56 protein-coding genes and 1 pseudogene (2 of these 57 cut by a window edge) are annotated in these 55,777 nt (G+C 58.7%); 39 read left to right on the top strand and 18 right to left on the bottom strand.

The annotated features are described in order from the left end of the window. The 10 genes from AD669_RS20305 to AD669_RS20260 all read left to right on the top strand — a co-directional run. Positions 1-731 carry the 3' portion of a glucokinase gene (locus AD669_RS20305; protein WP_053123024.1) on the top strand. It extends 229 nt beyond the left edge of the window, so only the last 731 of its 960 coding nucleotides appear in the window; its start codon lies off the left edge, out of view; its stop codon occupies positions 729-731. A 216-nt stretch (positions 732-947) separates the two neighbouring features. Further along, complete coding sequence (locus AD669_RS20300; protein ID WP_008082801.1) at positions 948-1,679, top strand: response regulator; 732 nt, start codon at positions 948-950, stop codon at positions 1,677-1,679. Continuing rightward, positions 1,669-3,138 carry an ATP-binding protein gene (locus tag AD669_RS20295; protein ID WP_053123022.1) on the top strand — a complete coding sequence of 490 codons (1,470 nt, stop codon included), beginning with the start codon at positions 1,669-1,671 and terminating at the stop codon, positions 3,136-3,138. Before AD669_RS20300 ends, AD669_RS20295 begins: the two co-directional genes overlap by 11 nt. 189 nt (positions 3,139-3,327) lie before the next feature. Beyond that, positions 3,328-4,587, top strand: coding sequence for an AGE family epimerase/isomerase (locus tag AD669_RS20290; RefSeq protein ID WP_053123020.1), 1,260 nt, complete (start codon positions 3,328-3,330; stop codon positions 4,585-4,587). Positions 4,588-4,705: 118 nt separating this feature from the next. Continuing rightward, on the top strand, positions 4,706-6,007 hold the full coding sequence (locus AD669_RS20285; protein WP_053123019.1) for an ABC transporter substrate-binding protein: 1,302 nt from the start codon (positions 4,706-4,708) through the stop codon (positions 6,005-6,007). A 231-nt stretch (positions 6,008-6,238) separates the two neighbouring features. Further along, positions 6,239-7,147, top strand: coding sequence for a carbohydrate ABC transporter permease (locus AD669_RS20280; RefSeq protein WP_008082808.1), 909 nt, complete (start codon positions 6,239-6,241; stop codon positions 7,145-7,147). Further along, positions 7,140-7,985: a carbohydrate ABC transporter permease gene (locus tag AD669_RS20275; protein WP_007917872.1), complete on the top strand. Its 846-nt coding sequence runs from the start codon at positions 7,140-7,142 to the stop codon at positions 7,983-7,985. Before AD669_RS20280 ends, AD669_RS20275 begins: the two co-directional genes overlap by 8 nt. A 2-nt stretch (positions 7,986-7,987) precedes the next feature. Next, on the top strand, positions 7,988-9,148 hold the full coding sequence (locus AD669_RS20270) for an ABC transporter ATP-binding protein (RefSeq protein ID WP_053123017.1): 1,161 nt from the start codon (positions 7,988-7,990) through the stop codon (positions 9,146-9,148). A gap of 242 nt (positions 9,149-9,390) precedes the next feature. Further along, the gene (locus tag AD669_RS20265) at positions 9,391-10,740 is read left to right on the top strand and encodes a carbohydrate porin (protein WP_053123015.1); all 1,350 of its coding nucleotides are present in this window, start codon (positions 9,391-9,393) and stop codon (positions 10,738-10,740) included. A 297-nt stretch (positions 10,741-11,037) separates the two neighbouring features. Further along, positions 11,038-11,892, top strand: coding sequence for a D-hexose-6-phosphate mutarotase (locus AD669_RS20260; RefSeq protein WP_053123013.1), 855 nt, complete (start codon positions 11,038-11,040; stop codon positions 11,890-11,892). Positions 11,893-12,043: 151 nt separating this feature from the next. Here the strand turns inward: AD669_RS20260 and AD669_RS20255 are convergent, their stop codons facing one another. Beyond that, entirely contained in the window at positions 12,044-12,904 is an 861-nt protein-coding gene (locus tag AD669_RS20255) for a MurR/RpiR family transcriptional regulator (RefSeq protein WP_171057240.1), read from the bottom strand. Between the two features lie 226 nt (positions 12,905-13,130). Between AD669_RS20255 and zwf the strand changes: the two genes are divergently transcribed. The 4 genes from zwf to AD669_RS20235 all read left to right on the top strand — a co-directional run bounded on the left by zwf (position 13,131) and on the right by AD669_RS20235 (position 17,011). Next, positions 13,131-14,597: a glucose-6-phosphate dehydrogenase gene (gene zwf / locus AD669_RS20250; protein ID WP_053123011.1), complete on the top strand. Its 1,467-nt coding sequence runs from the start codon at positions 13,131-13,133 to the stop codon at positions 14,595-14,597. Further along, positions 14,584-15,297 carry a 6-phosphogluconolactonase gene (pgl, locus tag AD669_RS20245; protein WP_053123009.1) on the top strand — a complete coding sequence of 238 codons (714 nt, stop codon included), beginning with the start codon at positions 14,584-14,586 and terminating at the stop codon, positions 15,295-15,297. The genes zwf and pgl overlap by 14 nt, the downstream gene beginning before the upstream one ends. 17 nt (positions 15,298-15,314) lie before the next feature. After that, entirely contained in the window at positions 15,315-15,980 is a 666-nt protein-coding gene (locus AD669_RS20240) for a bifunctional 4-hydroxy-2-oxoglutarate aldolase/2-dehydro-3-deoxy-phosphogluconate aldolase (RefSeq protein ID WP_008082815.1), read from the top strand. Positions 15,981-16,285: 305 nt separating this feature from the next. Then, complete coding sequence (locus tag AD669_RS20235) at positions 16,286-17,011, top strand: intradiol ring-cleavage dioxygenase (protein ID WP_053123007.1); 726 nt, start codon at positions 16,286-16,288, stop codon at positions 17,009-17,011. Positions 17,012-17,016: 5 nt separating this feature from the next. Here AD669_RS20235 and AD669_RS20230 read toward each other — a convergent pair whose 3' ends face one another. Continuing rightward, complete coding sequence (locus tag AD669_RS20230) at positions 17,017-18,198, bottom strand: aminotransferase class V-fold PLP-dependent enzyme (RefSeq protein WP_053123005.1); 1,182 nt, start codon at positions 18,196-18,198, stop codon at positions 17,017-17,019. Between the two features lie 28 nt (positions 18,199-18,226). Further along, the gene (locus AD669_RS20225; protein WP_003213031.1) at positions 18,227-18,463 is read right to left on the bottom strand and encodes a DUF3820 family protein; all 237 of its coding nucleotides are present in this window, start codon (positions 18,461-18,463) and stop codon (positions 18,227-18,229) included. Between the two features lie 205 nt (positions 18,464-18,668). Between AD669_RS20225 and AD669_RS20220 the strand changes: the two genes are divergently transcribed. Beyond that, the gene (locus AD669_RS20220) at positions 18,669-19,136 is read left to right on the top strand and encodes a PA2169 family four-helix-bundle protein (RefSeq protein ID WP_038369175.1); all 468 of its coding nucleotides are present in this window, start codon (positions 18,669-18,671) and stop codon (positions 19,134-19,136) included. Between the two features lie 139 nt (positions 19,137-19,275). Here the strand turns inward: AD669_RS20220 and AD669_RS20215 are convergent, their stop codons facing one another. Beyond that, complete coding sequence (locus AD669_RS20215; protein ID WP_053123003.1) at positions 19,276-19,746, bottom strand: MaoC family dehydratase; 471 nt, start codon at positions 19,744-19,746, stop codon at positions 19,276-19,278. Between the two features lie 42 nt (positions 19,747-19,788). After that, positions 19,789-20,733, bottom strand: a complete 945-nt coding sequence (locus tag AD669_RS20210) for an alpha/beta hydrolase (RefSeq protein ID WP_053123001.1) — start codon at positions 20,731-20,733, stop codon at positions 19,789-19,791. A gap of 199 nt (positions 20,734-20,932) precedes the next feature. Between AD669_RS20210 and fadD2 the strand changes: the two genes are divergently transcribed. Beyond that, positions 20,933-22,621, top strand: coding sequence for a long-chain-fatty-acid--CoA ligase FadD2 (fadD2, locus tag AD669_RS20205; protein ID WP_053122998.1), 1,689 nt, complete (start codon positions 20,933-20,935; stop codon positions 22,619-22,621). A gap of 347 nt (positions 22,622-22,968) precedes the next feature. Beyond that, on the top strand, positions 22,969-24,666 hold the full coding sequence (gene fadD1 / locus AD669_RS20200; protein WP_053122996.1) for a long-chain-fatty-acid--CoA ligase FadD1: 1,698 nt from the start codon (positions 22,969-22,971) through the stop codon (positions 24,664-24,666). A 196-nt stretch (positions 24,667-24,862) separates the two neighbouring features. Here fadD1 and AD669_RS20195 read toward each other — a convergent pair whose 3' ends face one another. Beyond that, positions 24,863-25,240: a hypothetical protein gene (locus AD669_RS20195; RefSeq protein ID WP_008082340.1), complete on the bottom strand. Its 378-nt coding sequence runs from the start codon at positions 25,238-25,240 to the stop codon at positions 24,863-24,865. A gap of 198 nt (positions 25,241-25,438) precedes the next feature. Between AD669_RS20195 and AD669_RS20190 the strand changes: the two genes are divergently transcribed. The 3 genes from AD669_RS20190 to def all read left to right on the top strand — a co-directional run bounded on the left by AD669_RS20190 (position 25,439) and on the right by def (position 27,288). Further along, the gene (locus AD669_RS20190) at positions 25,439-25,630 is read left to right on the top strand and encodes a CsbD family protein (protein WP_053122994.1); all 192 of its coding nucleotides are present in this window, start codon (positions 25,439-25,441) and stop codon (positions 25,628-25,630) included. Between the two features lie 165 nt (positions 25,631-25,795). Then, positions 25,796-26,752: a YihY/virulence factor BrkB family protein gene (locus tag AD669_RS20185; RefSeq protein ID WP_053122992.1), complete on the top strand. Its 957-nt coding sequence runs from the start codon at positions 25,796-25,798 to the stop codon at positions 26,750-26,752. Then, positions 26,749-27,288: a peptide deformylase gene (gene def / locus AD669_RS20180; RefSeq protein WP_053122989.1), complete on the top strand. Its 540-nt coding sequence runs from the start codon at positions 26,749-26,751 to the stop codon at positions 27,286-27,288. Before AD669_RS20185 ends, def begins: the two co-directional genes overlap by 4 nt. An 81-nt stretch (positions 27,289-27,369) precedes the next feature. Here the strand turns inward: def and AD669_RS20175 are convergent, their stop codons facing one another. Next, on the bottom strand, positions 27,370-27,777 hold the full coding sequence (locus tag AD669_RS20175; RefSeq protein ID WP_053122987.1) for a GNAT family N-acetyltransferase: 408 nt from the start codon (positions 27,775-27,777) through the stop codon (positions 27,370-27,372). 324 nt (positions 27,778-28,101) lie between these two features. On the opposite strand from AD669_RS20175, the gene AD669_RS20170 reads away from it, so the two are divergent. The 6 genes and pseudogenes from AD669_RS20170 to AD669_RS29055 all read left to right on the top strand — a co-directional run bounded on the left by AD669_RS20170 (position 28,102) and on the right by AD669_RS29055 (position 33,459). Beyond that, positions 28,102-29,043: a fatty acid desaturase gene (locus AD669_RS20170; RefSeq protein WP_053122985.1), complete on the top strand. Its 942-nt coding sequence runs from the start codon at positions 28,102-28,104 to the stop codon at positions 29,041-29,043. A gap of 142 nt (positions 29,044-29,185) precedes the next feature. Further along, positions 29,186-29,977 (top strand): phosphate/phosphite/phosphonate ABC transporter substrate-binding protein, encoded by a 792-nt coding sequence (locus AD669_RS20165; protein ID WP_053122983.1) that lies wholly within the window; start codon positions 29,186-29,188, stop codon positions 29,975-29,977. Positions 29,978-30,156: 179 nt separating this feature from the next. Then, on the top strand, positions 30,157-30,684 hold the full coding sequence (locus tag AD669_RS20160; protein WP_053122981.1) for a sigma-70 family RNA polymerase sigma factor: 528 nt from the start codon (positions 30,157-30,159) through the stop codon (positions 30,682-30,684). After that, positions 30,681-31,694 (top strand): ABC transporter substrate-binding protein, encoded by a 1,014-nt coding sequence (locus AD669_RS20155; protein ID WP_053122979.1) that lies wholly within the window; start codon positions 30,681-30,683, stop codon positions 31,692-31,694. The genes AD669_RS20160 and AD669_RS20155 overlap by 4 nt, the downstream gene beginning before the upstream one ends. Positions 31,695-32,139: 445 nt before the next feature. Continuing rightward, positions 32,140-32,916 (top strand): annotated as a pseudogene (locus AD669_RS29060) (PAS domain-containing protein); the annotation flags it as partial. A gap of 3 nt (positions 32,917-32,919) precedes the next feature. Continuing rightward, a complete protein-coding gene (locus tag AD669_RS29055) occupies positions 32,920-33,459 on the top strand; it encodes a methyl-accepting chemotaxis protein (RefSeq protein WP_246541585.1) in 540 nt (179 codons plus the stop codon). A gap of 117 nt (positions 33,460-33,576) precedes the next feature. Here AD669_RS29055 and AD669_RS20145 read toward each other — a convergent pair whose 3' ends face one another. Together AD669_RS20145 and AD669_RS20140 are read right to left on the bottom strand one after the other, a co-directional pair. Next, the gene (locus AD669_RS20145) at positions 33,577-34,995 is read right to left on the bottom strand and encodes an MFS transporter (protein WP_053122975.1); all 1,419 of its coding nucleotides are present in this window, start codon (positions 34,993-34,995) and stop codon (positions 33,577-33,579) included. 125 nt (positions 34,996-35,120) lie between these two features. After that, positions 35,121-35,561: a PACE efflux transporter gene (locus tag AD669_RS20140; RefSeq protein ID WP_053122973.1), complete on the bottom strand. Its 441-nt coding sequence runs from the start codon at positions 35,559-35,561 to the stop codon at positions 35,121-35,123. 121 nt (positions 35,562-35,682) lie between these two features. On the opposite strand from AD669_RS20140, the gene AD669_RS20135 reads away from it, so the two are divergent. Continuing rightward, positions 35,683-36,555, top strand: coding sequence for a LysR family transcriptional regulator (locus AD669_RS20135; protein ID WP_053122971.1), 873 nt, complete (start codon positions 35,683-35,685; stop codon positions 36,553-36,555). A gap of 279 nt (positions 36,556-36,834) precedes the next feature. Here the strand turns inward: AD669_RS20135 and AD669_RS20130 are convergent, their stop codons facing one another. Continuing rightward, complete coding sequence (locus AD669_RS20130; protein ID WP_053122969.1) at positions 36,835-37,866, bottom strand: LacI family DNA-binding transcriptional regulator; 1,032 nt, start codon at positions 37,864-37,866, stop codon at positions 36,835-36,837. 215 nt (positions 37,867-38,081) lie between these two features. Here AD669_RS20130 and AD669_RS20125 point away from each other — a divergent pair, with 215 nt between their 5' ends. Together AD669_RS20125 and AD669_RS20120 are read left to right on the top strand one after the other, a co-directional pair. Then, a complete protein-coding gene (locus tag AD669_RS20125; protein ID WP_053122967.1) occupies positions 38,082-38,615 on the top strand; it encodes a gluconokinase in 534 nt (177 codons plus the stop codon). Positions 38,616-38,697: 82 nt separating this feature from the next. After that, positions 38,698-40,053, top strand: coding sequence for a GntP family permease (locus AD669_RS20120; RefSeq protein WP_053122964.1), 1,356 nt, complete (start codon positions 38,698-38,700; stop codon positions 40,051-40,053). Between the two features lie 177 nt (positions 40,054-40,230). Here AD669_RS20120 and alaC read toward each other — a convergent pair whose 3' ends face one another. Beyond that, positions 40,231-41,439, bottom strand: a complete 1,209-nt coding sequence (alaC, locus tag AD669_RS20115) for an alanine transaminase (protein ID WP_053122962.1) — start codon at positions 41,437-41,439, stop codon at positions 40,231-40,233. A gap of 138 nt (positions 41,440-41,577) precedes the next feature. Here alaC and AD669_RS20110 point away from each other — a divergent pair, with 138 nt between their 5' ends. From AD669_RS20110 to AD669_RS20100, 3 genes are all read left to right on the top strand, one after another. Beyond that, positions 41,578-42,240, top strand: coding sequence for a LysE family translocator (locus AD669_RS20110; RefSeq protein ID WP_053122961.1), 663 nt, complete (start codon positions 41,578-41,580; stop codon positions 42,238-42,240). Between the two features lie 67 nt (positions 42,241-42,307). After that, complete coding sequence (locus AD669_RS20105; RefSeq protein ID WP_053122959.1) at positions 42,308-42,802, top strand: GyrI-like domain-containing protein; 495 nt, start codon at positions 42,308-42,310, stop codon at positions 42,800-42,802. A 120-nt stretch (positions 42,803-42,922) separates the two neighbouring features. After that, complete coding sequence (locus AD669_RS20100; protein ID WP_053122958.1) at positions 42,923-43,411, top strand: GNAT family N-acetyltransferase; 489 nt, start codon at positions 42,923-42,925, stop codon at positions 43,409-43,411. A 233-nt stretch (positions 43,412-43,644) separates the two neighbouring features. Here AD669_RS20100 and AD669_RS20095 read toward each other — a convergent pair whose 3' ends face one another. Then, complete coding sequence (locus tag AD669_RS20095) at positions 43,645-44,130, bottom strand: N-acetyltransferase (protein WP_053122956.1); 486 nt, start codon at positions 44,128-44,130, stop codon at positions 43,645-43,647. 141 nt (positions 44,131-44,271) lie between these two features. Here AD669_RS20095 and AD669_RS20090 point away from each other — a divergent pair, with 141 nt between their 5' ends. From AD669_RS20090 to AD669_RS20080, 3 genes are read left to right on the top strand one after another with little or no spacing between them, the layout of a single operon-like run. Next, on the top strand, positions 44,272-44,697 hold the full coding sequence (locus AD669_RS20090) for a nuclear transport factor 2 family protein (RefSeq protein ID WP_053122954.1): 426 nt from the start codon (positions 44,272-44,274) through the stop codon (positions 44,695-44,697). A gap of 40 nt (positions 44,698-44,737) precedes the next feature. Beyond that, complete coding sequence (locus AD669_RS20085) at positions 44,738-45,082, top strand: YciI family protein (RefSeq protein ID WP_053122952.1); 345 nt, start codon at positions 44,738-44,740, stop codon at positions 45,080-45,082. After that, positions 45,075-46,313, top strand: coding sequence for an RNA polymerase sigma factor (locus tag AD669_RS20080; RefSeq protein ID WP_053122950.1), 1,239 nt, complete (start codon positions 45,075-45,077; stop codon positions 46,311-46,313). Before AD669_RS20085 ends, AD669_RS20080 begins: the two co-directional genes overlap by 8 nt. A gap of 99 nt (positions 46,314-46,412) precedes the next feature. Here AD669_RS20080 and AD669_RS20075 read toward each other — a convergent pair whose 3' ends face one another. Beyond that, positions 46,413-47,138 (bottom strand): SDR family oxidoreductase, encoded by a 726-nt coding sequence (locus AD669_RS20075; protein WP_053122948.1) that lies wholly within the window; start codon positions 47,136-47,138, stop codon positions 46,413-46,415. Positions 47,139-47,249: 111 nt separating this feature from the next. On the opposite strand from AD669_RS20075, the gene AD669_RS20070 reads away from it, so the two are divergent. Then, positions 47,250-48,086, top strand: coding sequence for a LysR family transcriptional regulator (locus AD669_RS20070; protein ID WP_053122946.1), 837 nt, complete (start codon positions 47,250-47,252; stop codon positions 48,084-48,086). 120 nt (positions 48,087-48,206) lie between these two features. Here AD669_RS20070 and AD669_RS20065 read toward each other — a convergent pair whose 3' ends face one another. After that, positions 48,207-49,061, bottom strand: a complete 855-nt coding sequence (locus tag AD669_RS20065; protein ID WP_053122944.1) for a LysR family transcriptional regulator — start codon at positions 49,059-49,061, stop codon at positions 48,207-48,209. A gap of 89 nt (positions 49,062-49,150) precedes the next feature. Between AD669_RS20065 and AD669_RS20060 the strand changes: the two genes are divergently transcribed. Further along, positions 49,151-49,588, top strand: coding sequence for a multidrug/biocide efflux PACE transporter (locus AD669_RS20060; RefSeq protein WP_053122941.1), 438 nt, complete (start codon positions 49,151-49,153; stop codon positions 49,586-49,588). A 131-nt stretch (positions 49,589-49,719) separates the two neighbouring features. Here AD669_RS20060 and AD669_RS20055 read toward each other — a convergent pair whose 3' ends face one another. Further along, positions 49,720-50,478 (bottom strand): SDR family NAD(P)-dependent oxidoreductase, encoded by a 759-nt coding sequence (locus AD669_RS20055; RefSeq protein ID WP_053122940.1) that lies wholly within the window; start codon positions 50,476-50,478, stop codon positions 49,720-49,722. Positions 50,479-50,599: 121 nt separating this feature from the next. Here AD669_RS20055 and AD669_RS20050 point away from each other — a divergent pair, with 121 nt between their 5' ends. After that, positions 50,600-51,496 (top strand): LysR family transcriptional regulator, encoded by an 897-nt coding sequence (locus tag AD669_RS20050; RefSeq protein WP_053122938.1) that lies wholly within the window; start codon positions 50,600-50,602, stop codon positions 51,494-51,496. A 145-nt stretch (positions 51,497-51,641) separates the two neighbouring features. On the opposite strand, the gene AD669_RS20045 is transcribed toward AD669_RS20050, so the two are convergent. Next, on the bottom strand, positions 51,642-53,255 hold the full coding sequence (locus AD669_RS20045) for an inorganic phosphate transporter (RefSeq protein ID WP_053122936.1): 1,614 nt from the start codon (positions 53,253-53,255) through the stop codon (positions 51,642-51,644). A gap of 342 nt (positions 53,256-53,597) precedes the next feature. After that, positions 53,598-54,620 carry a transporter gene (locus AD669_RS20040; protein WP_053122934.1) on the bottom strand — a complete coding sequence of 341 codons (1,023 nt, stop codon included), beginning with the start codon at positions 54,618-54,620 and terminating at the stop codon, positions 53,598-53,600. A gap of 207 nt (positions 54,621-54,827) precedes the next feature. Here AD669_RS20040 and AD669_RS20035 point away from each other — a divergent pair, with 207 nt between their 5' ends. Continuing rightward, positions 54,828-55,274 carry a hypothetical protein gene (locus tag AD669_RS20035; RefSeq protein WP_053122933.1) on the top strand — a complete coding sequence of 149 codons (447 nt, stop codon included), beginning with the start codon at positions 54,828-54,830 and terminating at the stop codon, positions 55,272-55,274. A 257-nt stretch (positions 55,275-55,531) separates the two neighbouring features. Here AD669_RS20035 and AD669_RS20030 read toward each other — a convergent pair whose 3' ends face one another. Continuing rightward, positions 55,532-55,777, bottom strand: partial view of a PepSY domain-containing protein gene (locus AD669_RS20030; protein WP_053122931.1) — the 3' portion only. It continues 60 nt past the right edge of the window; 246 of the gene's 306 nt are visible here — the last part of the coding sequence; the start codon falls outside the window, past its right edge; the stop codon is at positions 55,532-55,534.

The following is a 55,777-nucleotide window of genomic DNA, read 5'->3' as shown; positions in this document are numbered from 1 at the left end:
ACCACTGGCGGCTGAGCCGCACGGCGTTCTGCAAAACCTTGCAGGTCGAGCAATTGTTGCTGGTCAACGACTTCTCGGCAATGGCGCTGGGCATGACCCGTTTGCAGCCCGGCGAATTCCGCGTGGTCTGCGAAGGCACGCCGGAGCCGTTGCGCCCGGCGGTGGTGATCGGCCCGGGCACTGGCCTTGGCGTGGGTACTTTGCTCGATTTGGGTGAAGGCCGTTTTGCCGCATTGCCGGGTGAGGGCGGTCACGTTGATCTGCCGCTGAGCAGCCCGCGTGAAACGCAATTGTGGCAGCACATCCATAACGAAATCGGCCATGTCAGCGCCGAGACGGCGTTGAGCGGCGGCGGTTTACCTCGGGTTTACCGGGCGATCTGCGCGGTGGACGGACATGAACCGACACTTGATACGCCGGAAGCGATTACCGCGGCCGGTCTGGCGGGTGATCCGATTGCGCTGGAAGTGCTCGAGCAGTTCTGCTGCTGGCTCGGCCGTGTCGCCGGCAATAACGTGCTGACCACGGGTGGGCGTGGCGGGGTGTTTATCGTTGGCGGCGTGATTCCACGGTTTGCCGATTTCTTCCTCGAAAGCGGTTTTGCCCGCAGCTTTGCGGATAAGGGCTGCATGAGTGATTATTTCAAAGGCATACCGGTGTGGCTGGTGACAGCGCCGTATTCCGGGCTGATGGGCGCGGGTGTGGCCCTCGAGCAATCCAGCCCAACCTGAAGTGCAATCCAGCTTCAAGAGTGAACCTTTGTGGCGAGGGGATTTATCCCCGATGGGTCGCGCAGCGGCCCCAAAAAAAGCGGGGGCTGCTGCGCAACCCATCGGGGATAAATCCCCTCGCCACAGGTTTATCTTTCACAGTGGTTCTGTAGTGTTTGTAAGTTCGATGCTTAAGGCATAATCCGCCCCAATTCCAACAACAAGGATGCCTTCGAAGTGAGCTCAGTCAACAAGTCGATATTGTTGGTCGATGACGACCAGGAAATACGCGAGTTGCTGGAAACCTACCTGACCCGCGCCGGGTTTCAGGTACGTGCCACGGCCGATGGCGCCAGTTTCCGCCAGGCACTCAACGAGGCGCCGAGTGATCTGGTGATCCTCGATGTCATGCTCCCCGACGAAGACGGCTTCAGCCTGTGCCGCTGGGTGCGTCAGCATCCGCGTCAGGCGCAGGTGCCGATCATCATGCTCACCGCCAGTTCCGACGAAGCCGATCGCGTGATCGGACTCGAACTCGGCGCTGACGACTACCTCGGCAAACCCTTCAGCCCGCGCGAACTGCAAGCGCGGATCAAAGCCCTGCTGCGCCGCGCGCAATTCGGTCAGGAACGTAACGGCAGCGAAGTGCTGGCATTTGATGAATGGCGGCTGGACATGGTGAGTCATCGTCTCTTTCACACCGACGGCGAAGAAGTGATTCTCTCCGGCGCCGACTTCGCCCTGCTGAAACTGTTCCTCGATCATCCGCAGGAAATCCTCGACCGCGACACCATCGGCAACGCCACCCGTGGCCGCGACCTGATGCCGCTCGATCGCATCGTCGACATGGCCGTCAGCCGCTTGCGCCAACGCCTGCGCGATACGGAAAAACCGCCGCGACTGATCCGCACCGTGCGCGGCAGCGGTTACCAATTGGCAGCCAATGTGGTTGCCGGCAATGGTCACTGAGTCGCTGCGTAAACTCGCCGCCAAGGTGCCGGTACCGCGCTCGCTGCTCGGGCGGATGTTGCTGCTGACCTTGCTCGCCGTGCTTTTTGCGCAGACGTTGTCCAGCGTGATCTGGGTCTCGCAACTGCGCGCCACCCAGCTTGAAGGCCTGGTCACCAGCGCCCGCAGTCTCGCCCATTCGATGACCGCCAGCGTCAGTTATTTCCGCTCGTTGCCGGTGGCTTACCGGCCGTTGGTGCTCGACCAATTGCGCAGCATGGGCGGCACGCGGTTTGTCGTGACGCTCAATGACAAACCGCTGGGCATGGACGTTTTGCCGGTCACCCCGCGTAAAGCGGCGGTGATGAAAGCCGTCGACGAAGTGCTGCGCCAGACCCTCGGTCATGACACCGATATTTCGGTGACCTTTGTCAGTCCCGAGGATCTGCGGATCTTCAACGCCGGGCTGAAACTCGATGAATTGCCACGCTCGTGGGCGCATTACGCGTTGACCCTTGAGCCGGTCAATCCGCCGGTTCTGGTCACGCAAATCCAGATGGCGCCGGGCGAATGGCTGTACATCGCCTCGTTGCTGCCCGAGCCGTACACCAGTCTTGAAGAACAAGGCCTGCCGTCGCAGCAGGTGTGGTTCATAGTCCTCACCAGTGGCTTTCTGTTGTTGTTCATCGGCGTGCTGGTGCACTGGCAGAGCCGCCCGCTCAAGCGTCTGGCACGTGCGGCGCGGGACATGTCGCTGGGTGCCGACGTTGAGCCGGTGGCGGAGGGCGGCGGCAGTGAAGTGGTGGAAGTGGGGCGCGCGTTCAACAGCATGCGCGAACGCATCAGCCGTTACCTGACCGAACGCAGCCAGTTGTTCAGTGCTATTTCCCATGACCTGCGCACACCGATCACGCGATTGCGTTTGCGCGTGGAATTGCTTGAAGACGAGCAACTGCAAGCCAAGTTCGGCCGCGATCTCGACGAGTTGGAGCTGCTGGTCAAAGGCGCGCTGCAATGCGTGAAAGACACCGATATCCACGAGAACATCGAACCGGTCGACCTTAACCATGTGCTCGATTGTCTGGTCGAGCCGTATCTGGCGCCAAACGGCAATGGCCGCGTGACCCAACAGGGCCGGGCACTGGCGGCGTATTCGGGCAAGCCGTTGGCGCTGAAACGCTGCATTGGCAACTTGATCGACAACGCGTTGAAGTACGGGCAGAACGCGCATTTGCACATCGATGACGATGACAGCGCGTTTGTCTTGCACGTTGATGATGAAGGCCCTGGCGTGCCGGAGCAGCGGCTGGAGCAGGTGTTCGAGCCGCACTTCAGATTGGCGGGGCAGCAGCAGGGGTATGGCCTGGGATTGGGCATTGCGCGCAACATCGCCCACAGTCATGGCGGCGAAGTGACGTTGCAGAATTTGCGTGAGGGTGGGTTGCGGGTGACCCTGCAATTGCCGCGATCGGCGGACTGAAGATCAAAAGATCGCAGCCTTCGGCAGCTCCTACACTGATCCCTGTAGGAGCTGCCGAAGGCTGCGATCTTTTTGACTTTGCTCTTTCCAATGTCACGGTCTGGTGACAAAACCCGCCCCCTTCGTTACAAGCCCGCCCCGGCCCGTTGTTTAGACTCCCCGCAGTCATAACAACAAAAAAGGCCACCCATGGATCGCTTCCAACCCGGCTTCAGCAGTTGGCTGAACGCCCCTGCCCACCAGCAATGGCTTGCCGCTGAAGGCCTGCGTCTGCTGGATTTCGCCAAGGCTGCAAAACTCCCGCAAGGTTTCGGCAACCTCGACGAACGCGGCCGCCTGCCAGCGAACGCGCAAGCCGAAACCATGAACACCGCGCGCATGACCCACAGCTTCGCCATGGCCCATATTCAGGGCTTGCCGGGTTTCGCTGAACTGGTCGATCACGGCATCGCCGCACTGCGCGGGCCGTTGCGTGATGCGTTGCACGGTGGCTGGTTCGCCGTCGCCGAACACCGCGACGACAACACCGGCAAAAACGCCTATCTGCATGCTTTCGTCGCACTGGCCGCCAGTTCCGCTGTCGCCGCCAAGCGGCCTGGTGCGCAAGCGTTGCTGGATGATGCGATCGACATCATCGACACGTATTTCTGGAGCGAAGAAGAGGGCGCCATGCGCGAATTCTTCAATCGCGACTGGAGCGAAGAAGAAGCCTATCGCGGCGCCAACAGCAACATGCACGCCACCGAGGCGTTCCTCGCGCTGGCCGATGTCACCGAAGACCCGCGCTGGCTGGTGCGTGCGCAACGCATCGTCGAGCGGGTGATCCACGCTCACGCTGCCGGCAACGGTTACATGGTCATCGAACACTTCGATCGCGACTGGCAACCGCTGCGTGAATACAACCACGACAATCCGGCTGACGGTTTTCGCCCTTACGGCACCACGCCGGGCCACGGTTTCGAGTGGGCGCGGCTGTTGCTGCACCTCGAAGCAGCGCGGGTGCAGGCCGGTATGCTCACGCCCGGTTGGCTGGCGACCGATGCGCAGAAGCTCTTCGAAAACAATTGCCGCAACGGCTGGAACGTCGATGGTTTGCCGGGCATCGTTTACACCCTCGACTGGAACAACAAAGCCGTCGTCCGTCATCGCTTGCACTGGACGCACGCCGAAGCCAGCGCCGCCGCCAGTGCCTTGCTCAAACGCACCGGCGATGAGCAATACGAAACCTGGTATCGGCTGTTCTGGGAATTCTGCGAAACGCATTTCATCGATCGTTGCGACGGCAGTTGGCATCACGAACTCAATCCGCAAAACCTCCCGAGTGCCGATATCTGGGCGGGCAAACCCGATCTGTATCACGCCTGGCAAGCCGTGCTGATCCCTCGTCTACCCTTGTCACCGAGCATGGCGACTGCTTTGGCGCAGTTGTCTCAAGAGATTCCTGTGTAACCATGCGGTGACATTCGCGCGTCCCTTCGTTACCTGCGAAGGGAAACGTCCTGTTTAAACTCCTGTGCAGCGCAAGCACCAGACTTGCATGCATAACAACAAGAAAGGTACATCTCAGATGAATGCGATTTCTCGCCTCGCTACTGTCATTTCTGTCGCCTCCCTGTTCCCGCTCGCAATTCTGCCTCTCAGTGTTTCTGCTGCCGAATCCAAAGGTTCGGTCGAAGTCGTGCACTGGTGGACGTCCGGTGGCGAAAAAGCCGCTGTTGATGTGCTCAAGGCTCAAGTCGAAAAAGACGGTTTCACCTGGAAAGACGGCGCTGTCGCCGGTGGTGGCGGTGCCACTGCCATGACCGTGCTGAAAAGCCGTGCAGTCGCCGGCAACCCGCCTGGCGTTGCTCAGATCAAAGGCCCGGACATCCAGGAATGGGCATCGACCGGCCTGCTCGACACCGACGTGTTGAAAGACGTCGCCAAGTCGGAAAAGTGGGACAGCCTGCTCGACAAGAAAGTCTCCGATACCGTGAAGTACGACGGTGATTACGTGGCCGTGCCGGTGAACATTCACCGCGTGAACTGGCTGTGGATCAACCCGGAAGTCTTCAAGAAAGCCGGCATCACCAAGAACCCGACCACCCTCGAAGAATTCTACGCTGCGGGCGATAAGCTGAAGGCAGCGGGCTTTATTCCGCTGGCTCACGGCGGTCAGCCTTGGCAGGACAGCACCGTGTTCGAAGCCGTGGTGCTGTCGGTCATGGGTGTCGATGGTTACAAGAAAGCCCTGGTTGATCTGGACAACGGCGCGCTGACCGGTCCGGAGATGGTCAAGGCACTGACCGAGCTGAAGAAAGTCGCGACCTACATGGACGTCGACGGCAAAGGTCAGGACTGGAACCTGGAAGCGGCCAAAGTCATCAACGGCAAGGCCGGCATGCAGATCATGGGTGACTGGGCCAAGTCCGAATGGACTGCCGCCAAGAAAATCGCCGGCAAGGATTACGAGTGCGTAGCCTTCCCGGGCACAGACAAAGCGTTCACCTACAACATCGACTCGCTGGCTGTGTTCAAGCAGAAAGACGCAGGCACTGCGGCCGGTCAGAAAGACATTGCCAAAGTCGTGTTGGGTGAAAACTTCCAGAAAGTCTTCAGCATCAACAAAGGCTCGATCCCGGTTCGCAACGACATGTTGAACAACATGGAAGCGCTGGGCTTCGATTCCTGCGCACAGACCGCTGCGAAGGACTTCCTGGCTGACGCCAAATCCGGCGGACTGCAACCAAGCATGGCGCACAACATGGCGACCACGCTGGCCGTGCAAGGCGCGTTCTTTGATGTCGTGACCAACTACATCAACGACCCGAAAGCCGACCCGGCCGACACCGCCAAGAAACTCGGCGCAGCGATCAAGTCCGCTAAATAAGCATCGGTAGCACAGGCTTCTCCTGTGGGGGCGGGCTTTTGTGGTGAGGGGATTTATCCCCGATGGGTTGCGAAGCGACCCCAGAAAGTTGCAGCGGCGCAGTTTCAGAAATACCGCGTGCAATGGTTTTGCGACTGCTTCGCAGCCGATCGGGGATAAATCCCCTCGCCACAGGGCTCGCTCCCACAAGGGATCTCACTGTAGTTTTTATTCCCTGTACTGGATTTCCCCATGAGTTCTGTTGCTGTGTTCAGCAAGGCCTCGCCGTTCGATGCATTGCAGCGCTGGCTACCAAAACTGGTGCTGGCGCCGAGCATGTTCATCGTTCTGGTGGGCTTCTATGGCTACATCCTGTGGACGTTCGTGCTGTCGTTCACCACCTCGACCTTCCTGCCCAACTACAAGTGGGCCGGTCTGGCGCAATACGCGCGGTTGTTCGATAACGATCGCTGGTGGGTCGCGAGCAAAAACCTCGCGGTGTTCGGCGGCATGTTTATCGGTATCACTCTGGTGATCGGCGTGTTGCTGGCGGTGTTCCTCGACCAGCGCATCCGGCGCGAAGGCTTTATCCGCACCATTTACCTGTACCCGATGGCGCTCTCGATGATCGTCACCGGTACCGCGTGGAAATGGCTGCTCAACCCGGGCATGGGCCTGGACAAATTGTTGCGTGACTGGGGCTGGGAAGGCTTCCGTCTCGACTGGCTGATCGACCCTGATCGCGTGGTGTATTGCCTGGTGATCGCCGCTGTCTGGCAAGCCTCGGGCTTCATCATGGCAATGTTTCTCGCCGGCCTGCGTGGCGTTGATCAATCGATCATCCGTGCCGCCCAGATCGATGGCGCGAGCATGCCGATGATCTACTGGAAAGTCGTGCTGCCAAGCCTGCGTCCGGTGTTCTTCAGTGCCGTGATGATTCTGGCGCACATCGCGATCAAGAGCTTCGACCTGGTCGCGGCGATGACCGCCGGTGGTCCGGGTTACTCCTCCGACCTGCCCGCGATGTTCATGTATTCCTTCACCTTCAGTCGCGGCCAGATGGGCATGGGCTCGGCCAGTGCGATTCTGATGCTCGGTGCGATCCTCGCGATCATCGTGCCTTACCTGTATTCCGAGCTGAGGACCAAGCGCAATGACTAGTCTCGCTGCCAAACCTGCTATCAGCCTGAGTCGCATCGCGATCTACGCGGTGCTGATCCTTGCCGTACTGCTTTATCTGGTGCCGCTGGTGGTCATGTTGCTGACCAGCTTCAAGACCCCGGAAGACATCAGCACCGGCAACCTGCTGAGCTGGCCGACCGTGGTCAGCGGCATCGGCTGGGTCAAGGCCTGGGCCACGGTTGACGGTTACTTCTGGAACTCGATCAAGATCACCGTTCCGGCCGTGATCATCTCCACCGCCATCGGTGCGTTGAACGGTTACGTGCTGTCGTTCTGGCGCTTCCGTGGTTCGCAGTTGTTCTTCGGTCTGCTGTTGTTCGGTTGCTTCCTGCCGTTCCAGACCGTGCTGCTGCCGGCCTCGTTCACCCTCGGCAAAATGGGCCTGGCGAGCACCACCACCGGCCTGGTGTTTATCCATGTGGTTTACGGTCTGGCGTTTACTACGCTGTTCTTCCGTAACTACTACGTGAGCATTCCGGATGCGCTGGTGAAAGCCGCACGCCTGGATGGTGCGGGTTTCTTCACGATTTTCCGCCGCATCATTCTGCCGATGTCGACGCCGATCATCATGGTCTGCCTGATCTGGCAATTCACCCAGATCTGGAACGACTTCCTGTTCGGTGTGGTGTTCTCCAGCGGTGATTCGCAACCGATCACGGTAGCGCTGAACAACCTGGTCAACACCAGCACCGGCGCCAAGGAATACAACGTTGATATGGCAGCGGCGATGATCGCCGGCCTGCCGACCCTGCTGGTCTATGTGGTCGCAGGCAAGTATTTCGTGCGCGGGCTGACGGCCGGCGCAGTCAAGGGGTAATCATGGCAACGCTCGAACTTCGCAACGTAAACAAGACCTACGGTGCCGGCCTGCCGGACACCCTGAAGAACATCGAACTGTCGATCAAGGAAGGCGAATTCCTGATCCTCGTCGGCCCGTCGGGCTGCGGCAAATCGACGTTGATGAACTGCATCGCCGGTCTGGAAACCATCACCGGCGGCGCGATCATGATCGGTGATCAGGACGTCAGTGGCATGAGCCCGAAGGATCGCGACATCGCCATGGTGTTTCAGTCCTACGCGCTGTACCCGACCATGAGCGTGCGCGAGAACATCGAATTCGGCCTGAAGATTCGCAAGATGCCTCAGGCGGCGATTGATGAAGAAGTCGCGCGTGTGGCCAAGCTGCTGCAGATCGAACATTTGCTGAACCGCAAACCGGGTCAGCTCTCCGGTGGTCAGCAACAGCGTGTGGCGATGGGCCGCGCACTGGCGCGTCGTCCGAAGATTTATCTGTTCGACGAACCGTTGTCCAACCTCGACGCCAAGCTGCGCGTCGAGATGCGCACCGAAATGAAACTGATGCACCAGCGCCTGAAAACCACCACGGTCTACGTGACCCACGACCAGATCGAAGCGATGACCTTGGGCGACAAAGTGGCGGTGATGAAGGACGGCATCATTCAGCAGTTCGGTACGCCGAAAGAGATCTACAACGACCCGGCCAACCTGTTCGTCGCGAGCTTCATCGGTTCGCCGCCGATGAACTTCATTCCGCTGCGCCTGCAACGCAAGGACGGTCGTCTGCTGGCGCTGCTCGACAGCGGCCAGGCCCGTTGCGAGTTGCCGATGAGCATGCAGGATGCCGGTCTTGAAGATCGCGAAGTGATCCTCGGCCTGCGCCCGGAGCAGATCGTTCTGTCGAACGGCGAAGGCAATGGTCTGCCCAGCATTCGTGCCGAAGTGCAGGTCACCGAGCCGACCGGTCCGGACACGCTGGTATTCGTCAATTTGAATGAAACCAAAGTCTGCTGCCGTCTGGCGCCGGACGTGGCACCGCAAGTGGGCGAAAGCCTGACGCTGCAATTCGATCCGTCGAAAGTGTTGTTGTTCGATGCCAACACCGGCGAGCGCCTCGGCACTGCCGGCCAACCACAGACCGATGCGCGGTCTGCAAACGTGGCCCAATTCAAAGGCCGCTGAAGATCAAATGTGGGAACGGGCTTTTGTGGCGAGGGGATTTATCCCCGATGGTCTGCGCAGCAGACCCGGCTTTTGGGGCCGCTTCGCAGCCCATCGGGGCGGTGCGACGTTTCGCTGAATCCCCTCGCCACAGGGTTCACTCCTACAAAGGAGCACGCGGCGGATTGCCTGTAATCCATCGCAATTTATGTAAACCGCGTTAGATAAAAACAGTTAATAACAATAAAGACGAGGATGTAGGGATGAAAAAGAAACACGTCAATGCCCGGTTGATCTGCCAAGTATCAGCTGCGGCGGCATTGGTGCTGGCCGGTAACGCCATGGCGGCGGATGCCTTCAGCTCCGATTCGAAATGGATGACGGGCGACTGGGGTGGCGAGCGTACCAAGCTGATCGAGCAGGGTATCGACATCAAGGCCGACTACGTTGGGGAAGTCGGTGGCAACCTGAACGGTGGCTACAACGACGACAAGACTGCGCGTTACGCTGACCAGTTCGGTCTGGGCGTGGCACTCGATCTGCAAAAGCTGTGGGGCTGGGACAACACTCAGGCCAAGATCCAGCTGACCAACCGTAACGGTTACAACATCTCCAACGACCGTGTTGGCGATCCGCGTGCCGGCACCCTGAGCTCCTCGCAGGAAGTTTACGGTCGTGGCCACATGGTGCGTCTGACCCAATTGTGGATTCAGCACCAGTTCTTCGACAACAAACTCGACGTCAAGGCCGGTTACTTCGGTGAAGGCGAAGACTTCAACACCTTCCCGTGCGACTTCCAGAACCTGGCGTTCTGCGGTTCCCAAGTGGGTAACTGGGCCACCAACATCTGGTACAACTGGCCCGTCAGCCAGGCCGCGATCCGCGTGAAGTACAACATCAACGACGAGCTCTACGCGCAAATCGGTGCTTACAACCAGAACCCGTCGCAGCTGGAACACGGCAACGGCTTCAAACTCAGCGGCAGTGGTACCAAAGGGACTGTGTTGCCGGTTGAATTGGTCTGGTCGCCGAAGGTCAACAGCCTGCCGGGCGAATACCGCGTCGGTTACTACAAGAGCACGGCCGATGCCGACGATGTTCGTGAAGACGTCAACGGTTTCGACGCGGCTACCACGGGCGACGCGTACAAAACCCACAGCAGCAAAAGCGGCTACTGGTTTGTGGCGCAACAGCAACTCACCAGCCACAACGGTGATGCTTCTCGCGGTCTGAACATCGCGGCCAACGCCACGTTCCACGACAAAGACACCAACTTCATCGACAACTACCAGTCGGTGATGTTTGTCTACAAAGGCCCGTTCGACGCACGTCCGAAGGATGACGTCGGTATCGGCGCGGCACGTATCCACGTCAACGATGACGTGAAGAAAAACGCCGAGCTGCTCAACGTTTCCAACGGTGTGTCGGATTACGACAATCCGGTGTTTTCGCCGATTCGTGAAACCGAATACAACTACGAAATCAACTACGGCTTCCACGTAACAAACTGGCTGACCGTACGTCCTAACCTGCAGTACATCACTCACCCGGGCGGTGTGGATGATGTGGACAACGCATTGGTCGCTGGCCTGAAAATTCAGTCTACGTTCTAACGCGTCTGCGATAAGCTCCTCTCTATGTGCGCATATTTGCGGACAGCCAAGGCTGTCCGCTTTTTTTTGTGACACAGGTAAACAACGTTTGTGTCGTACAAATTTGTGGTGAGGGGATTTATCCCCGATGGGCTGCGAAGCGGCCCCAAATCCGATAAGCACAATCTGGCTGATACACCTCGGTGAATGGTTTTAGGGCCGCTTCGCGACCCATCGGGGATAAATCCCCTCGCCACAAAGTGCTATGCAAGGCTTTTGGATTGATAAGTACCCCCATGATTTTCAGGACCGTGGCCCATGCATGAGCATCCGCTACAACGCTTCTTCAAATCCCTGCGCGAACAGCCGATATTCGCTTGGGAGCGCTATCAGATGCGCGACGTGTTGGTGATCGATCACCCGCTGTGTCAGGCGGTGTTCAGTCGTCAGGGCGCGCAGTTGCTGCACTTTCAGCCGCGCGGGCAAAAACCGTGGTTGTGGTGTGCGGCAAAGTGGCCGCATGTCGGGGCGATCCGTGGCGGTGTGCCGGTCTGCTGGCCGTGGTATGGCCGTCATCCGAGCGAGAACGCCTGGCCGTCGCATGGCTGGGCGCGTTTGCTCGACTGGAAATTACTCAACAGCAGCACCGCCGACGACGGCGTGCGTCTGCACTGGCAATTGCAACTGTGCGACTGGCAGGTTGACCTGCACGCGCACCTTGGCGAACGCATGGATCTGCGCCTGAGCACCGAGCATCAGGATGATATGCCGTGCCAGTTGAGCCAGGCTTTGCACGCTTACTGGCGTATTGGCGATGTTGGTGAGATAGCGCTGTCTGGACTCGAAGGTGCGCAGGGTTACGACCAGTTGAGCCGCCAATCTTGTCAGCAAGAAGGCGAATTACGGGTGGATGGCGGGTGTCAGCGCGTGTTCCAGCATGACGGCGAATTGCAGCTGAAAGATCACGCCTGGCAGCGCGAGTTGTGCATTGATACCGGCGACAGTGCGGATACGGTGGTCTGGCATCCCGGGGCGCGGCCATTATTGGGCGTGACGTGGGATGAGATTTCAGAGTTTGTCTGTGTTGAAGCGGCGGCGGGCGGGACGGACAGCCTGCACCTGGCGCCGGGGGAGAAGGCGCATTTGAGTTTGCAGGCGTGGGCGGCGGCTTGATGATCGTTCCCACGCTCTGCGTGGTAATGCCTCAAGGGACGCTCCGCGTCCAGTGACGCGGAGCGTCACGGGCTGCATTCCCACGCAGAGCGTGGGAACGATCAACCCCTGTAGGAGCTGCCGAAGGCTGCGATCTTTTACGCGAAGCGTCCTAATTAAATTCATCCCCAACCGGATACCGGCTGGCATTCAAGCTCTCTTTGATCTTGCGCAAATGCGGCTGGAAATCCACCCCGCGCCGCAAGGTCATCCCGGTCGCCAACACATCCAGCACGGTCAACTGAATGATCCGCGAAGTCATCGGCATATAGATGTCGGTGTCTTCCGGCAGCGGAATGTTCAGGCTCAACGTACTCGCCTTGGCCAGTGGCGAATTCTCCGCCGTCAAACCCAGCACCGAAGCACCGTTCTCGCGAGCAATGCGCGCCACTTCCACCAGTTCACGGGTGCGCCCGGTGTAGGAAATGATCACGAACAGCTCACCGGTGTGCGCCACCGAAGCAATCATCCGCTGCATCAACACATCGGCGTGCGCGGTAACCGCCAGGTTGAAACGGAAAAACTTGTGCTGCGCATCCAGCGCCACCGGTGCCGAAGCGCCGAGACCAAAGAAGTGGATTTGCCGTGCCTGAATCAACAGGTCAACGGCGCGGCTGATCAGGTTCGGATCCAGCGCCTGACAAGCGCTGTCCAGCGAGGCGATCGCGCTGCCGAAAATCTTTTGCGTGTAGGCCTCGGGATTGTCATCGGCCTCGACCGCGCGGCTGACGTACGCCGCGCCACTGGCCAGGCTCTGCGCCAATTGCAGCTTAAGTTCCGGGTAGCCGCTGACGCCGAACGAACGGCAGAAACGGTTGACCGTCGGTTCGCTCACCGACGCGGCCTGGGCGAGGGCGGCGATGCTGAAGCGGGTGGCCTGCTGTGGGTTGAGCAGGATCACCTCGGCGACTTTGCGTTCGGCCTTGTTCAGGTCTTCAAGGCGACTCTGGATCTGTTCCAGTAAATTTCGCACGCGGTCCATATGGAATTCCTAATTCACCAGCGCAAAGGTGCGCTGATCTATGCAAATTGGGCCTTTGATGTGGCCCGTCACGGTGGCCTATCCTACTGATGGCTCCGACCGACCACCACTCGGAATCTGTATTTTGCGAAAATGTTGTGGTTATTACTACATTTTCCCTTGAGTGATGCCTTGAAAAAAGGTATTTGTAGCTTAACTTGATAAAAGAACAAACATCATGCCTTCGATTACGGTTGAACCGTGCACCTTTGCCTTGTTCGGCGCTCTCGGCGATCTGGCCCTGCGCAAGCTGTTTCCTGCCCTGTATCACCTCGATGGCGCCGATCTGTTGCACGAGGACACGCGCATCATCGCGTTGGCCCGTGAAGACGGCACCGAGCAGCAGCACCTGGCGTTCATCGCCGCTGAACTGCGTCGCTATGTCGGCAAAGAGCTGGACGAAGCCGTGGCCGAGCGCTTTCTTGCGCGCCTGAGCTACCTGCACGTCGACTTCCTCAAGGCTGAAGACTATGTCGCGCTGGCCGAACAGGCCGGCAGCACGCAGCGCATGATTGCTTACTTCGCCACACCGGCAGCGGTGTACGGCGCGATCTGCGAGAACCTGGCGAGCGTCGGTCTGGCAGAAAACACCCGCGTGGTGCTGGAAAAACCGATCGGCTCCGACCTCGAATCGTCGCGCAAGGTTAACGATGCCGTGGCGCAGTTCTTCCCGGAGAACCGCACCTACCGCATCGACCACTATCTGGGTAAAGAAACCGTTCAGAACCTGATCGCCCTGCGTTTCGCCAACAGCCTGTTCGAAACCCAGTGGAACCAGAATTACATCTCCCACGTGGAAATCACCGTGGCCGAGAAGGTTGGCATCGAAGGCCGTTGGGGCTACTTCGACAAGGCCGGCCAGCTGCGCGACATGATCCAGAATCACCTGTTGCAGTTGCTCTGCCTGATCGCCATGGATCCACCGGCTGACCTGTCTGCCGACAGCATCCGTGACGAAAAAGTAAAAGTGCTCAAGGCGCTGGCGCCGATCAGTCCGGAAGGCCTGACCACGCAAGTGGTGCGCGGCCAGTACATCGCCGGCCACAGCGAAGGCAAATCCGTCCCGGGTTACCTCGAAGAACCGAATTCCAACACCCAGAGCGACACCGAAACCTTCGTCGCTTTGCGTGCCGACATCCGCAACTGGCGCTGGGCCGGCGTGCCGTTCTACCTGCGTACCGGCAAGCGTATGCCGCAGAAGTTGTCGCAGATCGTCATCCACTTCAAGGAACCGTCGCACTACATTTTCGCCCCCGAGCAGCGCTTGCAGATCAGCAACAAACTGATCATCCGCCTGCAACCGGACGAAGGCATTTCCTTGCGCGTGATGACCAAAGAGCAGGGCCTGGACAAAGGCATGCAACTGCGCAGCGGCCCGCTGCAACTGAATTTCTCCGACACCTGGCGTAGCGCGCGGATCCCCGATGCCTACGAGCGGTTGTTGCTGGAAGTGATGAACGGCAATCAGAACCTGTTTGTCCGTAAAGATGAAATCGAAGCCGCGTGGAAATGGTGTGACCAGCTGATCGCCGGGTGGAAAAAATCCGGTGACGCGCCCAAGCCGTACGCGGCCGGGTCGTGGGGGCCGATGAGCTCCATTGCATTGATCACGCGGGACGGGAGGTCGTGGTATGGCGATATCTAATGTGCAACTGCCTGCGGGCGTAAACGCTCACGCATTCAAGAGCCCGGTGCTGTTGGCTGAAGGTCTGGCGCTGAATGTCGCCAAGCAATTGAGCGAGGCCATTGCGGCACGCGGCAACGCGGTGTTGGTGGTGTCCGGCGGTCGCAGCCCGGTGGCGTTTTTCCAGCACCTGGCCAAACAGGAACTGGACTGGTCGAAGGTCATCGTGACCCTCGCCGACGAGCGCTGGGTACCGGTTGAACATGCCGACAGCAATGCCGGTCTGCTCAAGCAATACCTGCTCAAAGGCCCGGCGGCGAAAGCGCAGTTCCTCAGCCTTTATAGCGCTGCGGCGAATGTCGAGCAGGCTGCTGAACAGGCTGATCGCTTGCTCGCTGAGCTGCCGCCGATTGACGTGCTGGTGTTGGGCATGGGCGATGACGGTCACACCGCGTCGCTGTTCCCGAACAGTCCGAACCTGGCCGAAGCGCTGCAAGCCGATGGCACTCGCCGTTGCTGGCCGATGCTGGCGCCGAGCGTGCCGCGTCAGCGCCTGACCATGAGCCGTGCGCTGCTGGCTTCGGCCAAGCACAAGATTCTGTCGATTTCCGGTCAGTCGAAACTGACCACCCTGAATGCCGCGCTGGCATCCGATGACGTCGCCGCCATGCCGGTGCGCGCGTTTCTGCAACCTACGTTAGAGATTTACTGGTGCCCATGAGCCAAGGAACAGCCGCTATGACAACCCCATCCCCGACCGTTTCCATGGCGGACAAAGTTGCCCTGATCGACAGCCTCTGCGCCAAGGCGCGGATCCTGCCGGTGATCACCATCGCCCGCGAACAGGACGTGCTGCCGCTGGCCGACGCCTTGGCCGCCGGTGGTCTGACCGCGCTGGAAGTGACCCTGCGTTCGCAGTTCGGCCTCAAGGCCATTCAGATCCTGCGCGACCAGCGTCCGGAACTGATGACCGGTGCCGGCACCGTGCTCGATCGCAACATGCTCGCGGCGGCCGAAGCTGCCGGCTCGCAATTCATCGTCACCCCAGGCATTACCCGTGACCTGCTGGAAGCCAGCGTCGACAGCCCGATTCCGCTGTTGCCGGGCATCAGCAACGCCTCCGGCATCATGGAAGGCTACGGTCTGGGTTATCGCCGCTTCAAGCTGTTCCCGGCGGAAGTCAGCGGTGGCGTCGCAGCAATCAAAGCCCTCGGCGGTCCGTTCGGTGAAGTGAAATTCTGCCCGACTGGCGGCGTCGGCCCGGCCAATATCAAAAGCTACATGGCGCTGAAAAACGTCATGTGCGTGGGCGGTAGCTGGATGCTTGATCCGGAGTGGATCAAGAACGGCGACTGGGCCCGCATTCAGGAATGCACCGCTGAGGCTTTGGCGCTGCTGGACTGATTGTTACCAAACACTTCGTTGTGTGTTCTACGGCTTTACGGTGCGCTCGGTCGGCGCACCGTTTTTTTTTGCCCCCAGAAAAGCCAACATCAAAAGATCGCGGCCTTCGGCAGCTCCTACAGGGCGTTGATACGGGATGCGATGTAGGAGCTGTCGAGTGCAACGAGGCTGCGATCTTTTGATCTTGCTTTCAAATGGCTAGGCCAAAAGATCGCAGCCTGGAGTTACGACGCGATACATAGTTACCGCACACAGGCGATTGCGTGGCGCTAATCTGCGTTCTCTTATGGAAGAGAGAACGCATCATGGATCGAGACGCTGCAACACCCTCACCGAACCCGGTGTATCAACTGGCCCCCGAGCAAATCGCCGGGCCGTATTTTCGCAACCCGCAATTGCTGCGCCGCAACATCAGCGAAGGTGCGGAAGGCTTGCCGCTGCTGCTACGCCTGACCATCGTCGATGCCATGACCGGTGAACCGGTGAGCGGCGCGCTGGTGGACATCTGGCATTGCAACGCTCGCGGTGCGTATTCGGGCTGGAGCCGGATCAACCCGGATCTCGAAGTCGACGCCGAAGCCATCGGTTCGATCCCGCGCACCGACGATGACACCTACCTGCGCGGCAGTCAGTTCTGTGATCACAAGGGCAGGGCGCGCTTTACCACGATTTATCCGGGGTTCTACGCCGGTCGTGCGTTGCACATCCATGTGGCGGTGCGCATGGTCGCGGGTACCGAGTACCTCGAAGAGCGCAACGTGGCGTGGGTCGGTCAGTTGTATTTCCCCGAAGTAGTGTCGCGCTCGGTGCTCAACGCCAAAGCCTATCGCGGTCGCGCCTCAACAGCTTTGAACAATACTCAGGACAGTTTCTTTGCCGACATGGGCGGCGAGGCTTCGACCCTGACCGTTTGGCCGATCGGCCGCGACTCCCACGAGGACGGTTTCTTCGGCCACCTGACCATCGGCATCGACACCTTTGCGGTGTCGTCGCAGATCAAACCCGAGGACTTCGACAAATACACCGTTTAGGCGATTCAGCGCAGCTCGTTCAACGCGCGGGTGAGCAATTGCATCTCGGCGGCGGTGGTGGTCAGCCCCGGCGTGATGCGAATGCACGGCCCGCACGCGGCGCCAGTGCGCACCACGGTGAACAGGTTGTATTCGTTGAGCAGACGCTCGGCCATCGCCTGTTGATTGTCATGGCGAGTGAAACGCAGCGCAGTGATCCCGCAATACAAGCGTGGATCGTCTGGCGTCAACACTTCGATGCCCGGCAACTGGCGCACGGCGCTGACCCACAGGTTGCGCAGGTAATTGATTCGCGCCCCTTTGGCCGCTGCGCCGCCGAGCGAGCGATGCTCTTCGAACACCAGCGGCAAGGTCATCAGCGCCGGAATGTTCGGTGTGCTGTACGAGGTGCGCGAGCGGATATCGTTGACCGGGTAGTGCATCTCGCCCATGTCCGGGTCGATATCGGCCAGCCGCTGCGGAGCGATATAGAGGAAACCGAGGGTCAGCGGTGCGCCGATCCATTTGTGCAGGTTGTACGCGGCGAAGGCGATGCCGAGGGCTTCGAAGTCGAACTCGATCTGGCCGAGGGCGTGGGCGCCATCAAGGATGATGTCGACGCCATGCTCTTTGGCCAGCGCGGCGATGGCCTGCACCGGCATCACCAGACCGGTGCGATGGGTGACGTGCGTCAGCGCCATCAGTTTCAGTTTCGGGTGACGAATAAAGGTTTCGCGGTAGGTGGCCAGCAGGCTCTCGAAAGTCGCCGGGTGCGCGTGGTCAATCTCGATGACTTCGACGCCGCGATGCTTGGCTAGCCAGCGCATGGCGCCTTTGACCGTGTCGTATTCGAGGTCGCAGATCAGCACCTGATCGCCGGGTTGCAGGCGGTTGTAGTTGCGAATCAGCGATTGCAGGCCTTCAGTGGCATTGCGGGTAAACGCCACGCTTTGCGCGCGCACGCCGATCAGCTCGGCCAATTGTGCGCGGATGTCGAGGTTGTCGTATTGCTCGTAGCGCTGGCGCACGTACACCGAATTGCTGGTGTTGATCAGCTCGATGTTGCGCTGGTACTCCTCGATCACCGTGCGCGACATGCGTCCGAAGTAACCGTTCTCCAGATTGATCGGGCCGGGTTGGACGTCATAACGGCCGACAAACATTTGCCAGAAAGCTTCATCACGGGCGCGCAGGGTGTTATCGGGCATGGCGGCTGGCTCTATAGAGGAGGGCGCTTCAATGGCGCGGGGCGGGTTTGCCATGTTTGGCACGCAGCGGTTCGAGCAGCTCGGACAAACCGTTATGGTCGATCTCCTGCATCAGTGCAAGCAATCCGCCGAGTTCGCCGTGCGGGAAACCTTCACGGGCGAACCAGTTCAAGTAAGGGCCTGGCAGGTCGGCGATGATCCGGCCCTTGTACTTGCCGAAGGGCATTTCTCGGGTGATCAGCAGTTCGAGTTTTTCGGGATTCATCAAAAGGATCGTCTGGCTTCAAATCAGATTGGAAAATACAGGCATTCTGCATGCAGGCCAAATGACAGATCATGCAAATAACCGCAATACAGATAGTTCATTTATCTTTAAGTTATTGATTTATATATGTTTTCTATCAGAGTAAAAACTGGCACGCACACTGCAATATCCCTTGCATCTTCCACCGATCGCAAGGAATTGAAAAATGACCGACATGAATAAAGAAGCCATCTCTGTACTCAATGACCTGATTGAAACCAGCAAGGACGGTCAGGAAGGGTTCAAGACTTGCGCCGAAGACATCAAGCACCCAGAACTGAAAACCCTGTTCGTGACCCGCTCTGCCGATTGCGCTACCGCTGCAGCTGAGCTGCAAGCTGAAGTTCGCAAACTGGGCGGCGATCCGGAAACTTCCACCAGCGTCAGCGGTGATCTGCACCGTCGCTGGGTCGACGTTAAAGCGATGTTCACCGGCAAAGACGAAGAGGCTGTGCTGAACGAAGCCGAACGTGGTGAAGACCATGCGCTGAAGGCTTACAAAGAAGCACTGGAAAAAATCAACAAGCACAACCTGGTGGGCATTCGTGACCTGGTTGAACGTCAGTACCACGGCGTACAACGCAACCACGACCAGGTGAAAGCCCTGCGTAACCAGGCTCGCGCACGCTCGTAAGCGTACGCCAGTAACAAAAAACGCCAGCTAGTCTGGCGTTTTTTTATGTTTGTTTTAAAAGCAAAAGATCGCAGCCTGCGGCAGCTCCTACAGGGACGCATTCCAATGTAGGAGCTGCCGAAGGCTGCGATCTTTTCAATCAACCAATACTAATCGCCGGCAAAGTAGGCAACGTCACCGTCTGCTGCTTACGCGGTGCCAGAATCTCTGCCTCACCATCCACCACCAACTCATCACGCTGGTTAAACACGCGAGTAGCAATGCGCACACGAAACTTTGGCAGCTTCTCGAGGATTTCCAGACGCACTGTCAGCGTGTCGCCAATCTTCACCGGCTTCTGAAAGCTCATCTGCTGACCGATATAAATAGTGCCCGGCCCAGGCATTTCGCACGCCACGGCAGCGCTGATCAACGCGCCACTGAACATGCCGTGAGCGATGCGCTCCTTGAACATGCTGGCGGCGGCGAACTCGGCGTCCAGGTGCACCGGGTTGTGGTCACCGGACATCGCGGCGAACAGCTGAATGTCGCGCTCTTCGACGGTCTTGCTGTAGCTGGCGGTCTGGCCGACTTCGAGGGCTTCGTAAGGGATGTTGGTAACCTGGGTCATCGGTCTCGATTCCTGTGATGGATTAAATAAATCCACAAAAAATTATTCGCTGCGTTGCGGGCGCGGATGGCTGAGCACCTGATCAATCCAGGCCAGCACATCGGCAATCACCTCATCGCGATTGGTTTCGTTGAACAATTCGTGCCGCGCCTGCGGGTAGATCTGCAGTTGCAGGTTCTGGCTGCCGGCCGAGCGCAAAGCGTTGGCCAGATCAGTCAGACGCTTGCCTTCACTCACCGGATCACATTCGCCGCCGATCACCAGCAACGGCAGGCCCGGGTTGATCTGGGCGAGATTGGACGCTTTGCTGATTTGCTGCAAGCCACCGAGCAGGTCGATCCACAGCTGATTGGTGCAGCGAAAGCCACACAACGGGTCGTTGGCGTACAGGTCGACTTCAGCCGGATCGCGGCTGAGCCAGTCGAACGGCGTGCGCACCGGTTTGAATTTTTTGTTGAACGAGCCGAACGACAACCACTCGATCAGCGCACTGCGCCCCTTGCCGCCCTGACGCAGTTTTTCCAGTCGGGCGATCTGCCGTGCCGCGCCATAAAGCGCCACCGGTTGGAAGTTCGAACCGCTGAGAATCGCCCCCTGCAAACTGGCGCTGTGGTGCAGCAGATAGGCCTGCGCGAGGTAGCTGCCCATGCTGTGGCCGAGCAGGATGATCGGCACGCCGGGGTGCTGCTGGCCGATGTGTTGATTGAGGCTCGCCAAATCACCCAGCACCTTGCACCAGCCATCGTCGTCGGCGAAATGTCCGAGCGTACCGTGTTCGGCAGTTTTGCCATGTCCGCGCAAATCCGGCGCGTAAACGCCATAACCTTTGTCGCAAAACGTGTCGGCCAAACGGGCATAGCGGCCGCTGTGTTCGGCCATGCCGTGGGCCAGCAGGATCACCGCTTTCAACGGCGCGGCGGGCAGCCATTGGTTGACGAACAGGCGGCTGCGGTCACTCGCGTCCAGCCATAGGGGGTGGTGGATCATGGCGATTCCTTTGCTCAGAGTCGGCACATTGTATAGCGCGTCTGATCAGCCCACGCCACGGCAGGAAGATTCACACGATCAATGACGGCTTTGCCCGTATTTGCCTCAATGGCCATAACTGCTAGTGTCCGTGAAGCTCCGCTTTTTCAGAAATGACAGAAAGCGGCCCGGATCGGCTCAGGTAAAGAGGACAAGAACAATGCAACCTGATTTCTGGAACGACAAACGCCCGGCCGGCGTACCGCTGGACATCGACATGGGTGAGTTCAAGTCGGTGATCGAGGTGTTTGAGCGCTCCTGCAAGAAGTTCGCGGATCGCCCGGCATTCAGCAACATGGGCGTGACCCTGACCTACGCCGAGCTCGAACGTCAGAGCGCCGCTTTCGCCGGTTACCTGCAAGCGCACACCGATCTGGCGCCGGGCGATCGCATCGCCGTGCAGATGCCCAACGTCCTGCATTATCCGATTGCCGTGTTCGGTGCCTTGCGCGCCGGGCTGATCGTGGTCAACACCAACCCGCTGTACACCGCGCGGGAAATGCGTCACCAGTTCAAGGATTCCGGCGCACGTGCGTTGGTGTACCTGAACATGTTCGGCCAGAAAGTCCAGGAAGTGCTGCCCGACACTGACATTCAATACCTGATCGAAGCGAAAATGGGCGACCTGATGCCCACCGCCAAAGGCTGGCTGATCAACACCGTGATCAGCAAAGTGAAAAAAATGGTGCCGGCGTATTCGCTGCCGCAGGCGATCTCCTTCAAGAGTGCGCTGCGCATGGGCCGGGGCTTGGGCATCAAGCCGTTGAAGGTCAGCCTCGACGACATCGCCGTGCTGCAATACACCGGCGGCACCACCGGACTGGCCAAGGGCGCGATGCTCACCCACGGCAATCTGGTGGCGAACATGCAGCAAGTGCGCGCGTGTCTGGCGCAGCTCGGCCCGGATGGTCAGCCACTGCTGCGCGAAGGTCAGGAGGTGATGATCGCGCCGCTGCCGCTGTACCACATCTATGCGTTCACCGCGAATTGCATGTGCATGATGGTCTCGGGCAACCACAACGTATTGATCAGCAATCCGCGCGACATTGCCGGGTTCATCAAAGAGCTGAAGAACTGGCGTTTCTCGGCGTTGCTGGGGCTGAACACACTGTTCGTTGCGCTGATGGATCACCCGGATTTCAAGACCCTGGATTTCTCCAGCCTGAAACTCACCAACTCTGGCGGCACCGCGCTGGTCAAAGCCACCGCCGAGCGTTGGGAGCAGATGACCGGTTGCCGCATCACCGAAGGCTACGGCCTGACCGAAACCTCGCCGGTGGCCTGCACCAACCCGTACGGCGATCAGTCGCGCCTGGGCACGGTCGGTTTGCCGGTGCCGGGCACGTTGTTGAAAGTGATCAACGATGATGGCGTCGAGCAGCCAATGGGCGAGCGTGGCGAGCTGTGCATCAAGGGCCCGCAGATCATGAAAGGTTACTGGAACAAACCTGAGGCCACCGCCGAAGTACTGGATGCCGAAGGCTGGTTCAAATCCGGCGACATCGCGGTAATCGATCCGGACGGTTTCGTGCGCATCGTTGATCGCAAGAAGGACATGATCATTGTCTCCGGTTTCAACGTGTACCCGAACGAGATCGAAGACGTGGTGATGGCTCACCCGAAAGTCGCCAACTGCGCGGTGATCGGTGTGCCGGACGAGCGTTCGGGCGAGGCCGTGAAGCTGTTTGTGGTGGCGCGGGAGACCGGCGTCAGCCTGGAAGAGCTGAAGGCGTACTGCAAAGAGAATTTCACCGCGTACAAAGTGCCGAAGCACATCGTGCTGCGCGAGTCGTTGCCGATGACGCCGGTCGGGAAGATTCTGCGGCGTGAGTTGCGCGATATCGCTTAACGCCTGAAAACAAAAAGATCGCAGCCTTCGGCAGCTCCTACAGGAAACGTATTCCAATGTAGGAGCTGCCGAAGGCTGCGATCTTTTGCTTTGAAGCCCCGTTTTGCGGGACTTTCAAGGTGTTCTAGGATTTTTGCTCTAAAATGACTGTTATCAAGTCTTGAGTCATAAATATGACTGTATGGGCCGCTTTTGGCTCTAGTCGACCCTCGGCAAAGCTGCTACTCTCGGCGCGCTTTGTGACTTCTCGGCCTATCAAAAAGCCAGATTCACCAATACAAAACACACACCAATAATAATCGCATCAAATGCGGTGAAGAATTCGCGTTGCTGAGGAGTGGGCTTCCATGAACGAAGACTTTTGGAAGGATAAGTACCCCGCTGGAATTGCTGCCGACATCAATCCAGATGAGTACCCGAATATTCAGGCAGTGTTGAAGCAGTCCTGCCAACGCTTCGCCAACAAACCGGCTTTCAGCAACCTGGGCAAGACAATCACCTACGGTGAACTGTACGAATTGTCCGGTGCGTTTGCCGCGTATCTGCAACAGCATACCGACTTGCAGCCCGGTGATCGAATCGCCGTGCAACTGCCCAACGTTCTGCAGTACCCGGTGGCCGTCTTCGGTGCCATCCGTGCCGGGCTGATCGTGGTCAACACCAACCCGCTGTACACCGCGCGGGAAATGGAACACCAATTCAACGACTCCGGTGCCAAAGCCCTTGTTTGCCTGGCGAACATGGCGCACCTGGCCGAAACCGTGGTGCCGAAAACCGGCGTCAAACACGTTTTCGTCACCGAAGTTGCCGACCTGTTGCCACCGGTCAAACGCCTGCTGATCAACAGCGTCATCAAGTACGTGAAGAAAATGGTGCCGGCTTATCACCTGCCGAAAGCCATCAAGTTCAACGACGCGTTGAGTAAAGGCCAAGGCCAGCCTGTGGCCGAAGCCAACCCGCACAGCGGCGATGTCGCGGTGCTGCAATACACCGGCGGCACCACCGGCGTGGCCAAGGGCGCGATGCTCACCCACCGCAACCTCGTCGCCAACATGCTGCAATGCAAGGCGCTGATGGGCTCGAACCTCAATGAAGGTTGCGAGATCCTGATCACGCCGCTGCCGCTGTACCACATCTATGCGTTCACCTTTCATTGCATGGCGATGATGCTGATCGGCAACCACAACATCCTGATCAGCAACCCGCGCGACCTGCCGGCAATGGTCAAGGAACTGTCGAAGTGGAAGTTCAGCGGTTTCGTTGGCCTCAACACGCTGTTCGTGGCGCTGTGCAACAACGAAGGTTTCCGCAAACTGGACTTTTCGGCGCTAAAAGTCACCTTGTCGGGCGGCATGGCCCTGCAACTGGCCGCTGCCGAGCGCTGGAAAGCGGTGACCGGTTGCTCGATTTGCGAAGGTTACGGCATGACCGAAACCAGCCCGGTCGCCACGGTGAACCCGATCCAGCACATCCAGATCGGCACCATCGGCATCCCAGTGCCATCGACCCTGTGCAAAGTCATCGACGATGCCGGTGTCGAACAGCCAATGGGCGAAATCGGCGAACTGTGCGTCAAGGGCCCGCAAGTGATGAAGGGCTACTGGCAGCGTCAGGAAGCCACCGACGAAATGCTCGACAGCGACGGCTGGCTGAAAACCGGCGACATCGCGCTGATCCAGCCGGACGGTTACATGCGCATTGTCGATCGCAAGAAAGACATGATTCTGGTCTCTGGTTTCAACGTTTATCCGAACGAACTGGAAGACGTGCTGGCGACCCTGCCGGGCGTATTGCAGTGCGCGGCCATTGGCATCCCGGACGAGAAGTCGGGCGAAGCGATCAAGATTTTCATCGTCGCCAAACCGGGCGTGACGCTGACCAAGGAAACGGTGATGGAGCACATGCGCGCCAACGTCACCGGTTACAAGGTGCCGCGTTCGGTCGAGTTCCGCGATGCGCTGCCGACCACCAACGTCGGCAAGATCCTGCGCCGCGAGCTGCGCGATGAAGAGCTGAAGAAGATCAAGGCCAAGTCCGCCGCCTAAAACACAAAGCCCCGCAGATGCGGGGCTTTTTGTTGGTGCAGAGCATGGCTTTGATCGTTCCCACGCTCCGCGTGGGAATGCTGCCCCGGACGCTTTGCGTCCAGAACTGCTGGGACGCAGAGCGTCCCTAGATGCATTCCCACGCAGAGCGTGGGAATGATCATGTAGGAGCTGCCGCAGGCTGCGATCTTTTGATTTACTGACGGAACGGCGCGAAATTCACATTAGTCCCCGCCGGACGCATGTCCTGCAGATACGAATCCTTGTCTGCACTCAATTCCAGGCTCAGCGCCGCTTTGCGCTTGCCTTCGTTGCGAATCACCAGCCCCTCGAGCTTCTCACGCAGAAACACCGTCGGCACTTTCAGGTGCAGCAGTTCGTCGGTGGCCGGCGTGTGCATCAGCAGGTGAATCCACTCGTACTGACCAATCGCCAGACGCGACACTGGCAGGTCGAACCACCAGATGTTGCGATTGCGGTTCAGTTCGGCGAAGTGGCAATTGTTGGTGCCGAGCACGGCGCCGCCCAGTTCCTTGTTTCTACGGGCGATGGCGAGCGTTTTATCGAGTTTCATAACATTCCTGCAGGATCGGTTCCTGGCGCGTGGCGCCCTTATGCTGCGCATTCTCGGGGCATTGCACGCAAACATAAAGCCCAACCTGTTCGTCGCGACGAAATGATCCGGCGAAAAATAAATGAAACTTGGCGCAAACCCGGCCAGTCAATCATTACGTACTGACTTTTCCCCCTAATTGCACCAAGGAGAAACACCATGAGTAGCACAGGCGATAAAGTAAAAGGCATGGCCAACGAAGCGGTCGGCAACGTCAAGCAAGGCGTCGGTAAAGCCACCGACAACACCAAGCTGCAGGCCGAAGGCAAAGTCCAAGAGAAAAAAGGCGAAGCCCAGCAAGCGGTCGGCAAAGCCAAGGACGCTGTCAAAAAAGGCGTCGACAAGGCGTAATCCAGCCTTGAACGAAAGACACGAGCGGCCATCCAAGGATGGCCGTTTTTGTGTCGAAATCCTGCTGACACCCAGCAAGGTTCGCCAAACAAGCTACCTTGATGTAAAAAACGGCCCCTGAGTCGCCACGACTTCAAACCTGTATTGCGGCGAAAGGAGACGCGAATGATATTTCCAGACATGAAAGGTCTGCCCCTGCACCGAGTGATGGTGCGCACGGTCACTGAATTCGTCGATGACGAAATGTCGACCTACGCCTCGGCACTGGCCTACCAGATGCTGTTCTCGCTGTTCCCGTTCATCCTGTTTCTGATCGCCCTGATCGGTTTCCTGCACCTGCCGGACTTCTTCTCCTGGCTGCGCCTGCAATCGGAACTGGTGCTGCCACCGCAGGCACTGGAATCAGTGAACCCGGTGATCGACCAGTTGCAGCAGTCCAAGGGCGGCTTGCTCTCGGTTGGTATCGTCATCGCGCTGTACACCGCGTCTGCCGGCGTGCGCCTGATGATGAGCGCGATGAATGCGGCGTATGACGTGGTCGAAGGCCGACCAATCTGGAAGCGCTTTCCGCTGTCGGTGGTCTACACCGTCGGCATCGCCGGCATGCTGCTGATGGCTGCCGCATTGATGGTGCTCGGGCCGCAAGTGATGGGCTGGATCGCCGCACAAGTAGGGCTGGAAGAGGTCATCGTGACCATCTGGACGATCGCGCGCTGGCCGGTGATCGTGATTTTGATGATGGTTGCCGTGGCCCTCATCTATTACGTAATGCCGGACGTCAAACAGGAATTCCGCTTCATCACTCCGGGCTCGGTATTGGCCGTGGTGGTGTGGATCATCGCCTCGTTGGGTTTCGCGTTCTACGTGAAAACCTTCGCCAACTACAACGCGATGTATGGCAGCATCGGCGCGATCATCGTGCTCTTGCTGTACTTCTACATTTCCGCTGCGGTGCTGCTGCTCGGCGCGGAGATGAATGCGGTGATCGAGCACATGTCCAGCGAGGGCAAAGACGAGGGCGAGAAAGTCCCCGGCGAACTCGATGAACAACCCAAACAACACGTCTCGGGCCTGGGCCGCGATCACTCGCTCAAGCCGGACACTGACGAAGCCACATCATGATCCGTGAAATCCTCAAAATGGGCGACGAGCGCTTGCTGCGCATCGCCCCGCCGGTGCCGCCGGAAATGTTCAACAGTCCTGAGTTGTGGCAACTGATCGACGACATGTTCCAGACCATGGAAAGCGTCGGCGGCGTCGGCCTGGCCGCGCCGCAGATCGGCGTCGATCTGCAATTGGTGATCTTTGGTTTCGAGCACAGCGAACGTTATCCGGACGCTGAAGCCGTGCCGCAGACGATCCTGATCAACCCGCTGATCACGCCGTTGAATCCGTTGATGGAGGAGGGGTTTGAAGGGTGTTTGTCGGTGCCGGGTTTGCGCGGCGCGGTGGATCGTTATCAGCAGATTCGCTACGAGGGTTTTGATCCGAAGGGCGAGCCGATCATGCGTGTGGCTTCAGGTTTCCATGCGCGGGTGGTGCAGCATGAGTGCGATCACTTGATCGGCCGGTTGTACCCTTCGCGGATTACTGATTTCAGCAAGTTCGGTTTTACCGAAGTGATGTTCCCGGATCTCGATCCCACAGCTGACGATTAACCAGAATCAAAAGATCGCAGCCTTCGGCAGCTCCTACAGGGATAGGTGTAGGAGCTGCCGAAGGCTGCGATCTTTTGATCTTCACCCCAGGCCCATCGCAATCATCGGCTTGCTCCGCGCATACCGGCTCAATCGCTCCGCCATCGCCTGCGGCAACTCAGGATCAAACCGGAACCCGCGCCGCTCGTAAAACCCGCGTAAATCCGGATGACAGAACAGCCACACCGGCTCCGTCACATCCTGAACCGCCGCTGCCATCAACTGCCCCGCAATCCCCTGATCCCGACACCCCGGATCAACAAACAACCCGGTCAACCAATGCCCACCCGCCACCGGTCGCAAGCACAACGCCGCAACAATTTCCCCACGTCTCGCCACCCACAATTGCGCGTCACGCACGGCTTTCATCGAGGATTGGTGGCTGCGGTAAAACTTGTTCATCAACGGCCAGAGAGACGCGTCGAGCAGGCTGTATTGGGTATCGGGCATGGGTTCTGACTGTCGGTAGATTTCGCGGCGATTATAAAAGAACGCGCGCGTCTGGATAGGTGTATACCTGAGCTCACATCCCCTGTGAGTGGAGTACGCATCATGTCCAAAGGTATGGATTCAAAGAAAGCCGCGAAGAAGAAACCGGCCAAGACCGCGATTGAAAAACGCGCGGAGAAGAAGGCCAAGAAAACCGATATTTTCGGTCATTGATCACGCCTTTCGGAAGCCCGGTTCTCGGGCTTCCCTGTTGATCCAAAATAATCTGCAAGATTCTCGGTGGTCGTTGCACAGAAAGGGAAGGAACCCGCTGCGAGCAACGCCATGTCTCATTATTTCGACGCCGCCCACCGTCAACACATCGAAACCCTGCGCCAACGTTTTACCGCTCGCAGCGACTGGCCGACCTGGCTGTTGTTGATCGGCGTATATGGCGGCTGGTTTGCAATCATGTTCAACAGCCACTGGCTGGGACGGGGTTTCAGTACCGTGCTGCTGATTCCGCTGCTGGTGCTGTGGCTGTCGGTGCAACACGAATTGCTCCACGGCCATCCGACGCGCTGGACTCGCTTCAATAAAATTCTCGGCTATGCGCCGTTTGCCGTGTGGTATCCGTACACGCTGTATCGCGACAGCCATCTACTGCATCACCGCGATGAAGATCTGACGGTGCCCGGTGTCGACCCGGAAAGCCGTTACCTGACGCGGGGGTGCTGGCAGGGCAGTTCGCTGTTTGAACGCAGCCTGCACTGGCTGAATAAAACCGTGCTCGGGCGTTTCGCCATCGGTGCGCCGTTGGGCTTGCTGGCGTTGGCGAGTGAAGAATTGCAGCGGCTGAAAAACCGTGAGCGCCAGGCCTGGCTGATGTGGCTGACCCATGGCGCGTTCACGCTGCTGATGCTGTGGTTTATCGCGCGCTACAGCGTGTTGCCAGTGGGGCATTACCTGTTGTTGATCAGTGTGCCGGCGCTGTCGATTGCGATGATCCGCTCCTACTACGAACATCGACCGCACGCGCAACCGGAGCAGCGCACGGTGCTAAATGAAGCTGGGTGGCCGTGGCGCTGGCTGTTTCTTAATCTGAATTTTCATCTGGTGCATCATGATTTGCCGGGGCTGGCGTGGTACGACTTGCCCAAGGTGTATCGCGCGAATCGCGAGCAATGGGTGGCGAGGAGTGGCGGGTTTCTGGTGCAAGGGTATGGGCAGTTGTGGCGGGAGCATGGCGTCAGACCGATCGACAGCCCCGAGCATCCTTATCACTAATTTCAAGCACTCCATATATCCCCTGTAGGAGCGAGCCTGCTCGCGAAGGCGGTGTGTCATTCAAAGTGGTTTTTACTGTTACACCGCATTCGCGAGCAGGCTCACTCCTACAGTTGGAAATTTGTTGTCAGGAAATATGTGTATGACTCAACACCACGCCGAACTCCTCATGTACACCGCCCCCGAGCCCATCCGTGTGGCCAACGAGCGCTGGCTCGCGCGCATCCTTGAACACCTCGGTCACACCCGTCTGAGCGCTGAAGACCTGTCACTGCGCGAACTCTGGTTATCCCCCAATCTCCTGCTTACACAAACCTGCGGCTACCCATTGATGACGGCATTAAAAGACCAGGTTCGAGTGATCGGCCGCCCACGCTACGAACTCCCGGACGCCAGTGCCGGCAACCATTGCAGTCTGATCCTCAGCCGCGCCGATGACTCACGCAAAACCTTGCCAGCCTTTCGCGACAGTCGCGGCGTGATCAACAGCGACGACTCCAACAGCGGCATGAACCTGTTGCGTCAGCGCCTCGCCCCGTTGCATCGCGATGGGCAATTCTTCTCCACGGTCGGCATCAGCGGCGGCCACCGTGAAAGCCTGCAATGGTTGCGTGAAAAGCGCGCAGATCTGGCCGCCATCGACAGCGTCACCTACGCCTACCTCGCGCAGCATGCGCCTGAGGAAGTCAGGGGGTTACGTGTTGTTGCGCGCAGTGCGTTCAGTCCGACGTTGCCTTTTATCACCGTCGCCAGTGCTACGGATGAACAGATCGAGCGGCTGCGACAAGTGATGAATCAGTCGTTGCACGAACTTCCGGATGTTGTGCAAACGTTGGGATTGCCTGAGGTGTTGGCGGCGGGAGAGGGTGATTATCAGGTGGTGCTCGACTATCAGCGTGAGGCTGAGGAGTTGGGGTATGGCTGCTTGCGTTGAAAGATCGCAGCCTTCGGCAGCTCCTACAGGGATCGCGTTCCGGGCTGCGATCTTTTGATCTTGTATTCCATAATCGAATATAAAAATGAAATTTAAATATTATTAATGCATAAGGCGCCTTGCTACGATCGCGCCACCGGAACACCGGACATTCAGCGACCCCTAACCCAGGAGCCCCTATGTCCGGCGCCGACCTTTCCCATCGCCAACACTTGGCCGGCCTGTTCCGCGCCCATTACCACTGGCTTTGCACCTATCTGCGTCGGCATCTGCACGACGCGGCGAGCGTTGAAGACATCGCCGCCGAAACCTTCGCGCAACTGCTTGAATCATCATCCCTGACCGCGATCCGCGAACCCCGCGCGTTGCTCACCACCGTCGCCCAACGCCTGCTTTATCAACACTGGCGCCGTGCGGATCTACAGCGTCGACATCTGCAAACATTTGATGAGGATGGTGCGGCGTCGCCCGAACATCTCGCGCAACTGTCGCAAACCCTGAAGCGCCTCGATCACACCCTGCAACGCCTGCCCGGCAAAGTCCGTTCGACCTTTCTGCTCGCCCGCGTCGATGGCCTGACCTACCCGCAAATTGCTGCCGAACTGGGCATCTCCCAGCGCTCGGTCAGCGTGTACATGACCCGTTCCCAAGCCCTGTGCGATCGCCACAGCGCCAACCAATTCCTACAAGACAAGAGGTCTGCATGAGATCGATCAAAACCCTGCTCGGCGGTTCGCTGCTGGCGCTGAGCCTGAGCGTCGGCGTTGTTTCAGCGGCGGAGAAAACCGCGCCGATCCACTTCGGCGACATCACTTGGGAGAGCGGCAGTTTTATCACTGAAGTGCTGCGTCTGATCGTCGAAAAAGGCTACGGCTACTCGACCGATACGCTGCCGGGCAGCACCGTCAGCCTCGAAGCAGCGTTGGCAAAAAACGATATTCAAGTGATCGGCGAAGAGTGGGCCGGGCGCAGTCCGGCGTGGGTCAAGGCTGCTGCCGAAGGCAAAGTATTCGGGCTCGGCGATACAGTGAAAGGCGCCACCGAAGGCTGGTGGGTGCCGGAGTACGTGATCAAGGGCGACCCTGAACGCGGCATCAAACCCTTGGCGCCGGAATTGAAATCGGTGGCGGATCTGCCGCGCTACAAAGACGTGTTCCGTGATCCTGAAGACCCGAGCCGTGGGCGTTTCCTCAACAGCCCGACGGGTTGGACGTCGGAGATCGTCAACACTCAGAAGCTCAAGGCCTATGCGCTCAACGACAGCTTCGTCAACTTCCGCACCGGCTCCGGCGCGGCGCTGGATGCCGAGGTGGCGTCGTCGATCAAACGTGGCAAACCGGTGCTGTTCTACTACTGGTCACCGACGCCGCTGCTCGGGCGTTTCAAACTGGTGAAACTCGAGGAACCGCCGTTTGATGCCGAAGCCTGGAAGACCTTGGCCGATGCCAATAATCCGAATCCCAAAGGCACGCGGTCGATGCCGGCGAGTCTGGCGATTGGCGTGTCGGCGCCGTTCAAGGCGCAGTATCCGGAGCTGGTGACGTTTTTTGAGAAGGTCGACTTGCCGATAGATCTGTTGAACCAGACGCTGGCGGGGATGAGTGAAAAACGCTTGCAGCCGAGGGTGGTGGCGGAGGCGTTTTTACGCGATCAGCCGCAGGTGTGGAAATCGTGGGTGCCCGCAGAAGTGGCTACCAAAGTCAGCAACAGCCTCTAATTCGCAGCTCCTACAGGGGGCTGTTTATTTTCCGCTGAACCGATTCTTGTGCAAAAAGTCCTCACTACTGGCCGACTAGTGGCCTTGCGCAAGGTTTTGCGCTAGCTATGCTGCTCTGTAACTAACTATGTCGACCGTGCACGGTTAGTCTGCAAATTCATGCTGCCAGAGTGCGCAACCCAAGGCACCGACACTGAACCAACAAGGAGCATTTTTTAAATGGAAGTTCTTCAACGCGTTAGGGCTGGCCCGCGAGCGGGCTATCAAGAGAAGGATGTCTTGATTAGAGCGTCGCTGCATGGACTCTCCGATTGACCATCATTTATCACCTGACAACTTCCTCCCGTGGAGGAATGCGTGTGCCTGTTCTTTGGAACGTAGTGGTGGATCGTGAAAGACCTGAACTTTCATCAAATCAAAAGTCCGCGCGGAAGGTGATACAACCATGTTTAACCTACATCACAAGGCTGACCTGCTGGAAATCGAACGATTCAGCTGTGCCTTGACCGAGGCCAATGCCAAGTTGGCCGCGATCAGCCGTTCGATGGCGATGATCGAATTCACCCCCGACGGCATCGTTCTGGATGCCAACGAAAACTTCTGTAAAACCATGGGCTATGGCGCCGAGGAAGTGCGCGGCAAACATCACCGGATCTTCTGTGAAGAAGCGTTTTATCGCAGCGAGGAATACGCCAAGTTGTGGCGCGACCTGGCCCGTGGTGAACCGATCAGTGGGACGTTCTTGCGCTTGAACAAGAGCGGCAAGGAAGTCTGGCTCGAAGCCAGTTACATGCCGGTGTATGGCCCGGACAAGCAAGTTAAAAGCGTGATCAAAGTCGCGTCCGACATTACCGCGCGGATTAACAAGGAGCATGAAGAAGAAGCCATGCTCGCGGCGATCGGTCGCTCGATGGCCGTGATCGAGTTCACCCCGGAAGGCAATGTCATCACCGCCAACGACAACTTTCTCAAGACCATGCAGTACTCGCACAACGAAGTCGTTGGCCATCACCACAGCATGTTCTGCCACCGCAGCGAATCCGAGTCGTCGCAATACAAAGCTTTCTGGGCTTCGCTCAATCGCGGCGAATATCACTCGCACCGTTTCGAGCGCAAGAACAAATCCGGGCACATGGTTTACCTCGAAGCCTCGTACAACCCGCTGTTTGATGCCAAGGGCCGCTTGTACAAAGTGGTCAAGTTCGCCAGCGACATCACCCAACAAATGACCACGCTGCAGAACGCCGCGGAATCGGCCCACAGCACCTCGGTACAAAACGACGCCTGCGCGCAAAAAGGCTCACAAGTCGTGCAGCAAACGGTGCAGATCATTCAGGACATTTCCCGCGACCTCAACGAAGCGGCAGTCAGCATCGATGCGGTGAGCAAACAGTCAGACATCATCGGCACCATCGTCCAGACCATTCGCGGGATTGCCGATCAGACTAATTTGCTGGCGCTCAACGCCGCGATCGAAGCAGCGCGCGCTGGCGAGCACGGGCGCGGGTTTGCCGTGGTGGCGGATGAGGTGCGAAGTCTGGCGGCAAGAACGAGTCAGGCGACGCTGGAGATCGTCGACGTTGTGCGCCGCAACCACGATTTGTCGCTGAGCGCGGTGTCGAGCATGCAATCGAGTTTGAGCCGTACCGGGCTTGGCGTGGAGCTGGCGAACGAGGCGGGGGCAGTGATTCAGGAGATTCAGCAAGGCTCACGTCACGTCGTCGATGCTATCAGCCAGTTCAACGAAACCCTGCAACTGAACTGACATCACACCGCCCCCTGTAGGAGCTGCGGCACGCTGCGATCTTTTGATCTTGATCCTATAAATTCAGATCAAAAGATGAGGATCAAAAGATCGCAGCGTGCCGCAGCTCCTACAGGATCAGGCAATGTTTTCCAGCGCCAGATTACGCGTGCGCGGGCCGAAGTAGCCGATGGTCAGCATCACGATCAACATGCTGCTGGCAATGAACGCCAACACGCCGGGCGTGCCAAAACTGTCGAGAAAAAAGCCGATCAGCAGGCTGCTGAACACCGTCGACAAACGACTGAACGAATAGCAGAACCCCACCGCACGGGCGCGAATATTGGTCGGGAACAATTCGCTCTGGTACGAGTGATAACTGAAGCTCAGCCAGGCGTTGCAGAAGGTGATCATCACCCCGCAAAAGATCAGCCCGAAGGCACTGGTCTGCAGCGCGAATAACGTACCGAAGGTCATCGCACCGAGGGCCGAGCCGACGATCTGCCATTTGTTCTCGAAACGGTTGGCGAACTTGACGAACAGCAGCGGCCCGAGCGGGTAGGCGAGGGTGATGATGAACGCGTACATCAAACTGTGGGTGACGCTCACGCCCTGGCCGGACAGCAGCGCCGGCAACCAATTGCCAAAACCGAAAAAACCGATCGCTTGAAAGACGTGGAAGACGATCAGCATCAAGGCGCGGCGGCGATACGGTGGTTGCCAGATGTCGGCGAAACGACCCTTGCCTTCAACATCGACCGACACGGTTTCCGGCGTATCCAAGGGCTGGCCGTGATCCTTCTCGCAGCGTGCCTCGATGTTATCGAGAATCCGGTTGGCTTCGTCGAATCGACCGTGCTGCGCCAACCAGCGTGGCGACTCCGGCAGACGCTTGCGCAGCCACCAGATAAACAGCGCAAACACCGCGCTGGCTAACACCACCCAACGCCAGCCGGACACACCGAACGGCGCTTGCGGCACCAGCCACCACGACATCAGCGCCACTGCCGGCACCGACAGAAATTGCACGAAAAACGCGAAAGCGAACGCGGAACTGCGCATGCGTTTGGGCACCAGTTCCGTGAGGTAAGCGTCGATGGTCACCAACTCGATGCCCAAACCGATGCCGACCAGAAAGCGCATGCAGATGATGCCCAGCGGCGAACTCTGAATACCCATCAACACCGTCGCCACGGTGTACCAAACCAGTGCGAAGGTGAAGATCGCGCGGCGACCGAAACGATCCGCCATCGGGCTGAGCAGGCTGGCGCCGAGGAACAGGCCGAGAAACGTCGCCGAAGCGAACGCCGCTTGATCGGAGAAACCGAACACGCCCTGATTGCCGGTGGCGAAGATGCCGTCGCGGATCAGTCCGGGGCTGATGTAGGCGGTCTGGAATAAATCGTAGAGTTCGAAGAAACCACCGATCGACAGCAGCGCCACCAATCGCCAGATCGTCGCGACGGCGGGGAGACGGTCGATACGGGCGGAAACTTCGGCAGCGCGGATCGGATCGATGCCGTCGCTTTGCGCGGCGGCGGGGGCGTGTGCAGTCATGGGCAGATCCATTTTTTATTGATGGAAAAGCTTAGCCTGCTATCGGAAACCACGGATTGTGAAGATCAGCGATTTGCGCCGGGAAACCGCTGATTTCTTGCAATATCTGCTTACGAATTAACGATTTATGCCGCAGCCGCCGAATCCGGCAGTGCCGAGGCCGGCAAACCGAAAATCCGGTCGAACAGCCAGTTGAACGCGAAGGTGTAGCACGGGATGAAAATGATCAGCGCCAGATCCAGCAGAAATGCCTGCACCAGGCTGATGTTCATCCACCAGGCAATCAACGGAATCAGGAACACGATCAAGGTCAATTGAAAACCGATGGCGTGGGCGATGCGGCGTTTCACCGTGCGCGTGCGCGACACCTGACGGCTTTCCCAGCGCTCGAACAATGAGGTGTAAATGAAGTTCCAGGTCACGGCGATGGTGGTGATGATCACCGCCAGTGGCCCGGTGCTGCCCGGCGAAGTCCCGGACAGCAGCGCCAGACCGAGAGCGGAGAAGGTCATGCCGATCACTTCGTAGAGCGACACGTAGACCAGTTTGCGTTTGACGCCTTGCATGGGAATTGCCTCTTTCTTGCCGTTTGTTGGCCAGCGGGACTGGCGAAGGCGACGAAAGATAGCTTCAATAGCGCTGACAGAAAAAGTCAGTAGCTTTCAGTTTTGGTGATAGGTAGATGAAGTGAATTTCAACAGCGACAGCATCGAGTTGTTTCTTGCGGTGATTGAGCGCGGCTCTTTTTCGGCGGCGGCTCGGGCATTGGGTCGAGTGCCATCGGCGGTGAGCATGAGTATTGGCAACCTTGAGGCTGAACTCGGTTATCTGCTGTTTGACCGCAGCCATCGCGAGCCACAACCCACAGCAATGGCGCTGTCACTGGTGCCGCACGCGCGACTGATCGCCGAACAACTCAAACAACTGCAAGTGCACGCGGTGGAGTTGTCGTTGGGGCTGGAGAGCAAGTTGTCGATTGGCGTGGTTGCGGACATTGATCGGCGGCGTTTGCTCGCGGCGATCAAGGTGATTGCTGAGCGTCATCCGCTGCTCGACATCGAAGTGCTGACCGCGCCGCAGGATGACGTGCTGGCGATGCTGCACAGTGGTCGTGTCAGTGTGTGCCTGGCGTTCGCCGGGTTGAGCATGAACGTGCTGGAGCGTTTTCAGTTTGTCGGCAGCGAACGGATGATCGCCACGCTGGCGGCGGACAGCCCGTTGTTGCGGGGGCAGGATTTGTTTCTGGAAGATCTGGTGCATGTGCGGCAGATCATCGTCGCCAGTCGCGACTTGCCGATCAGTGAGACGCGGCCGTTGGTGGCAGAGTCGTACTGGCGCACCGACAGTCTTGAGACGGCGATGGAAATGGTTGAGGCGGGATTGGGCTGGGGCAATTTTCCGTTGTCGGTGGTGCAATCGAGACTGGATAACGGCCGGCTGAAACGCCTGAATTTTCGCAACATCGAAAACGGTCTGGTGATGCCGGTGCATGCGGTGTGGCTCAAAAGCCAGCCGCTCCAGAAAGGCGCACTGGCCCTCGTTGACCTGCTCAGTCACTAGAAACGGTGGAGATCCAATGTGGGAGCGAGCCTGCTCGCGAAAGCGCCGTGTCAGACGGCACAGGTTTATCTGAATAACCGCTTTCGCGAGCAGGCTCGCTCCCACAGGGTTTGTGTTTCAACGCCGTATTTGTGAGCTTCACCTAAAACTGTAGGAGCTGCCGAAGGCTGCGATCTTTTGATGTCGATTTTAAAAGATCAGATCAAAAGATCGCAGCCTGCGGCAGCTCCTACGGGGATCGTTTTTCAACCCGGGATTTGTGCCCAGGGATTTCAGGCGTCAGGTACTTTCGCGAATCTTCAGTTCGAAGCCCATGTCTTCCACCGGGCGCGCGACCGAGTTACCCGCCATCAACGTCAACATCTGCTCCGCAGCGCGCCGGCCGATCGCCTCACGCGGGGTGTTGATGCTGCTCAAACGCGGCACCATGTGTTCGGACATCGGCAAGTCGTTAAAACCGAGAATCGCCACCTGCTCGGGAATCTTGATGCCGTTGCGCAGCGCTTCTAATAAAGCACCCTGCGCCAAATCGTCGTTACCAAAAAAGATCGCATCAACGTCCGGATGCGCCGCGAGCAACTGCAAAAACAATTCACCACCCAAGCCCACCGACGAAGCGCGCGGCGTCAGCACTTCCAGATCCGGGTCGTAACGCCCGGCCTTCTGCAGTGCTTTGCGGAAACCCTCACCGCGCAACAACGTACGTTGATCGAGTTGCGCGCCGATATACGCCAGACGCTTGCGCCCCCGCGAGAGCAAATGTTCAGCCGCCGTTTCCCCGGCACTCAGCTGCGAAAACCCGACGCAATTCACCCCGGCAGCGCTGTCCAGTTCCATCATGTACACGCAAGGAATGTTGCTCGCCTCAATCATCCGCCGCGAACTTTCCGTGCGATCAAACCCGGTCAGCAGAAACCCGCGCGGCTGATACGCCATGTAATTGCGCAGGAGGTTTTCTTCTTCATCGCGGGAATAGTGGAAGTTGCCGATCAGTACTTCGAAGCCCTTGGGCGTGAGCACCCGATGAATGGCTTCCAGCGTGTCGATAAACAAAAGGTTGGACAACGATGGCACCAAAACCACCACCGAATGGCTCTGCGCCGAGGCCAGAGCGCGGGCGGCAGGGTTGACCACGTAGTTGAGTTCGAGGGCGGCTTTGCGGACTTTTTCTACCAGTTCGGTGGCCACGGTGCTGACCCCACGCAAGGCGCGGGAAGCGGTAATCGGACTGACACCGGCCAGGCGGGCAACTTCATTCAGGGTGGGACGGCCGGTGGTGCGGGTATTTTTATCGTTTTTAGGGGTGGTCATCGACGGCTTGCCAAACAAAAATCAAGGCACTAAGGTAGCGCTGTCCTGATGCAGCTGTAAATGCGTAAGCGAGGTCCTGCCTGATCTTCGCTTTTTGGCGTTGGGCGCAAACCTGCTGCAACCCAAAAAAACGACAAGAAGGCGTCGGCAACTTCTGCCTGTGCACTAGAGTCATAGCTAGCAAAGGTAGCGCTGTCTGCGCGCTGAGGTGTTATATGAGTCATCCCATCACCGCCCTGGTCATCATGGGCGTTGCCGGTTGCGGCAAGACGTGCGTCAGCGAGGCCCTGTGCCAATTGAGCGGCGCCACTGCCATTGAAGGCGATACTTTCCATCCGGCCGCGAACATCGAAAAGATGAGCGCGGGGATCCCCCTGAACGACGACGACCGCGCCGGCTGGCTCGACAGCCTGTGCGTCGAACTACGTCGCGTCGATGCATCGGGCAAACGCCCGGTGCTGACCTGCTCGGCCCTCAAACACAGTTATCGCGAAGTGTTGCGCAGCGCCTTGCCGGGCCTGGGCTTCGTGTTTCTTGAGTTGACCCCTGAAGTCGCCGCTGAACGTGTGTCCCACCGTCCGGGCCACTTCATGCCGGCCACGTTGATCGAAAGCCAGTTCGCCACCCTCGAATCGCCGAAGGGCGAGCCGTTGACCCTGGCGCTGAATGCTTCGATCCACAGGGTTGAAGAACTGGCGTCGCAGGCTCACGTCTGGTGGCAGGCCCACGGTCTGAAACAGGCGGTATGAGTGTGTTGAAAGAGATAGCGCTGTCCTCACGATTTCTGTTTAACCCGCTTTAATAACAACAACAATCCAGGAGACACCCCCAATGTTTGGCATGTCCCACGACGCGTTTCTGCTGCTTGATGCAGTGGTCACCGTGATCGGACTGATTGTCCTGATCACCAAGTTCAAGCTGCACCCGTTTATTTCCCTGACCATCGCTGCCGCGTTCCTCGGTCTGACCTCCGGCATGCCGATCGGCACCATCATCAAAGCGTTCCAGGACGGCTTCGGTGGCGTGCTCGGTTTCGTCGGCATCATCCTCGCGCTGGGCACCATGCTCGGCAAAATGATGGCTGAATCGGGCGGGGCGGATCAGATTGCCCAGACCCTGATTCGTGCGTTCGGCAAGGACAAAGTCCAGTGGGCGATGATGTTCGCCGCGTTTCTGGTCGGCATCCCGCTGTTCTTCGAAATCGGTTTTGTTCTGCTGATTCCACTGGTGTTCATCGTGGCGCGCCGCACTGGCGTGTCGATCATCAAGATCGGTATCCCGCTGCTCGCCGGTCTGTCCGCCGTGCACGGTCTGGTGCCACCGCACCCGGGCCCGTTGCTGGCCATCGGCGTGTTCGGCGCGGACATCGGCAAGACCATTCTTTATGGTCTGATCGTGGCGCTGCCAACCGCGATCATTGCCGGTCCGATCTTCGGTACCTTCATCGCCAAGCACATTCCGGGTCACCCGAATCAGGAACTGGTCGATCAACTGGCCCGCGAAAACGATGACTCGGCGAGCCTGCCGAGCTTCGGTATCACCCTGGTTACCGTGCTGCTGCCGGTGTTCCTGATGCTGCTGAAAACCTTCGCCGACGTCGCGCTGCCGGACGGTCACTTCTTCCGCACCTGGATGGACATGATCGGTCACCCGATCTCCGCACTGCTGCTGGCGTTGCTGCTGTCGCTGTACACCTTCGGTTACAAGCAAGGCATCGGTTCGCAACAGATGCTCAAGTGGCTGGACGCGAGCCTGGCGCCAACCGCCGCGATCATTCTGATCATCGGTGCGGGCGGTGGCTTCAAGCAGATGCTAGTGACCAGCGGCGTGGGCGACGTGATCGGCCACATGGCGGTAAGCGCACAGATCTCGCCGATCCTGCTGGCATGGCTGGTGGCGGCGGTGATCCGTATCGCGACTGGTTCGGCAACCGTTGCAACCATCACTGGCGCGGGCATTGTGGTGCCGGTGGTGGGGATGATTCCGGGTGTTAACCGTGAGCTGCTGGTACTCGCGACTGGCGCCGGTTCGTTGATCCTGTCGCACGTGAACGACGCCGGTTTCTGGCTGGTGAAGCAGTACTTCAACATGACCGTGGCCGAGACGTTCAAGACCTGGACAGCGATGGAAACCATCCTGTCGGTGGTTGCGTTGGGCTTCATTCTGCTGCTGTCGCTGTTCGTTTAAGCGCTTCTCGCAGACACAAAAAAACCGCAGCGATGCGGTTTTTTTGTGGGTGATGGTCTGCGTGAACACGGCACCTGTAGGAGCTGTCGAGTGAAACGAGGCTGCGATCTTTTGATTGTAAAAAACCAGATCAAAAGATCGCAGCCTGCGGCAGCTCCTACAGGGGATGGGTGTCAGTTATTTGGTAACCAGGCCATCGGCCCGGAACATCCCGCGAATGCCGCGCACAGCCTGACGAATGCGATCCTGGTTTTCGATCAGCGCAAAGCGCACGTGATCGTCGCCATACTCACCAAATCCCACCCCCGGCGAGACGCAAACCTTCGCTTCAGCCAGGAGTTTCTTGGCGAATTCCAGCGAACCCAGATGCGCATACGCCTCGGGAATCTTCGCCCAGACGTACATTGACGCCTTCGGATTCTCGACCATCCAGCCCAGTTCATGCAGGCCTTTCACCAGCACATTACGACGCTGGCGATACTGCTCGGCGATGTCGCGCACGCACTGCTGATCGCCTTCAAGCGCAGCAATCGCCGCGACTTGCAGCGGGGTGAACGTGCCGTAGTCGTGGTAGCTCTTGATCCGCGCCAAGGCGTTAACCAGTTCCGGATTGCCGACCATGAAACCAATGCGCCAGCCCGCCATGTTGTAGCTCTTGGACAGAGTGAAAAACTCCACCGCGATGTCCTTGGCGCCCGGCACTTGCATGATCGACGGGGCTTTCCAGCCGTCGTAGACGATGTCGGCGTAGGCCAGATCGTGAATCACCAGCACGTCGTATTGCTTGGCGAGGGCGATCACCCGTTCGAAGAAATCCAGTTCCACGCACTGCGCAGTCGGGTTCGACGGGAAGCCGAGGATCATCATTTTCGGTTTCGGAATTGAGCCGCGAATCGCCCGTTCCAGCTCATCGAAGAAATCCACACCGGGCACCAGCGGCACCGAACGCACTTGGGCACCTGCAATCACCGCACCGTAAATGTGAATCGGGTAGCTCGGGTTTGGCACCAGTACGGTGTCGCCCTGATCGAGGGTCGCCAGCATCAAATGCGCCAGGCCTTCCTTGGAACCGATGGTGACAATGGCTTCGCTTTCCGGGTCGATATCGACTTCGTAGCGTTGCTTGTACCAGTTGGAAATCGCCCGGCGCAGGCGCGGAATGCCTTTGGACGTCGAGTAACCGTGGGTGTCTTCGCGTTGGGCGACTTGTACGAGTTTTTCGACAATGTGCGGCGGCGTGGCCCCGTCGGGGTTGCCCATGCTCAAGTCGATGATGTCTTCACCACGACGACGCGCGGCCATCTTCAGCTCGGCGGTGATGTTGAAAACGTAAGGGGGGAGTCGATCTATGCGCGCAAAGCGGCGCGGCGAACCTTGTTCGGCCATTGTTGCCTCGGATAACGTAAGCGCCCGGAACCGTCCGAGCGACGCTGGTCACTGCGGTGACCTGTGGCGGAAGATAAGGTCAGTGATGGCATACTGTCCAGCCCGTTTGTTAACAAATTTTTCCAAGGAAAATGGTTGATGGAATTCACCAGCGGCTTCTTGCTGAGCCTTTCGCTGTGCCTGGATATCGGCGTGGCCAACATCGCAATGATCACATTGGCGATGCAGCGCGGTTACTTTCAAGGCTTCGCGCTGGGCCTTGGCACCTGCGTCGGCGACTTGATTTATGCGGTGCTGGCGCTGGCCGGGATGACCGTTCTGCTGCAATACGAAAGCGTGCGCTGGGTGCTGTGGATCGGCGGTTCGGCGCTGCTGATCTACTTTGCGGCGAAGATGATTTACTCGGCGATCCATCACGAAGCGCTGCTGGCCGAGACGGCGGAGGTGGGGCAGAATTCCCATCGCAAGGAATTCTTTCGTGGGATTTTTCTCGCCATGTCGTCGCCGAGCGCGATCCTTTGGTTCGCTGCGGTAGGCGGCACGCTGATCGCCCGCTCCGGTGGCGGTGGCCCGCTCAGTTCGGCGCTGTTCCTCGGTGGTTTCCTCTGCGCCGGGCTGCTGTGGTCGGCCGGTTTGTGCTTTGCTGCCAGCCACGGTGGCAAGCTGTTGGGCGACAAGCTGTTGCGCTATTCCTACATGGCATCTGCAGCGATCTTCTGCTATTTCGCAGTCTACGTGATCGTATCCGGCTACAACGAATTCGTCGGTTCCGGTGCCGTCGAGCAGTTGCATTCGCTGTAACCGTGCGAAACGGGTTTGGCTTTCTATACTCCCAGCCGAACCCCTTTTTTGTGCCAGGAGTCGAGTCATGGATGAGCAAACACGCGTCGAAGTGGCTGAACCTCGCTTCGAACATGGACACTTCCTGCTGATTGCAGGATTTGGCGATCGATTTACCCAAGACACCGCCAAGGACATCCCGGCGCTGTGGGAGAAATTCCTGCCGCACCTGGGACGAATTCCCGGGCAAAAAGGCGAAGTGACCTACGGCGTCTGCTGCAATTTCGACGGCAAGGGCGGCTTCGATTACATCGCCGGCGTGGAAATCACCAAGCTCGACGAACTGCCGCAGGACGTTTATCGCTGGGTCGAAGTGCTGCCCCGTCAATACGCGGTGTTCGAACACAAAGGGCCGCTCGATCAGTTGCCGCAAACCCTGCAATACATCTACAAAACCTGGTTGCCGACCTCTCACTACGTCGAGCTGAATGCGCCGGAACTGGAGCGTTACAGCGCCGATTTCAACCCGCGCCTGCACACCGGCAAACTGGAAATCTGCGTACCGGTCGATACCAAGGCCTGAGCCCACAGGGATGAGGCGGATCACTGATCCGCCTCATGCGTTTGCGCCGTGTGCGGATCGATATGCCCCCGCGATTCCTTTATGCTTTCGGCACTTTCTTCTGCTGATTTCCGAGCCGCCATGAACACCGTCATCCGCAACGTCACCGCCGCCGACCTGGATCGCTGCTACGCCATCGAAACCGTTGCCTACGAAGGCGACGAAGCCGCCACCCGCGAGAAAATCGCCACGCGTATCGCCACCTGGCCGGAAGGCTTTGTCGTGGCGGAAGTGGATGGCGTGGTGGCGGGTTTCGTCAATTCTGGCGCGGCGTTTGATGTGCAGATGTCGGACGAGGCGTTCAAAGAACTGATCGGCCATGACCCGAAAGGGCCGAACGTGGTGATCATGTCGGTGGTGGTGCACCCGGATTATCAGGGGCAAGGGCTGGCGAAGCGTTTGATGGCTGAATTTATCGAGCGTATGCGCGGGATGGACAAGGCGACGATTCATTTGATGTGCAAGGAAAAGCATATTCCGCTGTACGCCGGGTTTGGCTTTGCCTACATCAAACCGTCGGAGTCGGATCACGGCGGGATGGCGTGGCACGAGATGATCCTGACCCTCTGAACAACACCGCAAAACCCATGATCGTTACCACGCTGATCGTTCCCACGCTCTGCGTGGGAATGCCTCCCGTGATGCTCTGCGTCACGACTTTGGGACGCAGAGCGTCCCCGGCTGCATGCCCACGCAGAGCGTGGGAACGATCATCAAGGTTTGAGTTGTGTCAGTAAGGGGGTCGGTTATCCGTTTTGATGCATCAAGGTCGTAGGTTTCGGCATCATGCATCCCTCGATGTCTCAGAAAAACAGCGCCATGCGCCGTTCGTAACCGATCCGGCCCTTGTACGCTTCGCCGCTGTCGACATAGCCGTGCTTGGCGTACAGCGCAATCGCCGCGTCGTTATCCGCGTCCACCGACAACTCCAGCCCTTTGATCTCCGGCCACGCCTGGCGCGCAACCTCGGGCAGCGCTTGCAGACACGCCTTGCCATAACCCTTGCCCTGCGCACGGCGATCAACCTGCAACGCGTGCAACGTGGCGCTGTGTTCATCAGCCCAGGCCGGCAACACGGGCGGGCGCTTCAGCAACAGAAAGGCGACCGGCACGTCTTCCGCCAGCAATGCAAAACCCTTCACGCCGGGGCCCGGTTTCGACAACAAGGTGTGCAATGCACCGTGAATATCGCCGGAGAATTTGATCTGCTCGGCATGGATTTCAATCGCCTCGACTTGCTGACGCTGCAAAGCATTCAGGCTGTCGTACGGCACGAGTTGGGCTGACACGGGAATTTCCTTTTTCCTACAAAGATAAGCCTCGGATTCTAGCGATTTTGCCCTCAGTGGAATTTTTTTGTTTCGCCTGTCGATCTGCCGATCCACCAAGCGACTAAGGGTGTCTTCACAACAAAAACCACGGAGAACACCATGAGCGCACAATCCGAAATCCAGACCCTGATCAACACCTACCGCGACGCCGTGATGAAAAAGGACGTAGAGAAAGTCATGGCGCTATACGCCGACGACATCGTCTCGTTCGACGCGATCAAGGCCCTGCAATTCAAGGGCAAACCGGCGTACCGCGAACACTGGGTCGCGTGCATGGAAATGTGCCCCGGCCCGCACATTTTCGAATTCCATGAAATCGCCATCGAAAGCGCCGACAACATCGCCTTCGCCCACTGGGTCGCCAACTGCGGCGGCACCAATGAAAAAGGCGAAACCCAGAGCTGCTGGATGCGCGTCACCGCCTGCTATCGGCAGGTCGGCGGGGCCTGGAAAATCGCCCATGAACACTGGTCGGCGCCATTCGATCCGATGAGCGGCGCGACCCTGTTCGATGTGCAACCCTGATCTTCAGCCATAGTTGATCCGTCCGCTTCAGGAGAACGCCATGAAGTATTTATGCCTGGTCTACAGCGATGAGCGCCTGCTGCATTCATCGCCCGACAGCCCGGAAGACGCCGAGTGCTGGGCCTACGCCGAGTCGATTCAGGGCAGCGGGCGAATGGTTGCCGCTGAGGCCTTGGAGTCAGTGCAGACCGCCACCACGGTGCGCATGCGCAACGGCAAAGTGTCGATCACCGATGGCCCGTTCGCGGAAACCAAGGAGCAACTGGCCGGTTTCTACCTGATCGACGCCAAGGATCTCAACGAAGCCATCCAGGTCGCCGGCAACATTCCGGCAGCGCGGGTCGGCAGCGTTGAAGTGCGCCCGGTGCGGCAGTTGAATGTCTGAGGTTCGGGCGCGGGTCGAGCAGGTCTATCGCGAAGACTCACGGCGGATTCTGGCGACGCTGATTCGCCTGCTGGGTGATTTCGACCTCGCCGAAGAAGCCTTGCACGAAGCGTTCTTCGTCGCCGTCGAACGCTGGCAACGCGATGGCGTGCCGGACAATCCGCGCACCTGGCTGGTCTCGACCGGGCGCTTCAAGGCGATTGACGTATTGCGCCGCCGCGCCCGGTTCAAGGCCTCGCAGCCGATGTTGCTCGCGCAACTGGAAGAACTTGAACAGGCCGACTGGAGTGGCGAAGACGTGGAAGATGATCGTCTGCGGCTGATCTTCACCTGTTGTCACCCGGCGCTGGCGGCGGATGCGCAAGTGCCGCTGACCTTGCGTGAAGTCTGCGACCTGACCACCGAAGAAATCGCCCGCGCATTTCTCTCGGCGCCGGCGGCGATTGCCCAACGCATCGTGCGGGCGAAAGCCAAGATCCGTGACGCGAAAATCCCTTATCAAGTGCCGAGCCTGAGCGAATTGCCCGAGCGCCTCGACAGCGTGTTGCGGGTGATTTATCTGGTGTTCAACGAAGGCTATTCGGCGTCGGTCGGCGCTGAACTGACCCGCGAAGATCTGACGCGTGAGGCGATCAGGTTGGGGCGGTTGTTGATGGAATTGTTGCCGGAGCCGGAAGTGATGGGGCTGCTGGCGATGATGCTGTTGCACGAATCACGACGCTCGGCGCGCACTTCGCCGAGTGGTGAACTGGTGCTGCTGGATGATCAGGATCGCGCGTTGTGGGATGCCGGGTTGATCGCTGAAGGTTGCGCGCTGATCGAGCGCGCGCTGACCACGCGGCGGTTTGGGCTGTATTGTTTGCAGGCAGCGATTGCGGCGGTGCATGCCGAGGCGCCGACGGCTGGGGAGACGGATTGGGAGCAGATCGTTGGTTTGTATGACGTGCTGTTGCGGGCGGTGCCTTCGCCGGTGATTGAGTTGAATCGAGCAGTGGCGGTGGCCAAGCGCGATGGGGCGTTGGCGGGGTTGCAGTTGATTGAAGGGATTTTGGCGCGGGGCGAGTTGCTGGATTATCACTTGGCGCATTCGGCGCGGGCGGAGTTTTGTCGGCAGTTGGGCAGGGTGGAAGAGGCGCGTTCAGCCTACCTTCGCGCCCTTGAACTGACCCGGCAAGAACCCGAAAGACGTTTCATCGAAGCACGCCTGAATCAGTTATCCACCCCCCTGTAGGAGCTGCCGAAGGCTGCGATCTTTTGACCTTGATAAGCGAGATCAAAAGATCGCAGCCTCGTTTCACTCGACAGCTCCTACAGGATGGCGTTGTGGGTATCAGGCCTGCTGCCGGGTTGCAGCCATCACTATCTCGCGAATACAAACCCCCTGCGGCTGCCCATACGCATATTCAATCGCCGTCGCCACATCTTCAGCACTCAACACCGTGCCGCCCATGTCCTGTTTCCAAGCCTGATACCCAGTCTTGATCGCCTCATCCGTGGTGTGGCTCAGCAACTCAGTCTCCACCGCCCCCGGCGCGATCGTCGTCACACGCACATTGTGCGGCGCCAGCTCCTCGCGCAGATTCTCCGACAACCCATGCACCGCAAACTTGGTGCCGACATACGCGACATGGTTCGGGAACGTCTTGCGCCCGGCCACCGAGCTGACGTTGATGATCGTCCCGTGCTTACGCTTGATCATCCCGGCAACCACCGCGTGTATACCGTTGAGCAAACCCTTCACATTGACGTTAAGCATCTGATCCCACTGCGCCGGATCCTGCTCGCTCATCGCACCGAGCAACATGACGCCAGCGTTGTTGATCAACGCATCCGCCGGGCCGAATTGCGCTTCGGCTTCCGCCACCGCCGCGAGCAATGCGCTGCGATCGGTGATGTCGACTTTGCGGCTCAGGCTGTGCGGCAGCGCCAACGCTTCAAGGCGTTCAACGCGACGCGCGAGCAACAGCAGCGGATGGCCGGCCGCGCTCAAACGACGGGCGGTGGCTTCGCCGATGCCCGAACTGGCACCGGTGATGATGATCAATGGCTTGCTCATGGGTGAACTCCTGAAATAAGTATTTCAAATGACTGAACGATGGGCGCAGTATATTTAGCGCCGTTGTGGCTGAAAAATGCCTTATTCCTCTGTCTGCTATCGGAATCACCTATGGATGTCCGTCATCTCAAAGCCTTCCTCGCCGTGTTCGAGGAACGCAACATCACCGCCGCCGCGCAGCGCCTGTTCATCAGCCAGCCGACGCTGTCGGTGACGATCAAACAGTTGGAGGAAGAGCTCGGCGCGACGTTATTCGTGCGCCAGCCGCGCGGTGTCGAAGTCAGTGATGAAGCGCGGTTGCTGTATCCGCAAGCGCGGCGAATGGTCGCCGACGCCGAGGCGCTGAGCCGAATGTTTCGCGGCCGCGAAAACCGTGCGCCGCTTACCCTCGGCATCGAGGGCGACATCGCTGCCAGCCACATCGAAGCCTTTGTACGCATGGCGCATCTGGCATTGCCGAATCTGTTGCTGACGATGGAGGAGGGCTGTCAGGGTGATGGACGCTTGGCGGTCGAAGAGATGTGTTGCGAGGACGAGTTGTTCCTGCCGCTGTGGGAAGAATCCTATGTGATGGCGCTGCCGTTGAATCATCCAATGGCGGCGGTGCAAGCGAATTGGGTGCCGATTGAGGATTGGATTACCTGTCCGCAGCATCCGTCGCATCAGCGCTTGATGGCGTTGTACGGGCGTTCGCCGGAAGCGGTGGCGGGGCATGCCGGCTCGTTGCAACAGGCGTTGCACATGGTGGCGGCGGGAGTTGGCGTGGCGATGTTGCCGCAGTCATTGGTGACCGGGCATGCGCGGGTGGTGGTGCGTGCGTTGCACCTGCCGGCGCCGACGCGAAGGGTAGGGTTGTGTTATGCGGCGCAGGCGCTGGAACTGCCGGCGATGCGGGGGTTGCATGAGTATTTTTTGTTGAATCGACCGGTGATGATTGAGGCTGCTTGATTGGGTGTCTGGGGTGACGCCTTCGCGAGCAAGCCCGCTCCCACAGTGTCCGAGTCGCATACAAAATCAATGAACACCTCGATACCTGTGGGAGCGGGCTTGCTCGCGAATGGGGCACCGCTATTCCAACATCTTGTTCAACAACCAGCTCCCCGCCGGCCCCGGCGGATACAGCCGCGACCACAGTGCATCGACAAACACCGGTTTAGGCCAGCCGCGCACCTTCAACTCCACCAGCAAATCATTGCCAAACCGCTGCGCCAGCCAACGCGGCAACGGCGCCCAGCCGAAACCCTTTTCGGCCATTTCCAGCAACATCAAATAACTCGGCGCCGACCACACCCGGCCTTTGCCACGACTGTCATAGGGATTAACGATGGTCGCCAGGCGCAGCTCGCGATGCAGTTCCAAGGTGTGTTGATCAATGTGATCAAGCGTCGCCAGCGGATGATCGCGATTGACGAACAGAGCTATTTCCGTGCGTTCGGCCACGGTCGAGGTCACCAGATCTGGCGGATAATTCTCCTGCATCTCCGCAAAGGCCAGATGCGCACGACCGCGTTGCACCAGTTCAATCAAGTCATCGCATTCAGCGATCAAACATTCCAGCTCCAGATCCGGATAACGCTGCTCAAACCCGACCAGCGCCGCTTCAAAACGATACGACTGATAGGTGTCGGAAATCGCCACGGTCAGTTTCGGCTCGACCCCCTGGGACAACTGCCGCGCGGTCATTTCCAGACGACTGGTCGCCGCCAGAATCGCCTCCGCTCGTTGCAACATCACATGGCCCGCGGGGGTGAGCGTCGGCTTACGGCTGCTGCGATCGAACAGCACCAGATCCAGATCGATCTCAAGGCTGGCCACCGCCGCGCTGATGGTCGACTGGCTGCGCCCGAGTTTGCGCGCCGCCGCCGAAAACGAACCTTGGGTCGCCGCTTGCACAAACGCCAACAGCACTTCTTGCGAGGCCATGAACTATCGCCTTGATCGATGGTTATTGGTTATGAAGTATCGGTGTGAGGATAGATCATGGCAACCATCTTCACTCAAGGAGTCAGGCAATGACTGCCCCTAAATCCATCACTGAACGTATTTTCCAAGCCGTTGGTTTCGAACTGCTGGCCATTCTGATCTGTACGCCGCTGCTGGCGTGGTTGATGAAAAAACCGATGCTTGAAATGGGCGCGGTGACGGTGTTGATCGCGATGCTGGCGCTGGGCTGGAACGTGGTGTTCAACCGCTACTTCGACCGGGTGCTGGCGCGGATGAATGTTGCGCATAACGCTTGGGTGCGTGTGGTGCATGCGCTGCTGTTCGAGGGTGGCTTGATCGTGATGGGCGTGCCGCTGATTGCGTGGTGGTTGTCGGTCAGTTTGTGGCAGGCGTTTTTGCTGGATATCGGCGTGCTGCTGTTCTTCCTGCCGTACACCTATGTTTATCACTGGGCGTACGACGTGCTGCGCGAACGCTTCATGACCCGCCGCGTTTGTGAGGGTTAACCAAAACCTGTGGCGAGGGGATTTATCCCCGTTGGCCTGCGCAGCAGGCCCATCTTTTCTGGATCAAAAGAGGGGGCGCTGCGCACCCCAGCGGGGATAAATCCCCTCGCCACAATGGATGGGTGTCAGGTTTAGAGGAACATCCCGCCGGAGGCCTCAACCCGCTGGCCATTGATCCATTGCGCACCCGGCGACAGCAACAACGCCAGCGCCCCGCCAATATCATCCGGCTGACCGGCGCGTCCCAGCGCGGTGTTGTCCGCGACCATCGCATTCACCGCCGCATTATCGCGAACCGTCCCGCCACCAAAGTCAGTTTCAATCGCGCCTGGCGCCAACGTGTTCACAGCAATCTGCCGCGCGCCCAACTCTTTCGCCTGATAACGGGTCAGCACTTCAATCGCGCCTTTCATCGCCGCATAAGCACTGGCGCCCGGGATGGTGAAACGCGCGAGGCCGCTGGAGATATTGATGATGCGTCCGCCGTCGTTGATAAGCGGCAGCAGTTGCTGCGTCAGGAAGAACGGCCCTTTGAAATGCACGTTCATCAGCATGTCGAATTGCTCAACCGTGGTCTCGGCGAAACTCACGTGCAGACCGACCCCGGCGTTGTTGATCAGGAAATCAAAACGCTCGCGTTCAAATTGTTCGCGCAGCGCTTGCCCAACCTTCGCGCCGAACCCGGCAAAGCTGTCGCTGCGACCGACGTCCAGTTGCAGCATCACCGCTTTGGCGCCGAGTTTTTCCAGTTCGACGACCAGCGCCTGCGCTTCATCCGCGCGGCTGTGGTAAGTGCCGATGATGTCGACACCTTGGGCGGCGAGGTGCAGGGCGGCGTTTTTGCCGAGGCCACGACTGGCGCCGGTGATCAATGCGATTTTGCGGTTCATGGGACTTCCTCGATGCTAGTGAGTGGTGATGGAACTCAGTTTATTTGTCCGCCGATAGGTGATAAACAGACTGAAATCGGAATCACTGATCGGCTCAGCCGAACAATCGTCAGGTGCTCACATGAACAAACTGGAACTGCTGCGCACCTTCGTCCGGGTCAGCGAACTGTCGAGTTTTACCCTCGCCGGCGAGAGCCTCGGCCTGCCGCGCTCTACCGTTTCCGAACACGTGCAGGCGTTGGAAGCGTTGGTCGGCACGCGCCTGTTGCAGCGCACCACGCGCAAAGTGCAGGCGACGCAGGACGGTTTGGTGTTGTACGAACGCAGCAAGGATCTGCTTTCGCACATGGACGAGATTGAAGGGTTGTTCCGCCAGGACGAGGCCTCGCTGACCGGGCGCATTCGTGTCGACATGCCGAACATTCTGTCGCGACGTCTGGTCATGCCGCTGTTGCCTGAGTTCATGGATCGTCACCCAAATCTGGAACTGGAAATCAGCAGCACTGACCGCCGCGTCGATCTGCTCAGCGAGGGTTTTGATTGCGTAGTGCGCATTGGCGCGCAGCCGGATCAATCGGTGGTCGCGCGGCATTTGGGCGATTTTTCGATGATCAACTGCGCGAGCCCGGCTTACCTTGAACGCTATGGTGTGCCGCAGACGCTGGAGGATCTGGCGCAGCATCGGCTGGTGCATTACGTCGGCGTATTGGGTTCGCGTTCGGAAGGGTTTGTGTACGAGGAGGATGGTGAGGTTAAGCGTTTGCCGATGGCGGGCAGTGTGACGGTTAACAGCACGGATGCTTATGAATCGGCGTGTCTGGGCGGGTTTGGTTTGACCCAAGTGCCGCGCTCGGGCATGAAGCCACATTTGGATAACGGCGAACTGGTGACGGTGTTGCCGCAGTTTACGGCGCCGTCGATGGCGATTTCGTTGTTGTATGCCCGGCAGCGACATTTGCCGTTGCGCGTGCGGGTGTTCATGGATTGGCTCGGCGATGTGATCCGCTCAACCCTCTAACCCACACCTTGCACTCAAACCTCACTGGATCTCTATCTGAAACGGCTACCTGTAGGAGCTGCCGCAGGCTGCGATCTTTTGATCTTTAAAAACAGGATCAAAAGATCGCAGCCTTCGGCAGCTCCTACAGGGGAATTGTTGTGGGTCAGAAGATCTGGGTGAACAGCCAGTAGAGGCTGCCGGACAGCAGGATCGCCGCCGGCAACGTCAGCACCCACGCCATCAGCAAATTGCGGATGGTCTTCATCTGCAACCCGCCACCGTTGGCAACCATCGTCCCCGCCACACCCGACGACAACACATGCGTCGTCGACACCGGCAAACCGAACATATCCGCCGCACCAATGGTCAGCATCGCCACGGTTTCCGCCGACGCACCCTGAGCATACGTCAGGTGCGTCTTGCCGATTTTTTCACCCACCGTCACCACAATCCGCTTCCAGCCAACCATGGTGCCGAGCCCCAGCGCGATGGCCACGGCGATCTTCACCCATAGCGGAATAAACCGCGTGGCGTTGTCGATCTGTTGCTTGAACAGTTGCAGCTTGCTGCTGGTGTCGGCGTCGAAATTGCCGACCTTGTTCTTGTCCATCAGGCGAATACTTTCGCTGGCCAAGTACATGTCGTTACGCACGTTGCCCATGGCTTCGGCCGGGACTTTCGCCAGCGAACCGTAGCCCCGGACTTGTTCGCCAATGTGCCCGGTGAGGGCGGCGAGGGCGGGGATCAGTTGCGGCGTTGCTTCCTTGCTGCGCACGTAATCGGAAAGGATCGGACGCGGATCAGCCGGCGCCGGCTGCGGTGCACTTTTCACCAGCGCTTGCTGGGTGACTTGCGCCACAGCGGCGAACTGCAGCGATTGTTCTTCGGGCATGGTGCGGTTCAAGGCGTACGCCATCGGCAGCGTGCCGACCAGAATCAACATGATCAGGCCCATGCCTTTCTGGCCGTCGTTGGAGCCGTGAGCGAAGGACACGCCGGTGCACGTGGCGATCAGCAAACCGCGAATCCACCAGGGCGGCGGCGCGTTGCCTTCCGGTGCCTTGTACAGCGAACGATTCTTCACGAACGCGCGCAGCGCCAGCAGCAACAGCGCGGCACAACCGAAACCCACCAGCGGTGAGAGCAGCAGCGCGTAACCGATCTTGGTCGCCTGCGCCCAGTCGACACCGCTGGTGCCGTCGCGGCCGTGCATCAAGGCATTGGCCACGCCGACGCCGATGATCGAACCGATCAGCGTGTGCGACGAAGACGCCGGCAAACCCAGCCACCAAGTGCCGAGGTTCCACAGGATCGCGGCGATCAACAGGGCGAAGATCATCGCGAAACCCGCCGACGAGCCGACCTGCAAAATCAACTCAACCGGCAGCAACGCGATGATGCCGAACGCCACCGCGCCGCTCGAAAGCAGCACACCGAGAAAGTTGAAAAAACCCGACCAGACCACCGCGACATTCGGCGGTAGCGAGTGGGTATAAATCACCGTCGCGACGGCGTTGGCGGTGTCGTGGAAACCGTTGACGAACTCGAAGCCCAGCGCAATCAGCAGCGCCACGCCGAGCAGCAGAAACGGCGTCCACGTGGTAACGACCGTGCCGAGTTCGTGCATGTCGTGCATCAGGCTGTAGGCGGTGAACAGCATGCCCATCGCCAGCACGGCGAAAAAGATTACGTAGGTGAACGGGCTGGTTTTCTTGTCGAGGGCGGGCCTGCCGCTGGGGGCGGATGTGTGGCTGGCGGTCAGGGAGGGAGTAGCCATGAGCGGACAATCCTCAGCGAGGGAAGGAATGTCGCCCATGATCATTGCAGAATGTTACAGAGAGACTGCGGCAGATCAGTGTTTGGATGAATAGCCTGACCATTGATCTGTTGAGTCCATTCCTGAACTCTGGGGAATTCAGGTGAGCTTTTGTGGCGAGGGGATTTATCCCCGTTGGGTTGCGAAGCAGCCCCAAAACCATTCACCTCGGTGTATCAGCTCAACCGCGATCACCGGATTTACGACTGCTGCGCAGCCGAACGGGGATAAATCCCTTCGCCACAGGATCTTTGTCATCTCGATAGATCTCTGCAGCGACAATAGATCTGTGGTGCGCAAGGGTCAGTAATCACCCCTTTTACGAAACGCCCACCGCCCCGCAATCACGGTAAAAGTCGCCACCAGCGCCACCAATATCCAGAACCCTTCCGGATCCTGCGACAGTGGCACCCCACCCACATTCATCCCGAAAAAACCGGCAATGATGTTGATCGGCAGCGCCAGCACTGTCACCACGGTCAGGGTAAACAGCGTGCGGTTGCTCTGTTCGTTGAGGTTGGCGGCGATCTCTTCCTGGAGCAATTTGATCCGCTCACCCAGCGCCGTGAGGTCGTTGATGATCAGCGCAAACTCTTCAGTGGATTTGCGCAGCTCCTTGACGTCCTCTTTCTGCAACCACGGCGGCGGCCGATTGAGCAGACGCAGCAACGAACCCGGCTCCAGCGCCAACAGCCGTTGCAGCCGCACCAGCACCCGCCGATTGGCACCCAGTTCCGCGCGGTTGGTCGACAGCTTTGAGGAGAGCAATTCATCCTCGACCTGATCCACACTCATACTGGTTTTGCGCACGATTTGCGTCAGCACCTCGCCCTGATCCCGCAACAAATGCACGAGCAGTTCCGACGGTGAACGAAAGCGCTCGCCAGCCTTCACCGACGAACGCAATTTATCCACCGAGTGCAGCGGTTGCAGGCGCGCGCTGACGATCAATTTGCTGCGCACGCAGACCCACAATGTCGACACGTCCGACGACACCATGCTGCTGAGGTTGAACACCACATCGTTGACCACCGCCAGCAACGCCGAGTCGACATGCTCGATGCGCGTCGAGCGCGAGCCTTCGTGCAGTGCCTCGAAAAACTCTTCAGGCAATTGCAGATGACTCTTCATCCAGCGCTCGCACGCGGCGTGCGCCAAATTCAGGTGCAGCCAGAGAAATTCTCCGCTGCCGCTGTCGTCCTGCAAACAGCGTAATGCCGTCGCCGAATCCACTTCGCGGCCACGTTCGCCGGGCAGAAAACGAAAACCGTAGAGCAGGCCAAACAGATCGGGATCGCGATGACTGAGGTCGAGGCTGTGGTTCATGGAGGCTCGCTGCGGAGAGGGCGTCTGGCGTGGGGTTTACAGATTCACCTGCTCGGCATCTTCGCAATCGTGCGTGACGATTTTGTGACCGCTCGATGACGGGGTGACATGTACCGATTTCGATACCGTGTGGGTACACAGTCGATCTCAATTCATCGCGACCCTGGTCGATGACCGGTTATCTATCACCGGCATTGGAGTATTTCCATGGTCAGCATCAGCTCTGTTTCGATCAATCAGACTGTCACTACGTCCACCAGTAAAACCACGATCAACGACGTTGGCGACGACACCACCACCACCACCGCCGCGACGGCAACTGCGAGTGCATCCGGCGATGCGCCGAAAGCGGCGGGCGGCGCGGCACCGGCGGGGGATAGCAGTTCCAGCAGCAGTGAAGAATCGGATTCGGTGAAGGAGCTGCGCAAGCAGATTGCCGAGCTGCAAAAGCAATTCCAGCAACAGCAGCAGGCACTGCAAGCGGCGCAGGCGAAGCAGGAAAGCGCGGATGCCAAAGCGGCGGACGTGGCGGCAGCGCAGGCGCAGATCACCACGACGTCGGCTTCTTTGCAGACGGCTACGGCGTCGTTGTTGCAGGCGTTGCAGGATTCGGGGTCGAGTACGTCGGGGGCGCTGGTCAGTACTTCGGCGTGATGGCTTTTCCCCTCACCCTAACCCTCTCCCGGGGGGAGAGGGGACTGACCGAGGTGTTCTTTTAAGGTTCACCGACCTGAGATTTCGAGCCGTACTTTGACTTTGAAAAGCTCACGATTTGCTCCCTTTCCCCCTCGCCCCCTTGGGGGAGAGGGCTGGGGTGAGGGGGTAAAATCCCACCGTCGACAAATCTCTCAGACCAAACACAAAAAAGCCGCACGATCTTTCAATCGTGCGGCTTTCGCTAGTGCGCTGTATCAGTGGTCTTGCTTGTTGCTCAGCACTTTACCGGTAGTGGCGTCGAAGTCGACATCCCACTCAGTGCCATCGGCCTTGCGCAGTTCAACTTCATACTCATAACCATTGAAGTGGTTATCGAGATCGGTGTCAGTGATGGTCGCACCCGGGTGCAGTTTCAACGCTTCGGCGTTCATCGATTCCAGCGACTTGATCTTGCCTTCTTTCACCAGTTGAGGGATCTGATCGACGCGAACATCAGCTTG

The sequence above is a fragment of the Pseudomonas sp. P1.31 genome (assembly GCF_001269815.1).
GTDB lineage: Bacteria > Pseudomonadota > Gammaproteobacteria > Pseudomonadales > Pseudomonadaceae > Aquipseudomonas > Aquipseudomonas rustica.
The sequence above is the reverse complement of the archived record's forward strand: the minus strand, read 5'-3'. Positions and strand labels throughout refer to the sequence as shown.

Bases quoted from the DNA above. Each gene is read 5' to 3' on its own strand.
- AD669_RS20295 (WP_053123022.1), top strand. From the start codon at position 1,669: ATGGTCACTGAGTCGCTGCGTAAACTCGCCGCCAAGGTGCCGGTACCG.
- AD669_RS20290 (WP_053123020.1), top strand. From the start codon at position 3,328: ATGGATCGCTTCCAACCCGGCTTCAGCAGTTGGCTGAACGCCCCTGCC.
- AD669_RS20285 (WP_053123019.1), top strand. From the start codon at position 4,706: ATGAATGCGATTTCTCGCCTCGCTACTGTCATTTCTGTCGCCTCCCTG.
- AD669_RS20280 (WP_008082808.1), top strand. From the start codon at position 6,239: ATGAGTTCTGTTGCTGTGTTCAGCAAGGCCTCGCCGTTCGATGCATTG.
- AD669_RS20275 (WP_007917872.1), top strand. From the start codon at position 7,140: ATGACTAGTCTCGCTGCCAAACCTGCTATCAGCCTGAGTCGCATCGCG.
- AD669_RS20270 (WP_053123017.1), top strand. From the start codon at position 7,988: ATGGCAACGCTCGAACTTCGCAACGTAAACAAGACCTACGGTGCCGGC.
- AD669_RS20265 (WP_053123015.1), top strand. From the start codon at position 9,391: ATGAAAAAGAAACACGTCAATGCCCGGTTGATCTGCCAAGTATCAGCT.
- AD669_RS20260 (WP_053123013.1), top strand. From the start codon at position 11,038: ATGCATGAGCATCCGCTACAACGCTTCTTCAAATCCCTGCGCGAACAG.
- zwf (WP_053123011.1), top strand. From the start codon at position 13,131: ATGCCTTCGATTACGGTTGAACCGTGCACCTTTGCCTTGTTCGGCGCT.
- pgl (WP_053123009.1), top strand. From the start codon at position 14,584: ATGGCGATATCTAATGTGCAACTGCCTGCGGGCGTAAACGCTCACGCA.
- AD669_RS20240 (WP_008082815.1), top strand. From the start codon at position 15,315: ATGACAACCCCATCCCCGACCGTTTCCATGGCGGACAAAGTTGCCCTG.
- AD669_RS20235 (WP_053123007.1), top strand. From the start codon at position 16,286: ATGGATCGAGACGCTGCAACACCCTCACCGAACCCGGTGTATCAACTG.
- AD669_RS20230 (WP_053123005.1), bottom strand. From the start codon at position 18,198: ATGCCCGATAACACCCTGCGCGCCCGTGATGAAGCTTTCTGGCAAATG.
- AD669_RS20225 (WP_003213031.1), bottom strand. From the start codon at position 18,463: ATGAATCCCGAAAAACTCGAACTGCTGATCACCCGAGAAATGCCCTTC.
- AD669_RS20220 (WP_038369175.1), top strand. From the start codon at position 18,669: ATGACCGACATGAATAAAGAAGCCATCTCTGTACTCAATGACCTGATT.
- AD669_RS20215 (WP_053123003.1), bottom strand. From the start codon at position 19,746: ATGACCCAGGTTACCAACATCCCTTACGAAGCCCTCGAAGTCGGCCAG.
- AD669_RS20210 (WP_053123001.1), bottom strand. From the start codon at position 20,733: ATGATCCACCACCCCCTATGGCTGGACGCGAGTGACCGCAGCCGCCTG.
- fadD2 (WP_053122998.1), top strand. From the start codon at position 20,933: ATGCAACCTGATTTCTGGAACGACAAACGCCCGGCCGGCGTACCGCTG.
- fadD1 (WP_053122996.1), top strand. From the start codon at position 22,969: ATGAACGAAGACTTTTGGAAGGATAAGTACCCCGCTGGAATTGCTGCC.
- AD669_RS20195 (WP_008082340.1), bottom strand. From the start codon at position 25,240: ATGAAACTCGATAAAACGCTCGCCATCGCCCGTAGAAACAAGGAACTG.
- AD669_RS20190 (WP_053122994.1), top strand. From the start codon at position 25,439: ATGAGTAGCACAGGCGATAAAGTAAAAGGCATGGCCAACGAAGCGGTC.
- AD669_RS20185 (WP_053122992.1), top strand. From the start codon at position 25,796: ATGATATTTCCAGACATGAAAGGTCTGCCCCTGCACCGAGTGATGGTG.
- def (WP_053122989.1), top strand. From the start codon at position 26,749: ATGATCCGTGAAATCCTCAAAATGGGCGACGAGCGCTTGCTGCGCATC.
- AD669_RS20175 (WP_053122987.1), bottom strand. From the start codon at position 27,777: ATGCCCGATACCCAATACAGCCTGCTCGACGCGTCTCTCTGGCCGTTG.
- AD669_RS20170 (WP_053122985.1), top strand. From the start codon at position 28,102: ATGTCTCATTATTTCGACGCCGCCCACCGTCAACACATCGAAACCCTG.
- AD669_RS20165 (WP_053122983.1), top strand. From the start codon at position 29,186: ATGACTCAACACCACGCCGAACTCCTCATGTACACCGCCCCCGAGCCC.
- AD669_RS20160 (WP_053122981.1), top strand. From the start codon at position 30,157: ATGTCCGGCGCCGACCTTTCCCATCGCCAACACTTGGCCGGCCTGTTC.
- AD669_RS20155 (WP_053122979.1), top strand. From the start codon at position 30,681: ATGAGATCGATCAAAACCCTGCTCGGCGGTTCGCTGCTGGCGCTGAGC.
- AD669_RS29055 (WP_246541585.1), top strand. From the start codon at position 32,920: ATGACCACGCTGCAGAACGCCGCGGAATCGGCCCACAGCACCTCGGTA.
- AD669_RS20145 (WP_053122975.1), bottom strand. From the start codon at position 34,995: ATGACTGCACACGCCCCCGCCGCCGCGCAAAGCGACGGCATCGATCCG.
- AD669_RS20140 (WP_053122973.1), bottom strand. From the start codon at position 35,561: ATGCAAGGCGTCAAACGCAAACTGGTCTACGTGTCGCTCTACGAAGTG.
- AD669_RS20130 (WP_053122969.1), bottom strand. From the start codon at position 37,866: ATGACCACCCCTAAAAACGATAAAAATACCCGCACCACCGGCCGTCCC.
- AD669_RS20125 (WP_053122967.1), top strand. From the start codon at position 38,082: ATGAGTCATCCCATCACCGCCCTGGTCATCATGGGCGTTGCCGGTTGC.
- AD669_RS20120 (WP_053122964.1), top strand. From the start codon at position 38,698: ATGTTTGGCATGTCCCACGACGCGTTTCTGCTGCTTGATGCAGTGGTC.
- alaC (WP_053122962.1), bottom strand. From the start codon at position 41,439: ATGGCCGAACAAGGTTCGCCGCGCCGCTTTGCGCGCATAGATCGACTC.
- AD669_RS20110 (WP_053122961.1), top strand. From the start codon at position 41,578: ATGGAATTCACCAGCGGCTTCTTGCTGAGCCTTTCGCTGTGCCTGGAT.
- AD669_RS20105 (WP_053122959.1), top strand. From the start codon at position 42,308: ATGGATGAGCAAACACGCGTCGAAGTGGCTGAACCTCGCTTCGAACAT.
- AD669_RS20100 (WP_053122958.1), top strand. From the start codon at position 42,923: ATGAACACCGTCATCCGCAACGTCACCGCCGCCGACCTGGATCGCTGC.
- AD669_RS20090 (WP_053122954.1), top strand. From the start codon at position 44,272: ATGAGCGCACAATCCGAAATCCAGACCCTGATCAACACCTACCGCGAC.
- AD669_RS20085 (WP_053122952.1), top strand. From the start codon at position 44,738: ATGAAGTATTTATGCCTGGTCTACAGCGATGAGCGCCTGCTGCATTCA.
- AD669_RS20080 (WP_053122950.1), top strand. From the start codon at position 45,075: ATGTCTGAGGTTCGGGCGCGGGTCGAGCAGGTCTATCGCGAAGACTCA.
- AD669_RS20075 (WP_053122948.1), bottom strand. From the start codon at position 47,138: ATGAGCAAGCCATTGATCATCATCACCGGTGCCAGTTCGGGCATCGGC.
- AD669_RS20070 (WP_053122946.1), top strand. From the start codon at position 47,250: ATGGATGTCCGTCATCTCAAAGCCTTCCTCGCCGTGTTCGAGGAACGC.
- AD669_RS20065 (WP_053122944.1), bottom strand. From the start codon at position 49,061: ATGGCCTCGCAAGAAGTGCTGTTGGCGTTTGTGCAAGCGGCGACCCAA.
- AD669_RS20060 (WP_053122941.1), top strand. From the start codon at position 49,151: ATGACTGCCCCTAAATCCATCACTGAACGTATTTTCCAAGCCGTTGGT.
- AD669_RS20055 (WP_053122940.1), bottom strand. From the start codon at position 50,478: ATGAACCGCAAAATCGCATTGATCACCGGCGCCAGTCGTGGCCTCGGC.
- AD669_RS20050 (WP_053122938.1), top strand. From the start codon at position 50,600: ATGAACAAACTGGAACTGCTGCGCACCTTCGTCCGGGTCAGCGAACTG.
- AD669_RS20045 (WP_053122936.1), bottom strand. From the start codon at position 53,255: ATGGCTACTCCCTCCCTGACCGCCAGCCACACATCCGCCCCCAGCGGC.
- AD669_RS20040 (WP_053122934.1), bottom strand. From the start codon at position 54,620: ATGAACCACAGCCTCGACCTCAGTCATCGCGATCCCGATCTGTTTGGC.
- AD669_RS20035 (WP_053122933.1), top strand. From the start codon at position 54,828: ATGGTCAGCATCAGCTCTGTTTCGATCAATCAGACTGTCACTACGTCC.